The sequence below is a fragment of the Corynebacterium sp. CCUG 61414 genome (assembly GCF_024453945.1).
GTDB lineage: Bacteria > Actinomycetota > Actinomycetes > Mycobacteriales > Mycobacteriaceae > Corynebacterium > Corynebacterium pseudogenitalium.
Genome location: NZ_JAGPYU010000005.1, coordinates 1 through 55,773, shown reverse-complemented (window position 1 = coordinate 55,773; position 55,773 = coordinate 1). Strand labels below are relative to the sequence as shown.

60 protein-coding genes (1 of these 60 only partly in view) are annotated in these 55,773 nt (G+C 62.3%); 33 read left to right on the top strand and 27 right to left on the bottom strand.

Features of this window, described 5'->3' with window-relative positions; translation table 11 throughout:
• Positions 1–743 carry the start of an ATP-binding protein gene (locus KBX14_RS05785; RefSeq protein WP_256042038.1) on the bottom strand. The gene continues 991 nt to the left of window position 1, outside the view, so only the first 743 of its 1,734 coding nucleotides appear in the window; its start codon is at positions 741–743; its stop codon lies beyond the left edge, outside the window.
• A 541-nt stretch (positions 744–1,284) separates the two neighbouring features.
• Between KBX14_RS05785 and KBX14_RS05780 the strand changes: the two genes are divergently transcribed.
• Together KBX14_RS05780 and KBX14_RS05775 are read left to right on the top strand one after the other, a co-directional pair.
• Positions 1,285–2,241, top strand: coding sequence for a diaminopimelate dehydrogenase (locus KBX14_RS05780; RefSeq protein WP_070361687.1), 957 nt, complete (start codon positions 1,285–1,287; stop codon positions 2,239–2,241).
• A 129-nt stretch (positions 2,242–2,370) separates the two neighbouring features.
• Entirely contained in the window at positions 2,371–3,168 is a 798-nt protein-coding gene (locus KBX14_RS05775; RefSeq protein ID WP_256042037.1) for a hypothetical protein, read from the top strand.
• Positions 3,169–3,385: 217 nt separating this feature from the next.
• Here KBX14_RS05775 and KBX14_RS05770 read toward each other — a convergent pair whose 3' ends face one another.
• A complete protein-coding gene (locus KBX14_RS05770; protein WP_176754794.1) occupies positions 3,386–3,529 on the bottom strand; it encodes a hypothetical protein in 144 nt (47 codons plus the stop codon).
• Positions 3,530–3,799: 270 nt separating this feature from the next.
• On the opposite strand from KBX14_RS05770, the gene KBX14_RS05765 reads away from it, so the two are divergent.
• Both KBX14_RS05765 and KBX14_RS05760 read left to right on the top strand, forming a co-directional pair.
• Positions 3,800–5,035, top strand: coding sequence for an ATP-binding protein (locus KBX14_RS05765; protein WP_305083556.1), 1,236 nt, complete (start codon positions 3,800–3,802; stop codon positions 5,033–5,035).
• Positions 5,022–5,465, top strand: coding sequence for a hypothetical protein (locus KBX14_RS05760; RefSeq protein WP_256042035.1), 444 nt, complete (start codon positions 5,022–5,024; stop codon positions 5,463–5,465). Before KBX14_RS05765 ends, KBX14_RS05760 begins: the two co-directional genes overlap by 14 nt.
• Positions 5,466–5,787: 322 nt before the next feature.
• Here KBX14_RS05760 and KBX14_RS05755 read toward each other — a convergent pair whose 3' ends face one another.
• The 3 genes from KBX14_RS05755 to panB form a co-directional block, all read right to left on the bottom strand.
• Entirely contained in the window at positions 5,788–6,387 is a 600-nt protein-coding gene (locus KBX14_RS05755; RefSeq protein ID WP_070975381.1) for a hypothetical protein, read from the bottom strand.
• 177 nt (positions 6,388–6,564) lie between these two features.
• A complete protein-coding gene (gene panC, locus KBX14_RS05750) occupies positions 6,565–7,389 on the bottom strand; it encodes a pantoate--beta-alanine ligase (protein WP_256042034.1) in 825 nt (274 codons plus the stop codon).
• 11 nt (positions 7,390–7,400) lie between these two features.
• Positions 7,401–8,204, bottom strand: coding sequence for a 3-methyl-2-oxobutanoate hydroxymethyltransferase (panB, locus tag KBX14_RS05745; RefSeq protein ID WP_256042033.1), 804 nt, complete (start codon positions 8,202–8,204; stop codon positions 7,401–7,403).
• A 144-nt stretch (positions 8,205–8,348) separates the two neighbouring features.
• On the opposite strand from panB, the gene KBX14_RS05740 reads away from it, so the two are divergent.
• Positions 8,349–8,954 (top strand): DUF3558 family protein, encoded by a 606-nt coding sequence (locus tag KBX14_RS05740; protein ID WP_256042032.1) that lies wholly within the window; start codon positions 8,349–8,351, stop codon positions 8,952–8,954.
• Between the two features lie 108 nt (positions 8,955–9,062).
• The gene (locus KBX14_RS05735; RefSeq protein ID WP_256042031.1) at positions 9,063–10,691 is read left to right on the top strand and encodes a hypothetical protein; all 1,629 of its coding nucleotides are present in this window, start codon (positions 9,063–9,065) and stop codon (positions 10,689–10,691) included.
• Here KBX14_RS05735 and KBX14_RS05730 read toward each other — a convergent pair.
• Positions 10,672–11,091 (bottom strand): YbaN family protein, encoded by a 420-nt coding sequence (locus KBX14_RS05730; protein WP_256042030.1) that lies wholly within the window; start codon positions 11,089–11,091, stop codon positions 10,672–10,674. The two genes, KBX14_RS05735 and KBX14_RS05730, sit on opposite strands and share 20 nt — an antisense overlap.
• Positions 11,092–11,130: 39 nt before the next feature.
• Here KBX14_RS05730 and KBX14_RS05725 point away from each other — a divergent pair, with 39 nt between their 5' ends.
• Positions 11,131–11,652: a flavodoxin domain-containing protein gene (locus tag KBX14_RS05725; protein WP_256042029.1), complete on the top strand. Its 522-nt coding sequence runs from the start codon at positions 11,131–11,133 to the stop codon at positions 11,650–11,652.
• On the opposite strand, the gene KBX14_RS05720 is transcribed toward KBX14_RS05725, so the two are convergent.
• Positions 11,649–12,107 (bottom strand): hypothetical protein, encoded by a 459-nt coding sequence (locus tag KBX14_RS05720; RefSeq protein ID WP_070478557.1) that lies wholly within the window; start codon positions 12,105–12,107, stop codon positions 11,649–11,651. The genes KBX14_RS05725 and KBX14_RS05720 overlap by 4 nt on opposite strands.
• A 63-nt stretch (positions 12,108–12,170) precedes the next feature.
• Positions 12,171–12,701, bottom strand: a complete 531-nt coding sequence (locus KBX14_RS05715) for a hypothetical protein (protein ID WP_256042028.1) — start codon at positions 12,699–12,701, stop codon at positions 12,171–12,173.
• A gap of 352 nt (positions 12,702–13,053) precedes the next feature.
• Here KBX14_RS05715 and leuS point away from each other — a divergent pair, with 352 nt between their 5' ends.
• The 5 genes from leuS to KBX14_RS05685 all read left to right on the top strand — a co-directional run bounded on the left by leuS (position 13,054) and on the right by KBX14_RS05685 (position 20,129).
• On the top strand, positions 13,054–15,879 hold the full coding sequence (gene leuS / locus KBX14_RS05710; protein ID WP_256042027.1) for a leucine--tRNA ligase: 2,826 nt from the start codon (positions 13,054–13,056) through the stop codon (positions 15,877–15,879).
• A gap of 54 nt (positions 15,880–15,933) precedes the next feature.
• Complete coding sequence (locus KBX14_RS05705) at positions 15,934–17,040, top strand: hypothetical protein (protein ID WP_256042026.1); 1,107 nt, start codon at positions 15,934–15,936, stop codon at positions 17,038–17,040.
• A 22-nt stretch (positions 17,041–17,062) separates the two neighbouring features.
• Positions 17,063–17,785, top strand: a complete 723-nt coding sequence (locus KBX14_RS11295; RefSeq protein WP_370687070.1) for a VanZ family protein — start codon at positions 17,063–17,065, stop codon at positions 17,783–17,785.
• On the top strand, positions 17,782–18,102 hold the full coding sequence (locus tag KBX14_RS05690) for a DUF202 domain-containing protein (protein WP_256042025.1): 321 nt from the start codon (positions 17,782–17,784) through the stop codon (positions 18,100–18,102). The genes KBX14_RS11295 and KBX14_RS05690 overlap by 4 nt, the downstream gene beginning before the upstream one ends.
• A gap of 503 nt (positions 18,103–18,605) precedes the next feature.
• The gene (locus tag KBX14_RS05685) at positions 18,606–20,129 is read left to right on the top strand and encodes an ABC-F family ATP-binding cassette domain-containing protein (RefSeq protein WP_256042024.1); all 1,524 of its coding nucleotides are present in this window, start codon (positions 18,606–18,608) and stop codon (positions 20,127–20,129) included.
• 157 nt (positions 20,130–20,286) lie between these two features.
• Here the strand turns inward: KBX14_RS05685 and KBX14_RS05680 are convergent, their stop codons facing one another.
• The 4 genes from KBX14_RS05680 to KBX14_RS05665 are packed head-to-tail and all read right to left on the bottom strand — an operon-like array spanning position 20,287 to position 23,762.
• On the bottom strand, positions 20,287–21,483 hold the full coding sequence (locus KBX14_RS05680; protein ID WP_256042023.1) for a plasmid pRiA4b ORF-3 family protein: 1,197 nt from the start codon (positions 21,481–21,483) through the stop codon (positions 20,287–20,289).
• Between the two features lie 27 nt (positions 21,484–21,510).
• Entirely contained in the window at positions 21,511–22,440 is a 930-nt protein-coding gene (locus KBX14_RS05675) for a hypothetical protein (protein WP_256042022.1), read from the bottom strand.
• The gene (locus KBX14_RS05670; RefSeq protein WP_256042021.1) at positions 22,437–23,324 is read right to left on the bottom strand and encodes a hypothetical protein; all 888 of its coding nucleotides are present in this window, start codon (positions 23,322–23,324) and stop codon (positions 22,437–22,439) included. Before KBX14_RS05670 ends, KBX14_RS05675 begins: the two co-directional genes overlap by 4 nt.
• A 36-nt stretch (positions 23,325–23,360) precedes the next feature.
• Complete coding sequence (locus KBX14_RS05665; protein ID WP_070361706.1) at positions 23,361–23,762, bottom strand: hypothetical protein; 402 nt, start codon at positions 23,760–23,762, stop codon at positions 23,361–23,363.
• Between the two features lie 17 nt (positions 23,763–23,779).
• Here KBX14_RS05665 and KBX14_RS05660 point away from each other — a divergent pair, with 17 nt between their 5' ends.
• Positions 23,780–24,973: a multidrug effflux MFS transporter gene (locus KBX14_RS05660; RefSeq protein ID WP_256042020.1), complete on the top strand. Its 1,194-nt coding sequence runs from the start codon at positions 23,780–23,782 to the stop codon at positions 24,971–24,973.
• A 192-nt stretch (positions 24,974–25,165) separates the two neighbouring features.
• Here the strand turns inward: KBX14_RS05660 and KBX14_RS05655 are convergent, their stop codons facing one another.
• The 4 genes from KBX14_RS05655 to KBX14_RS05640 all read right to left on the bottom strand — a co-directional run bounded on the left by KBX14_RS05655 (position 25,166) and on the right by KBX14_RS05640 (position 27,600).
• Positions 25,166–25,567, bottom strand: a complete 402-nt coding sequence (locus KBX14_RS05655; protein ID WP_256008663.1) for a hypothetical protein — start codon at positions 25,565–25,567, stop codon at positions 25,166–25,168.
• 80 nt (positions 25,568–25,647) lie between these two features.
• Positions 25,648–25,848 carry a hypothetical protein gene (locus KBX14_RS05650; protein WP_256042019.1) on the bottom strand — a complete coding sequence of 67 codons (201 nt, stop codon included), beginning with the start codon at positions 25,846–25,848 and terminating at the stop codon, positions 25,648–25,650.
• Positions 25,849–25,877: 29 nt separating this feature from the next.
• Entirely contained in the window at positions 25,878–26,489 is a 612-nt protein-coding gene (locus KBX14_RS05645) for a response regulator transcription factor (protein ID WP_256042018.1), read from the bottom strand.
• On the bottom strand, positions 26,482–27,600 hold the full coding sequence (locus tag KBX14_RS05640) for a histidine kinase (protein WP_256042017.1): 1,119 nt from the start codon (positions 27,598–27,600) through the stop codon (positions 26,482–26,484). The genes KBX14_RS05645 and KBX14_RS05640 overlap by 8 nt, the downstream gene beginning before the upstream one ends.
• 120 nt (positions 27,601–27,720) lie before the next feature.
• Here KBX14_RS05640 and KBX14_RS05635 point away from each other — a divergent pair, with 120 nt between their 5' ends.
• Positions 27,721–28,701 carry an ABC transporter permease gene (locus KBX14_RS05635; protein WP_256042016.1) on the top strand — a complete coding sequence of 327 codons (981 nt, stop codon included), beginning with the start codon at positions 27,721–27,723 and terminating at the stop codon, positions 28,699–28,701.
• A complete protein-coding gene (locus KBX14_RS05630; RefSeq protein WP_256042015.1) occupies positions 28,702–29,355 on the top strand; it encodes an ABC transporter ATP-binding protein in 654 nt (217 codons plus the stop codon).
• On the opposite strand, the gene KBX14_RS05625 is transcribed toward KBX14_RS05630, so the two are convergent.
• Positions 29,347–30,459, bottom strand: coding sequence for an MFS transporter (locus KBX14_RS05625; RefSeq protein ID WP_256042077.1), 1,113 nt, complete (start codon positions 30,457–30,459; stop codon positions 29,347–29,349). The two genes, KBX14_RS05630 and KBX14_RS05625, sit on opposite strands and share 9 nt — an antisense overlap.
• A 97-nt stretch (positions 30,460–30,556) precedes the next feature.
• Here KBX14_RS05625 and KBX14_RS05620 point away from each other — a divergent pair, with 97 nt between their 5' ends.
• Positions 30,557–30,934: a hypothetical protein gene (locus tag KBX14_RS05620; protein WP_256042014.1), complete on the top strand. Its 378-nt coding sequence runs from the start codon at positions 30,557–30,559 to the stop codon at positions 30,932–30,934.
• Positions 30,935–30,960: 26 nt separating this feature from the next.
• Here the strand turns inward: KBX14_RS05620 and KBX14_RS05615 are convergent, their stop codons facing one another.
• From KBX14_RS05615 to KBX14_RS05600, 4 genes are all read right to left on the bottom strand, one after another.
• A complete protein-coding gene (locus KBX14_RS05615) occupies positions 30,961–31,575 on the bottom strand; it encodes a hypothetical protein (protein ID WP_256042013.1) in 615 nt (204 codons plus the stop codon).
• 10 nt (positions 31,576–31,585) lie between these two features.
• Positions 31,586–32,611, bottom strand: coding sequence for a hypothetical protein (locus KBX14_RS05610; protein ID WP_256042012.1), 1,026 nt, complete (start codon positions 32,609–32,611; stop codon positions 31,586–31,588).
• A 282-nt stretch (positions 32,612–32,893) separates the two neighbouring features.
• Positions 32,894–34,321: a bifunctional ADP-dependent NAD(P)H-hydrate dehydratase/NAD(P)H-hydrate epimerase gene (locus tag KBX14_RS05605; RefSeq protein ID WP_256042011.1), complete on the bottom strand. Its 1,428-nt coding sequence runs from the start codon at positions 34,319–34,321 to the stop codon at positions 32,894–32,896.
• A gap of 16 nt (positions 34,322–34,337) precedes the next feature.
• Positions 34,338–35,132 (bottom strand): Fpg/Nei family DNA glycosylase, encoded by a 795-nt coding sequence (locus KBX14_RS05600; protein ID WP_256042010.1) that lies wholly within the window; start codon positions 35,130–35,132, stop codon positions 34,338–34,340.
• A gap of 236 nt (positions 35,133–35,368) precedes the next feature.
• Here KBX14_RS05600 and KBX14_RS05595 point away from each other — a divergent pair, with 236 nt between their 5' ends.
• Both KBX14_RS05595 and KBX14_RS05590 read left to right on the top strand, forming a co-directional pair.
• On the top strand, positions 35,369–36,862 hold the full coding sequence (locus tag KBX14_RS05595; protein WP_256042009.1) for a DUF1846 domain-containing protein: 1,494 nt from the start codon (positions 35,369–35,371) through the stop codon (positions 36,860–36,862).
• A 10-nt stretch (positions 36,863–36,872) separates the two neighbouring features.
• A complete protein-coding gene (locus KBX14_RS05590) occupies positions 36,873–37,781 on the top strand; it encodes a rhodanese-related sulfurtransferase (protein ID WP_070975355.1) in 909 nt (302 codons plus the stop codon).
• On the opposite strand, the gene KBX14_RS05585 is transcribed toward KBX14_RS05590, so the two are convergent.
• The 3 genes from KBX14_RS05585 to KBX14_RS05575 are packed head-to-tail and all read right to left on the bottom strand — an operon-like array spanning position 37,744 to position 39,652.
• The gene (locus KBX14_RS05585; protein ID WP_070478589.1) at positions 37,744–38,226 is read right to left on the bottom strand and encodes a hypothetical protein; all 483 of its coding nucleotides are present in this window, start codon (positions 38,224–38,226) and stop codon (positions 37,744–37,746) included. The genes KBX14_RS05590 and KBX14_RS05585 overlap by 38 nt on opposite strands.
• A 2-nt stretch (positions 38,227–38,228) precedes the next feature.
• A complete protein-coding gene (locus tag KBX14_RS05580; protein WP_070478591.1) occupies positions 38,229–39,188 on the bottom strand; it encodes a universal stress protein in 960 nt (319 codons plus the stop codon).
• Positions 39,189–39,202: 14 nt separating this feature from the next.
• Complete coding sequence (locus KBX14_RS05575) at positions 39,203–39,652, bottom strand: MarR family winged helix-turn-helix transcriptional regulator (protein WP_070361721.1); 450 nt, start codon at positions 39,650–39,652, stop codon at positions 39,203–39,205.
• A gap of 97 nt (positions 39,653–39,749) precedes the next feature.
• Here KBX14_RS05575 and KBX14_RS05570 point away from each other — a divergent pair, with 97 nt between their 5' ends.
• The 9 genes from KBX14_RS05570 to KBX14_RS05530 all read left to right on the top strand — a co-directional run bounded on the left by KBX14_RS05570 (position 39,750) and on the right by KBX14_RS05530 (position 47,783).
• On the top strand, positions 39,750–40,112 hold the full coding sequence (locus tag KBX14_RS05570; RefSeq protein WP_256042008.1) for a DUF5318 family protein: 363 nt from the start codon (positions 39,750–39,752) through the stop codon (positions 40,110–40,112).
• 63 nt (positions 40,113–40,175) lie between these two features.
• Positions 40,176–42,365, top strand: coding sequence for a transglycosylase domain-containing protein (locus tag KBX14_RS05565; RefSeq protein WP_256042007.1), 2,190 nt, complete (start codon positions 40,176–40,178; stop codon positions 42,363–42,365).
• A 10-nt stretch (positions 42,366–42,375) separates the two neighbouring features.
• On the top strand, positions 42,376–43,890 hold the full coding sequence (locus KBX14_RS05560; protein ID WP_070361724.1) for a glycosyltransferase family 87 protein: 1,515 nt from the start codon (positions 42,376–42,378) through the stop codon (positions 43,888–43,890).
• Positions 43,818–44,006: a hypothetical protein gene (locus KBX14_RS05555; protein ID WP_083329391.1), complete on the top strand. Its 189-nt coding sequence runs from the start codon at positions 43,818–43,820 to the stop codon at positions 44,004–44,006. The genes KBX14_RS05560 and KBX14_RS05555 overlap by 73 nt, the downstream gene beginning before the upstream one ends.
• A 136-nt stretch (positions 44,007–44,142) precedes the next feature.
• Positions 44,143–44,439 carry a 30S ribosomal protein S6 gene (gene rpsF, locus KBX14_RS05550; RefSeq protein ID WP_070361725.1) on the top strand — a complete coding sequence of 99 codons (297 nt, stop codon included), beginning with the start codon at positions 44,143–44,145 and terminating at the stop codon, positions 44,437–44,439.
• Between the two features lie 41 nt (positions 44,440–44,480).
• A complete protein-coding gene (locus KBX14_RS05545) occupies positions 44,481–45,050 on the top strand; it encodes a single-stranded DNA-binding protein (RefSeq protein ID WP_070361726.1) in 570 nt (189 codons plus the stop codon).
• A 47-nt stretch (positions 45,051–45,097) separates the two neighbouring features.
• Positions 45,098–45,550, top strand: coding sequence for a 50S ribosomal protein L9 (gene rplI / locus KBX14_RS05540; RefSeq protein WP_070361727.1), 453 nt, complete (start codon positions 45,098–45,100; stop codon positions 45,548–45,550).
• Positions 45,551–45,986: 436 nt separating this feature from the next.
• Complete coding sequence (gene dnaB, locus KBX14_RS05535; protein ID WP_256042006.1) at positions 45,987–47,459, top strand: replicative DNA helicase; 1,473 nt, start codon at positions 45,987–45,989, stop codon at positions 47,457–47,459.
• 129 nt (positions 47,460–47,588) lie between these two features.
• Positions 47,589–47,783 (top strand): hypothetical protein, encoded by a 195-nt coding sequence (locus KBX14_RS05530; RefSeq protein WP_070361729.1) that lies wholly within the window; start codon positions 47,589–47,591, stop codon positions 47,781–47,783.
• On the opposite strand, the gene KBX14_RS05525 is transcribed toward KBX14_RS05530, so the two are convergent.
• Both KBX14_RS05525 and KBX14_RS05520 read right to left on the bottom strand, forming a co-directional pair.
• Positions 47,773–49,962 (bottom strand): cation-translocating P-type ATPase, encoded by a 2,190-nt coding sequence (locus KBX14_RS05525; protein WP_256042005.1) that lies wholly within the window; start codon positions 49,960–49,962, stop codon positions 47,773–47,775. The two genes, KBX14_RS05530 and KBX14_RS05525, sit on opposite strands and share 11 nt — an antisense overlap.
• A complete protein-coding gene (locus KBX14_RS05520) occupies positions 49,962–50,162 on the bottom strand; it encodes a heavy-metal-associated domain-containing protein (RefSeq protein ID WP_070361731.1) in 201 nt (66 codons plus the stop codon). The genes KBX14_RS05525 and KBX14_RS05520 overlap by 1 nt, the downstream gene beginning before the upstream one ends.
• A 93-nt stretch (positions 50,163–50,255) precedes the next feature.
• Between KBX14_RS05520 and trxA the strand changes: the two genes are divergently transcribed.
• Both trxA and KBX14_RS05510 read left to right on the top strand, forming a co-directional pair.
• Positions 50,256–50,630: a thioredoxin gene (trxA, locus tag KBX14_RS05515; RefSeq protein ID WP_070361732.1), complete on the top strand. Its 375-nt coding sequence runs from the start codon at positions 50,256–50,258 to the stop codon at positions 50,628–50,630.
• Positions 50,630–51,367, top strand: a complete 738-nt coding sequence (locus tag KBX14_RS05510) for a PspA/IM30 family protein (RefSeq protein ID WP_256042004.1) — start codon at positions 50,630–50,632, stop codon at positions 51,365–51,367. Before trxA ends, KBX14_RS05510 begins: the two co-directional genes overlap by 1 nt.
• 182 nt (positions 51,368–51,549) lie before the next feature.
• On the opposite strand, the gene KBX14_RS05505 is transcribed toward KBX14_RS05510, so the two are convergent.
• The gene (locus tag KBX14_RS05505) at positions 51,550–52,803 is read right to left on the bottom strand and encodes an NYN domain-containing protein (protein WP_070975348.1); all 1,254 of its coding nucleotides are present in this window, start codon (positions 52,801–52,803) and stop codon (positions 51,550–51,552) included.
• A 178-nt stretch (positions 52,804–52,981) separates the two neighbouring features.
• Here KBX14_RS05505 and KBX14_RS05500 point away from each other — a divergent pair, with 178 nt between their 5' ends.
• The 4 genes from KBX14_RS05500 to KBX14_RS05485 all read left to right on the top strand — a co-directional run.
• Positions 52,982–53,359 carry a GntR family transcriptional regulator gene (locus KBX14_RS05500; protein WP_070361735.1) on the top strand — a complete coding sequence of 126 codons (378 nt, stop codon included), beginning with the start codon at positions 52,982–52,984 and terminating at the stop codon, positions 53,357–53,359.
• Entirely contained in the window at positions 53,356–54,105 is a 750-nt protein-coding gene (locus tag KBX14_RS05495; RefSeq protein ID WP_070361736.1) for an ABC transporter ATP-binding protein, read from the top strand. Before KBX14_RS05500 ends, KBX14_RS05495 begins: the two co-directional genes overlap by 4 nt.
• Entirely contained in the window at positions 54,106–55,122 is a 1,017-nt protein-coding gene (locus tag KBX14_RS05490; RefSeq protein ID WP_070361737.1) for a hypothetical protein, read from the top strand.
• 414 nt (positions 55,123–55,536) lie between these two features.
• Positions 55,537–55,773, top strand: a 237-nt coding sequence (locus KBX14_RS05485; RefSeq protein ID WP_256042003.1) for a hypothetical protein, incomplete at its 3' end; no start/stop codon positions are given.

Genomic DNA, 55,773 nt, shown 5'->3' with positions numbered 1-55,773 from the left:
ACCACGTCTGTCGGGTTTGGTTGGGCGAGGAGGATTTCGGCGGCGCGCTTGAGTTGGCCGTCGTCTCGCATGAGTCCGAGTTCCCGAAGCAGGCCAGTGGTGGTCTGAGGGATTGCCGCGTCCGAGCCCCGCGAGCGGCGATGCTCCCGCAGCATCCGCCGAGCCTCCTCGATGACGGGAAGTTGCAGGTCATCGACAGTGATATCGGCTGGGTCGTTCGAATAGTCAGGGTCTCGCCGCGCGGCATCGATCGCCCGGCGTAGCTCCTCTGTCATCGGCTGGCACGAGAACTGCGAGTCCGCCGTCCGCCTTTTCGCCGCGCCATCACCCCGCGTGTACAGTGCACGAGCCTCCGGTACGTGAATCACTACAAGCCGAGTGCCCCACGCATGCACCGATGTGACCTGCACATTCATGTTCGGCTTCGTGCCATTGAAGATCCGCCGGGCAATGTCCTCCTCGCCCAGCTCAGTGCCAGTGAATGCGCCCGCGCCGGGAGTCCGGTCCGCAACGCCGACAACAATGTGTCCCGTCGCCGCCTCGCTGTTGGCCATACAAATAGCCTCATTCAACAGCTTCTCGACGAGCTTCGCCCTCCCGCCCTTCCCCTCACGAGCAGTGGGATCCTCCTTGAACTCCAAAATCAGCGACTCTTGCGAGTCCGCCGTCGCTCCATCATGAATCGCCTCCAGCGCTAAACGAACATACGAGGGGAGCGCGTCCCAAGCTGATTCCGTGACCATGCGGCAGATTGTACATTCCCCAGGTAATTCTTTTCGGAGCCAATTTTGGGAGTTGAAAGATATCGGAAAGATATAGGGAGCCTGGAAGCCTCGCCGAAATGTTATTTGTGCAGGTCAGCAATTTGTTTCGATATCTTTCTATCTCTTTCTATATCTTTCGGTGTGAGGGCGCCGGGTGCACCAAATTCCACCTCGCGCAATCAGCGACCTGGCCTTTTACCCTCCAGCCCCGCCAAAAACCCGGGTTCTGGTGCACAGCTAATTGCCAGAAACCCTTTCGCCAGCGGAGCCAGTGCCAAAGGACGCACCCGAAAATTCACGACCTGGGAAAACAGCCGTTTCCAAAACCGAAATTGCGTCCTTTGGCACTCGCTCCCTGTGACCAAGCCACCAGCAAGCCACCAGCAAGCCACCAACCTGCCACCAACCCGTCGTGCGCATTCCCTCACAACCGATGTGCGAGTAAAGTAGGCCCGTAATTTATGGGCAAACAGCCCAGAAGCCACGAGCCCAAAGGGCCACGAGGAAAGGGAGGCGCATTATGCGTGTTGGCATTGTCGGCTATGGAAACTTGGGCAAGAGTGTGGAGCAGCTGGTGAAGCTGCAGCCGGATATGGAGCTGTCGGCGATCTTCTCGCGCCGTAGCAAGCTGGACACGGACACTCGCGTGTTACCGGTGGCGGAGTTCGGACAGTACAAGGACGAGATTGACGTCGCGATTCTGTGCCTGGGTTCGGCGACGGATATTCCGGAGCAGGCGCCGGAGTTCGCGAAGTACGTGCCTACCGTGGACACCTACGATAATCACCGTGACATCCCACGTCACCGCAAGGCGATGGACGAGGTCGCGCGCGAGCACAACACGGTGTCCATCGTTTCCACTGGTTGGGACCCGGGCATGTTCTCGTTGAACCGCGCGATGGCGGAGGCAATTCTGCCGAATGCGCAGCAGCACACGTTCTGGGGCCCGGGCTTGTCGCAGGGTCACTCGGATGCGGTGCGCAGGATTGAGGGCGTCGCGAAGGGTGTGCAGTACACGATCCCAGCGCCGGATGCGTTGGATCGCGCGCGCCGCGGCGAGACCGAGGGTCTCGACGGCAAGTCCGCCCACAAGCGCGTCGTTTACATCGTGCCGGAGGATGGCGCCGACACCGCCGCCATCGAGCACACCATCCGCACGATGCCGGACTACTTCGTCGGCTACGAGGTAGAGGTCAACTTTATTGACGACGCCACCTTCGTCCGCGAGCATTCCGGCATGCCGCACGGCGGTCACGTGATCACCACTGGTGGCGTCGGCGAGAACCACCAGCTTGTCGAGTACACCCTGGAACTTTCCAGCAACCCCGACTTCACCGGCGCCGTCGCCGTCGCGTACGCGCGCGCGGCTGCCCGCCTCGCGGAGGATGGCAAGTCGGGCGCGTTCACGGTGTTGGAGGTCCCGCCGTACCTGCTCTCCCCGGTCGCTCTCGACGACCTGATCGCCCGAGACGTCTAACTCACGGGTAGAAGGTACCGCAAAAGGCCCTTAGAGATTTTGTGAACAGATTTGCATATGCAGATCTGTTCACATTTTTCTGACTCTTCTGGCTACACTTCCTGGAAATAACATTTTCAGGAGGCCCCTGTGAAGAAGTTCATTGCGCTGTTTGTGGCGTTCGTGCTCGCAATCTTGGCAGCGCCGAGTGCTTCGGCGATCTCCGTGCGTGGCGACGCCGCTTCGCCCCGATCCGCAGTTGCTGTGGTGCATGCGGGTGGGGGAGTGGAGGCGTCGAGAAATGGGTGGGAGGCGCGGCCGGCGCTGAGCCTGAGCAAGCTCTACCTGGGCTATTGGGTGCTGTACCACGGGGCGCCGCGGCATAAGGCGATGGTGGAGGAGATGGTGCGCACCTCGAACGACGGCATTGCGGGCACGCTGGATGCGGCGTACCCGCAGGCGATTGACGCGATCGCGCGCGACTTCAAATTGAGCGCTACTCAACGGCGCGGGAACTGGGGAGTGGCGAGTACGTCGGCGGTGGACGTCGCGAGGTTTGTGCAGGCCATCCGGCATGATCCGGTGGCCGCGCCGCTGCTGCGCGGCATGGCGCACGCGGCACCCGTCGCCGCCGACGGCTTCCCGCAGAACTACGGCACCTCGAGACTGCCCGGTGTCCAGGGCACGAAGTTCGGCTGGGCCGACGACCGTCGCAGCTCCACCGCGACGGTTAGTTACGGTGCCGGGTTCGCGGTCGCGGTGCTCACGTACGGTGATGTGCATGCGAACACGGTCGATGCGCAGCGTGCCGTCGATACCTCGGTGATGCCGGGGCCGAGCGGTGGCCGACGAGTTGTTGATATGTTGCCGCCGCAGACGCCGAACGAGATCAGGAACCTGGTTCCGAAGCATTGGGAGGTCCCGGCGGGCTCGTCGGTGCCGTGGTAAGGCGAGGTCCTGACCAGCCATTACGAGAATAGAGGGGGCTAATCGTCCAAGGTTTCGACGTTTCAGGAAAACCTTGGGAGATTAGGGGCAGGCGCAATTCTGTTCACAAAATCCCGAGCAAGCTTTTCATCGGCCAATCTCGACACAGAACGCCGAATGGAGCAGCTAGATCAGGCCCCCGGGCATCCGATGCGCATCGGCAAAGTGTCGTGGTGAATTACGGCAGCATTGCAGCGATGTTGGCTGGCAGCATCGGCTCGAGCGCTGGCAGTGCGACTGTGCCGAGGACGCCCGCGATCAGCAGCGCGATAGACGTCCAGAATGCTACTGCGCGTTCATGCTGCGCCACCCTGGTAATCAACCACGGCTCATCGTGGCTGTGTGTGGGGCAGTGGAGAATGCGCAGTGGGTCTGAGTGTGATTTTGAGTGTTGTTCTTCAAAATCGCACTCAGAATCGCTCTTACACAGTAAGATATGCCTTTAACCTGCGGGTTTTGAGTGCGATTCTGATTTATATTTTGAGTTATACTTCTATACATGAGCGAAACCGCTATCAAAACCACCATCAACACACTGCGAGACATAGGCAACGACACCTAAAAAATCGAAGCAAAAGATGCCTCGCATGGCTTGCCAAAGAGCATTGATGAAACTCTCTCTGCGTTTGGAAATATGCCAGAGGGTGGAGTCATCCTGCTCGGTGTGGCAGAAGAAGACGGCAGTTTCCCCGTGACAGGTATTTCCAGCCCAAAGACCGTAGAGAGTCAGTTAGCAAATAAAGCACGACAGAAGATCGTGCCTCCCCTCCACCTCGGTGCTATCGAAACTGCAACAGTCGATGGCAAGACTGTGCTGCAGTGCATCGTTCCTCCGCAGCCCTCGGACCGTAAGCCATTCCGGGTTGGGAAGGGCGGCCCCGCCTACATCCGGTCCGGTGACGGTGACTACGAGCTTGACCCAAACGAGGAACAGCTTCTTGTTTCGCAACGCGGAGTCCCAAAGCACGATCGGGCACCTGTGGAGGGCGCCAGCGTAGAACGAGACCTCGACCCGGATCTGCTTGAACAGTATCTGGAGCAAGAGCGCTCACAATCCAGGCGTCTTGCCCAACTACCGCGAGAAGAGCAGTTGATTCGCACCAACGTCGTCGCACCCGATACAGGCGAGCCCACGGTGGCAGCAATTTATGCCCTCGGTATACACCCCCAGCAGTTTTTGCCTCTCAACGTCAAAGCACACGTTACCCGCGGACCACATGACCCCAGGGCAATGCGAATGCGGGACAGGGAAGAATTCACCGGACCAGTGCCCGATTTGCTTGAAGCGGTAGTCGAGTGGGTCACCGACCACCTGCAAACAACCACCGTCTTTACTGATGGCCACGGCAAGGATGTGCCAGAGCTTCCCACGTTGGCCATTCGCGAGATTGTAGCCAACGCACTTGTCCACCGTGACCTGTCTCCGGCTAGCATGCTTGCCTACACACAAGTAGTAAAGCACTCAGACAAGCTCATCGTGGTCAACCCTGGCGGACTTTGGGGATTGACCGAAAGCGAACTTGGCAACACCGGACCGCGGGCACGCAATCCCGTCTTGTACCGCATGTGTACTGCAGTAAAGACGCCGAAAGGACACCGCGTCATTGAGGCGAGTGCGACGGGCATTCCCGCAGTACGTGAGGCTCTTCATGACGCCTTCCTCCCCGCCCCCTATTTCAAAGACAGAGTCATCGACTTCCAAGCGATCCTGACCTCTTCGACCATGCTTTCCGAAGCGGATCTCGCTTGGGCTACGAATCTTCCGGGGGGGGGGAGAGGTGTTTTCCACGGCGCAGCGCCATGCGCTCATCCGGATGCGCAATGGTGAGACGCTTACCAACGCGTCCTATCGCCAAGAATTCCCGATGGACTCCACCCAAGCACGCGCCGAGTTACAACAGCTTGTGGAATACGGCCTAGCGACCGCCCTTGGCCAAGCAGGTGGCACCGTTTATTCTTTCCTCCCGGAAGAGACATCTGCGCCGAAAGCCCCAGAGTCAGCAACTCCGACATCTCCACAATCACGGAGCCGCGCGTACCTACGGAGCGGGGAAAAAATCGACCTGATCCGCAAAGCGCTCCACCACGCCGGACAGCCACTGTCCAAACGTGAAATCGCCGAGCACACTGGCATGAGTTACGGTCAAATAACCCCGACCCTGAAGGCAATGGAGCAGCAAGGCATCATTACGTTCACAGAAAAGCACTGGAACGCGAAGAACCAGCGCTACGCGCTTTCTGGTGAACAAGACGAGTAGATGCGGACAACGCGGCGTCGAAAAAGAGCACCGCGCCTATCACCAGCACAGCGATCAGGGAGATCAAGAACTCGGTATGGCTCCCCTCAGCGCTCGGCCACAAGTCGATCAAGCCCGGCACCGCAAGCACAAGACCTGCGATCGCGATATAGCTTTGCGGCACTCCTGTAAATCTCTTGCCGCAGCTAATCGACGTCCAACTCCGTCCCAATAATGCGGCCCGTCTAGACGTAACTAATCGTCCAAGGTTTCCGTGTCTCCGGGAAACCATGGACGATTAGTCGGGTGCATTCGGCTTGTGTTGACAGAGGCCGTGATGGTGTTACGGCAGCATTGCAGCGATGTTGGCTGGCAGCATCGGCTTGAGCGCTGGCAGCGCGACCGCGCCGAGCACGCCCGCGATCAGCAGCGCGACCGGCGTCCAGAACGTTGCCGCGCGACCCGCGTTTGTCATCTTCGAGGACTGCTGGGTGATGAAGCTTGCCTCGTAGTTTTCGCCCTTGGCGCAGGCGATGTAGGATTTGAAACTTTCAATCGTGTACAGGAGTTCAGGGAACTCCTTGAGTATTTTCTCATCTTTGGTGATGGTGGTGCCAGTGTAGAACTGGATTAGCAGGCTGCGGTTGGTGCTTTGGAGTTCCCTCAGACGTGCCTCGATCTTTGGAAGATTCTCTATCGCCCATGTGCGGTCGGTTTGCTTCGTAAAGTAAGCAGCTTCGCTAGGGTCATCGAGGTGGCGCTGAACAATTGACATGTTAGTTTCTGTAATCTTGCACGTATTTTTGTCGACCATCTTGTTGCCCAGCGGTGCAGAGATTAGGTAGGAGTCCATCGGGTGCTTCTCAGTTTCGGCGCCCGTGGTCAGTGCGAGCGCCCCGACGGTCATGGTTGCGGCGAGGGCTACGGCTGCAATTTTCTTCACACCGAAAACTCCTTTGGGCGACAGGAAAAACAAGGTTCTTGTATATTCAAGCCCCCTCAGCGGTTGTCAAGGCTGCGGCCCGGGCGCGAAGTCAAGTGCAATTCTGTTCACAAAATCCCGAGCAAGCTTGTCAGCACACCTTCCACTCCAAAACCCCGGAACTCGCAGCGCCCCGGCCTACCCAAGCAGCGCGTTGTCGATGAGCCGCACGCCGTCCACCGTCGCCGCAACGAGCGCCAGGCCGGGCTCGGACGTCGGCTGCAACGTATCCGGATCGACGACCACCAGGTAGTCCAGCGTCACGCCCTCCGAAGCCGCGAGCTCCGCGCGCACGGCATCCACGTCCAACGCGCCCGCCTCGGCCTGTTCCTGCAGCGTCCACAGCGAACGCGACAGCGCCAGCGCCTGCGAACGCCCTGCCTCGGAGAGGCGCACGTTGCGCGAGGACTGCGCCAGTCCGTCAGCGGCGCGCGCGATGGGCAGGGTGCGGATCTCCACGTCGTGGTTCAGGTCGCGAACCATCCGGCGCAGAACCGCCACCTGCTGCGCGTCCTTCTGCCCGAAGTAGGCGACGTCCGGTTTGGCCAGGTTGAACAGCTTGTTGACGACGGTCGCGACACCGTCGAAGTGCCCCGGCCGCGACGCGCCTTCCAGGACGGTGCCCATCTCGCCGGTGCGGACCCAGATCTGTGGAATCCCGCCGGGGTACATCTCCTCGACGCTGGGCGCGAACACGATGTCCACACCGAGGCCCTCGCAAAACGTTGAGTCAGCCTCAATATCGCGTGGGTAGTTGCGGTAATCGTCGGTGTCGCCGAGGTCGGTGAACTGCAGTGGGTTGAGGAACACGCTGGTAATCAGCGTATCGACCTCTCGCCGCGCACGCTCGATGAGCGTGCCGTGCCCCGAGTGCAGGGCGCCCATCGTCGGCACCAGCCCGACGGTCCCGGTTGCTTCGGCGCGTGCCGCGCGGAGCTCTTCAACAGTGGTAATGACTCGCATGGTGGCCTTCCTTAGTCCTCGAATGATTCGGCAGCAGCAGGGAAGTCTCCCTTTTCGACGTCCTCCCGGTACCTCCGCGCGCCCTCCAGCAGCTGCGCTCCCAGGTCCGCGTACTGACGTACAAACCGCGGCGTTTTTCCGCCGGCGCGGAACCCGAACGCGTCCTGCCACACGAGCACCTGCCCGTCAGTGCCGTTACCTGCGCCGATGCCGATGGTCGGGACCGGAACCTCCTGCGTGACCCGCGTCGCGATCTCCGAAGGCACCATCTCCAAAACGACCGCGAAAGCACCCGCGGTTGCGACGGCGGTGGCGTCGTCAAGTAGTTGCTGGGCCGCGTCACCGCGACCTTGGACAACGTAGCCGCCGAGCGCGTGCTCGGATTGCGGCGTGAACCCGATGTGCCCGCAGACGGGAATGCCGGCGTCGACAAGCGTTTTGATCGTCGGCGCCATCTCGACGCCGCCCTCCAGCTTCACTGCCTGCGCCCCGGTCTCCTTCATGACGCGCACCGCCGCGGCGAGCGCCTGCGCCGGCGACTCCTCATACGTGCCGAACGGCAGATCAACCACCACAAACGCACGCTGCGTCGAGCGCACGACGGCGGCGGCGAACGTGATCATCTCGTCGAGCGTAATCGGCAGGGTAGTGGTGTGGCCGAGCACCACGTTGGCCGCCGAATCCCCAACGAGCAGGAAGTCGATCCCGGCTTCGTCGAAGATCTGGGCGGTCATGGTGTCGTAGCTGGTCAGCGCCGTAAATTTGCGGCCTTCTGCCTTCGCCTGCGCGAAGTAACGAGTACGGAGTCGTTTCATAGGGCCTTATATTAGGACGCTGGGTGGCGCCCCGCTGGCGGTTTTTGAAAACCGGATGTCCACCATGGTGTGCACAAAACCCTTTACAATCGCGCGAAATGCACTAGGTTGTGTAGAAACACTTTGAAAAACGGGGGGGACACTTTGCGCACCTATACCTTGGCACCACTGCTCGCCGCCACACTTCTCGCTGGCTGCTCCAGCACCACCCTTATCGACGCCCCCTCCGCCACACCCAACGCCCCTCCGGCGGATTCTGCTGGTCAAAGAGCCTTTGTCTTCGAATCCGGTACCGTCCCCATCGGCGACTTCGACCCATTCACGCTTGCCCCCGAGGACTACTTCGATCCCTGCAACGACATCACCGAGGACGAATTCCGCCGCGCGGGCTTCACCGGCGAAATCAAGCGGAGCACGGACGGGGAGATTGACTCGCCGCATGGGACTTCGGTTTGTAGCTTTTTTGATTATGAAATTGGGAGTCACATTACGCTGATGGCTATCGATGTGGATCGCAAAATAATAGAAGAAGTGAGAAATATCGATCCTGGTTTTTCGTCTGAAGTTCTCGAAGATGCTTACGTTTATCACAAAGGGCCGGAAGTCGTGCCTAGTAACCCATGCATTGCCCAGCTAGACACTACGCGCGGCGGTATTGGCGTTTTCTATTACACGAGAAACGAGAATGCTAACCAGGAAGCCAGGTGCGGGATGGCACTGCAGCTCTTAGAAGCGTTGTACGAAATATAAATTCTTTGAAATCAATTTGGGGGAAAAATGACACGGCTATTTCTAGAAGTTGAAGACGTTAATTCAGCGATTACCACGTTATACAAAGTGCAAGATACGTCGTTTGTAATGTCAGGACTGGCGGCAGTGCCAGCCTCCACCTTCTCCGCCGTCTCCGGCCTCCGCGAGGCAGGGGAGAAACACGGGGCGATCTACTCGGAGCACGCTCCACTTGCGACGGACGCGTTCACAGGGAATGTGAAGTCGTCGGCAAAGGTGTTGAAGGTCTGCCTGGACAATACGGTGATGGCGGACGATTCGATTGCGGGGATTGTGAACGCGGTCGGGCTTAGTGGAACGCCTGGGTTGAGCGGGTTGGGTTCAAATCTGGGGATGTCGTCGGCGGCCGCGGTTGCGAAGAGTTACAAGACGCAGCCGTTCAGCAACAGTGCGGTGTATGCGTCGACGGATGGGAGCTTCGAGTCGCTGGTGAGCAACATCCTGACCACGAATACCGCGGTGCCGACGGGGTTAGCGTCGAATTGGACGTCGAACGCGCAGCGTATTTACGAGATGGTGGAGGCCATCGCCCCGGCCATTGCGTCCCTGGAATCTTCAGCAGAGACCGAGTTCGTCGCCCAGGCGATTGCGCGTCTCCAGCTGATTCAGGCAGCGGGTTCCGAGTACGCAGCCAACTCGGCGGCGCTTGCGGGGAATAACACGGGGTTGGCGGCGTTGGCGTCGTCGTCGCAACTTATGGCAGCGGCAGCTCAGGCTGCGGCGATAGCAGCTGAGGCCGTCTCCCCGGCCGCGGTGAAGGCTGTGAAGGAGGCCTTCGTTAGTTCCTACCCGATGTACGTGAACTCGTACCTGCCGGCGACGAACCCGACCTTCGTCAAGCTGCTTCCGGATCTCACCGATGTCACCGGTTCCGACTTCTCCATCAGCGGCCCACCTGCGCCGACAGCACCCGAGTTCGGGGACGCACCGATGCCGGCGGGGCTTGCCAGCATCTTTGCCAACAACGGTTACACGGATCTCGCCAACGCGCGCGGCCCGCAGGACGTGTTGCAGCAGTTCGGGAAGCCGAACCCGGACATGCTCAACGCCATCGCGTCCGGCGCCACCCCGACCCAGGTCGCCTCGGCGCAGGCACCGACGCTTCCTCCACCAGGCGCACTGAACGCTCCGGCAGCGAATGTCGCGCCGGGCGCTGGCCTCCATGGCGGTCTCGCCTCCGGTGCAGGCGGGCTCAGCGGTGCGACGACCGGCGCCGCCTCCGCAGCAGGCTCCGGCGTAGGCGCAGGCCAAGGCGCATTCGGTGGCATGCCAATGGGCGGCGCAGGCGGTGGTGGCCGCCATCGCGCCGGGTCACTGCACCAGCAATCAGCAGGGTTCGGCTCCTCAGCAGGCGCAGCCTCAGGCTCAGCCACAGGCTTCGGCTCCAACGCTGGCCTCGCCGGCGGCGGCGCGGGAGGCTTCGCCGGGCGGCCAGGCGCCGGGTCCACAGGCGGCTTCGGCGGCCAACCAGGCGCAGCGGGTGCCACAGGTTCTGCCACCAACACCGCAGGTCAGCAAGGGCAGCGAGGCGGCTTCATGGGTGCACCAATGTCGCAGGGCCGCGGCAAAGATGACAAGAAGCAACGCCCCAAAGCGGTCACCAGTGCCGTCGAGAGGGAGGGCAACATCCACGCCCTTCTTGGCGACGCCCCCTTGGTCAACCCCGGCGTCATCGGCTTCAACGTGCGTGGTCGGTAGGCAGTCCAGCGCGCTGGCGTAGTTCGGCGGCGCGCTCGGGGCGTGGCCGCAGCCGCCAGATGTGCGCGCTCACCGCGGTGCCGATCGCGGCGAGCAGCAACGCCACCGGCCACAGCCCAACCACCGCGATCACCACCCATATGGAGGCGCCCATCCCCAACCACAGCAGTCCCAGAATCCGCAGCTTCTGCGCCCGCGTCAGCTGTCCTGAGTAGTAGTCAATAATGAATGGTCCGAACGTGTCGTGGCGCAGCAGGTAGCGCTCCAGCCTCGGTGAGCTCCGCGTGAAGCACACCAGCGCAAGCAGCAGAAACGGCGTCGTGGGCAGGATCGGAACCCACACGCCGACCGCTCCCAGGGCAAGCGCCACCAGCCCCACAATCATGTACACGTATCGCATCGTCGCCACATTCTAGCCGCAACATGCAACAATAGTTGTATGACTGCCTGCACTATCCTGTACGCCTCGTTCTACGGATCCACCAAGGAATACGCCGATGAGCTGGCGAAACGCCTCGGCACTGCCGCCGAGCCAATCCCCGACGCCGACTTCTCTCCCGAAGGCCCCATCGTGGTTCTCGCCCCCATCCACGGCCCGAACAACCCCGGCGCCAGCTTCATCCGCAAGCTCCCTGACCCACTTTTCGACGCCCACTCCGTCTCCCTCGTCACCGTCGGCATGAGCCTGGACGAAGTGGCCGTCGATAAGGACTTTTCCGCGAAACTTTTGGGCAGCCGCGCGGATAGCGTCACCCGCTTCTACCTGCCCGGGCGCATGAACTACTCCGAGCTGTCGGCCGCCCACGCCGCCACGATGGCGGGCGTCGTCGGCGCTTTGCGGCTGAAACCGCGCAAGTCCGCGAACGACCGCATGATGATCGACACCTATAACAAGGACGTCGACCGCGTTGACTTCACCCGCCTCGCCCCCGTCGAGGCCTGGGTGCGCGACAACAGCTAGCGGATCAAACCGGCCTGCTTTGCCAGGCCTGCGATACCGGCCAGCACCGTGAACACGACGCCGATAATGATGCCGGCTTTCGTGCCGTCATCCATCGGCTCAGCCTTGAAATCCTTGCCCTGCAGGCATGCCTGGAGCGCCATGCCATCGTTGATGGCTGCGGTGTCCTCAGCAATCGAGGAGCCAAACGCCTCACTGACCTGCGACGACTGCTGCAGCTTGGTCAGGTCTGCCTCCGCCAGCTTCTTGGCATCCGCTTGCTGTGCAACCCAAATCCTGACCTCGTTCTGGGTGTGCGTGCCGTTGTTCTTGGTCATGTTGGCGCTGTCGAACTTCAGCGTGCAGTGCGGCTGGTAGTTCTTGTGGCTCATCGTGTTCGACGCAGCATCGGCAGTCGGCGCGAGCATGGAGGCAGCCATCGCAGTAGCGACGACGGTAGCGGTGATCTTTTTCATGATTGCGTCCTTTTCGTATGCAAAAGCTCCGCGGTGGGCGGAGCTCCAATGGGGTTGGGGTACTTACTTGAAGTACTCGGTCAGGAAGTTCAGCACCGGTGCTGGCAGCATGTGGCGGAACTCAGGCGAGAAGGCTGCACCAAGTGCAGCGATACCCAGGAGTGTAGGAACGATGACCGAAAGCCAGTACGCTGCCGCGCGGCCCTCGTGTGGCTCGATCATCGAAGAAAGCCTGTTTTCGAAGCCAGTGGTGTAGTTCTGGCCATTCGCGCAAGCCTGCAGCGCGAGCTTGCCTTCTCCGCGCTCGAAGTCGGAGCGTGTTGAATCCTTGGTACCTTGCAGAAAGTCCTTGCGGGCTTGAAGCTGATTGTCAACCATAGAGGTATTCCGCAGTTTTGCAGCAGCTTCGGTTCGCGTTAGTACTTCTTTAAAGCCGCTCGAGTAGGTGATCGTGCACTTGTTGCCGGAGACAACGGTGGTCACCGAGTAGGCGTCGTCAAGGCTGCTGCCCTTGTCTTCTGCGGCTCCAGCCGCCGGGACGAGCAGGCCGAGGGTCATAGTTGCAGCTACGGCTGCGGTTGCAAACTTCTTCACAGGGGACGCTCCTTGCGTTGACAGTGAACTGTTAAGAATCACTTATCATATTCAGTCAGCCATACGCTTTCCGCAAGCTTCTACCCCCGAACGGTCTACACCTGGGCTTTCAAAACTTCCGTTGACCGAGCAGATTTCGAAGCTTTTCGACGCCAATTCCTCCATCTCACGCCGACCTGCATTGGTCAACGCTAAGAGGTCGACCGGAACGTCTCGCCGGTCGACAGGCAAATGGTCTGGACCCCATGCAATTCTGTTCACGAAATCTCGAACAAAATCGAGAGGACATATCCCACCCGCCAACACCACCACACACCCCACCTCCGGGCCCCACCCACTACACTGTGTATCCATGACTAACGCGAGCGAAACCCCAGCGCACCGTTACGGCGCTGGCCTGGCAAATCAGATTGAGCAGAAGTGGCAGACGTTCTGGAAGGACAACGGCACGTTTAACGCGCCGAACCCGGTCGGCGACCTCGCCACGGGCGACCCACTGCCCGAGGACAAACTGAATGTGCAGGACATGTTCCCGTACCCGTCGGGCGCGGGGCTGCATGTGGGTCACCCGCTCGGCTACATCGCGACGGACGTGTTTGCCCGCTACAACCGCATGTTGGGCAAGAACGTGCTGCACACGTTGGGCTATGACGCGTTTGGTCTTCCGGCGGAGCAGTACGCGATTCAGACGGGTACGCATCCGCGTACGACGACTGAGGCGAATATCCAGAATATGAAGCGTCAGCTGGGCCAGTTGGGTCTGGGCCATGATCCGCGTCGTTCGGTGGCGACGACGGATCCGGAGTTTTATAAGTGGACGCAGTGGATTTTCCTGCAGATTTATAACGCCTGGTTTGATGAGGAGCTGCAGAAGGCCCGCCCGATTGAGGAGCTGGTCCGTGACTTGCTCACAGGCGCGCGCCTGACCAAGGACGGCCGTAACTTCCGCGACTTGACGCACGCGGAGAAACACAAGGCGATTGACGAGTTCCGCTTGGTGTACCTGTCCGATTCGATGGTGAACTGGTGCCCTGGCCTGGGCACGGTGCTGGCGAATGAGGAGGTCACGGCGGAGGGTCGTTCGGAGCGCGGAAACTTCCCGGTGTTCCGGAAGCGGCTGCGTCAGTGGATGATGCGTATTACTGACTACTCGGATCGCCTGCTTGATGACCTTGACTTGCTGGATTGGCCGGACAAGGTCAAGGCGATGCAACGGAATTGGATTGGGCGTTCGCGTGGTGCGCAGGTGGCGTTTGCGTCGGAGGCGGGCCCGCTCGAGGTGTTCACGACGCGCCCGGACACCCTGTTTGGCGCCACCTACATGGTGCTCGCGCCTGAGCACCCGCTTGTCGACGCCCTCACCGCCGATGCTTTCCCGGCCGACACGGATGAGCGTTGGATGAATGGGGCGGGGTCGCCGAAGGTGGCCGTCGAGAAGTATAGGGCGGCGATTGCTGCCAAGAGTGACTTGGAGCGGCAGGAGAATAAGGAGAAGACTGGCGTGTTCTTGGGTTCGTTTGCGACGAACCCGGTGAGCGGCGAGCAGGTGCCGATCTTTATTGCTGACTATGTGTTGACGGGCTACGGTACGGGCGCGATTATGGCTGTGCCAGCGCATGATGAGCGCGACTACGAGTTCGCGAGCGTCTTTGGCCTGCCGATTGTGCCGGTGCTCGACGGCGACGTCACAGAAGCTGCGTTTACTGGCGATGCGCCGCACATTAATTCTGCGAACGAGCAGGGCCTGGACCTCAACGGCCTGGGCAAGGACGAGGGCATCGCGAAGGCGATCGAGTGGCTGGCCGCGAACGGTGCTGGTGAGGAGAAGATCCAGTACAAGCTTCGCGACTGGCTCTTTGCCCGCCAGCGCTACTGGGGCGAGCCGTTCCCAATCGTCTACGACGAAAATGGCCAGGCGCACGGCCTGCCGGAGGACATGCTGCCGGTGGAGTTGCCGCAGGTGGAGGACTACAACCCGGTGTCCTTCGACCCGGAGGACGCGGATTCTGAGCCGGCGCCGCCGCTGGCGAAGGCCACCGACTGGGTCGAGGTCGAGCTCGATCTGGGCGAGGGCACGAAGAAGTACTGGCGCGACACGAACGTGATGCCGCAGTGGGCGGGTTCGTCCTGGTACCAGCTGCGCTACATCGACCCGACGAACCAGGACACCTTCTGCGACATCGAGAACGAGCGCTACTGGACCGGCCCCCGCGGCGAGAACGATCCGGGCGGCGTGGACCTCTACGTCGGCGGTGTGGAGCACGCGGTGCTGCACCTGCTCTACGCCCGTTTCTGGCACAAGGTGCTCTACGACCTGGGCTTTGTTTCTTCGAAGGAGCCGTACCGCCGCCTGTTCAACCAGGGATATATCCAGGCGTACGCCTACACGGATTCGCGTGGCGTGTACGTCCCGGCCGCCGAGGTGGAGGAGAAGGACGGCAAGTTCTACCGCAACGGCGAGGAGGTCAACCGCGAGTACGGCAAGATGGGCAAGTCCCTGAAGAACGCCGTCGCGCCGGATGACATCTGCCGCGATTACGGTGCGGATACCCTGCGTGTCTACGAGATGTCGATGGGCCCGCTGGACACGTCGCGCCCGTGGGCGACGAAGGACGTCGTCGGCGCGCACCGTTTCCTGCAGCGCCTGTGGCGCCTGGTTGTGGACGAGGAGTCCGGCGAGGTCACCGTCACCGACGCCGCGCTCACCGAGGAGGACAATAAGCAGCTGCACCGCACCATCGCCGGTGTCCGCGATGATTACGAGCACCTGCGGGACAACACGGTCGTCGCAAAGCTGATTGAGTTCACGAACTACCTGACCAAGACGTACCCGTCGGGCGCCCCGCGCGCGGCGGTCACTCCGCTGGTGCAGATGGTCGCGCCGCTCGCCCCGCACATCGCCGAGGAACTCTGGGCAAAGCTCGGCCACGCCGACACCATCACGTTCGAGCCGTTCCCGACCTTCGAGGAATCATTCCTTGTCGACGCCACCATCGAACTACCCGTCCAGATCAACGGCAAGGTGAAGGCCCGGATCAACGTCCCGACGGACGCCTCCAAGGAGGACACCGAGGCGGTTGCGCTGACGGATGCGCGTGTCAAGGAACTGACCGACGGCAAGAATGTGGTCAAGGTGATTGTGGTGCCGGGCCGGATGGTGAACCTGGTCGTTAAGTAAACGTTCAGGAAACGTGTAGGTGCTGCGGAGCGTTTGTGTGTACTGTTGGGCACCATGACTGAACCAAATACACCTAACAACGATCCGCAGAACCCGGGTGGCATCCCGTCCTACCCGGAATACGGCGCGTCGCCATACGGCCAGCCCTCGGGACAGCCCTACGGGGAGCAGGCCGATTTCGGTGCGTTTGACGTCAACTCGGCCGCCCAGGCGTCCGGGCAGAGCGCGTTGCGTTACCACGGCGCCCAGCTCGCCGTCCCGACGAGCCCCGCAGCCGCCATGCTCGCTAACGACGACGGCTTCGTCGGCATCACGCCCGCCCAGTACGGCGACGGCGTCACCCCGCACCCGATCAGCAACCCGGCCGTCAACGGCGTCGCCCACGGGCTGGGCACCGGGAAGCTGTCCGTCGGCGCCGCGCTGAAGTACGGCTTCAAAACCACCTACTCCAACCCGGGCACCTGGCTGGTGCTCGCGTTTGTGTACGCGCTGCTGAACAACATCGGGGCCGTCTTCCAGAGCGACACGGTCAGCGCCCTGGGCATGCTGGCCCTATTCTTCGTCACGCCGCTGTTCCTGGCCGCCGCGCTGCAGCAGACCCTGGTCGGCCCGAAGCAGTTCGTCCTGAAGGACATCAAGTCGGCTGCCTACGGCAAGACGCTGGGTATGTCGGTGGTCGTCGGCATCATCACGACTCTGATCTTCGCCCTGCTCATGGTGATCGGGTTCGTCGCTGGTTTCGCCGGCGCGGACCCGGAGGCGCTCCTGACCGCCTCGAGCGGTGATCTCAGCGCTATCGACCCATCCGCGTTCGTGACCCTATTCGTTGGGATCGGCATCGCGGTGCTGATCATGTTGCTTATCTCGCCGTTCTTCATCTTCCAGTCGTTCTACGCAGCCGACAACAACGGCACTTTCGGCGACGCCTTCAAGGCCGGCTTCACCACAGCGAAGCGCAACTACGGTGGTCTGCTCGGCCTGATGATCGTCTGCGGGATCCTGATGGCCACCGTCTCCGGCAGTGGCGCCGCCTCCGGCGTGGCCGCTTTTGTCTCGCTGGTGTTGGGCACGCTGCTGGCCGCCCCAGCACTCCTGGCGATGGTATACGCCTACCGCCAGGTTTCCGGAGGCCCCGTCCCGCACGAGGTAGCCGTTGCCTAAGCGCAGCACCTACTACACGGCCGTGGCACTGACCGCCGCGGCCGTGCTCTTTTTTACCATCGGCAAGGCGTACGTTGGCCTGCCCGGGGTGTGGGACACAATCTCCCACGAGGTCCGCCACCTGCGCCTTATCCCCTTCGGCTCCTTCATCTACTACCGAGTCTGGTGGGGGCCGTGGCTCAACCTCATCGGCAACATCGTCCTCTTCCTCCCAGTCGGCTACCTGGCACGCCTCCGGCTCGGCAAGGTCTGGAAGGCCGCCCTGGTGTCGATGGTGGCGTCCCTAAGCATCGAAGTAGCCCAGTACGCGCTCGCCGCCGGCTACTCAGATATCGACGACCTCCTCATCAACACCGCCGGCGGCGCCCTGGGCGCTACACTTGTCCGCATGCCCAGCTTCACCCGCACCGTCTTCCCGGACGGCGACGAACCCGACGCCCGCTTCACCCTCGCTAACGAGCGCACCTTCCTCGCCTGGACCCGCACTGCGCTGGCATTCCTGGCGGGCGGCATCGCCCTCGGTGCCTTCGACGTCACCGGCATCACCCCAGAGACTCAAACCTTCGCCGCCGCCACCGTGATCGTGATCGGCATGGCCATCGCCGCCGGCGCCGCCATCCGCTGGGTCCGCGTCGAACGCGCGCTGCGCCACGGCCGTCCCCTGCCCGCCCCCGCGATCGCGCCGCTGCTCGGCGTCGGCATCCTGGTCGCCTCCATCGTTGTGCTGGTAGGCCTGCTCTCGTGACCATCCCCGTCCCGGACCCCGGCCTCCAGCCCGAGCGCACCGCCCTGAGCTGGACCCGCACCGCCCTGGCCATGCTCGTCTGCTCGATGGTGCTCCTGCGCTGGTCCTACGCCTACCCCGTGCCCGTCTTCGGCGCCATCGGGCTCCTGCTCACCCTGGCAGTGGTGCTCATCTCCAGATATCGACGCCTCTACCGCACCGAAGCGCACAACCTCGCCCAGGAACGCTCCCAGCCAAACACAGGCTCCGTCTTCGCCACCGCCTGTGCCCTGGTGGCCTTGGGTGGGTTGGGCCTGTGGCTGGTCCTTATGAATTAAGGGGTCGAGGGCCTGCGCACCTTTTTCCTGCCTGGAAAATCCGTGACCTGGGCAAACGCGCCGGGCCGTGGGCGAAAACAAGGAATTTGGTGTCACTCGGCCCGATGTAGTGACAAATCACGCAGCTAGGAAAAGATAGCCCTTTTTTGACCTGCAACTATGAATATCTGTACCAAAATAGTGTGCGTCTTTTGTCACTCGCCGTCAGGCCTGCGCACCTTTTTCCTGCCTGGAAAATCCGCGACCTGGGCAAACGCGCCGGGCCGTGCGCGGGACTTCGCAAAGTCTGTTAGGACCAATTTCTGACCAGGCACGATGCCGACCGTTGACAAAGTCCGCCGGAATCTGTCAGCCCGACCCTACCCCCGACTCACAGCAGCGCAAACCCCTTGACCCCAACGGGGGCCGTGATAGTGTTGACGAGGAGTTGTCCCCGAGGGAAGGAGTAGGCCGTGCTCATGTTCCGTGTTTCCGCCTAACACGAAACAGAAAGTTGAATGAGCATGCCTATTACCCTGAATAACGTCTCCCTCGAGTGGCCTAACGGAACCTCGTGCTTCTCGGACTTAAATGCCATATTCTCAAGTCACCTCACTGGCCTGATCGGTGATAACGGTTCCGGAAAAACGACTCTGATCAGGATCATTCTCGGCGAGCTACAACCGAGCACTGGTTCGGTCGAACGCCCGTCGAAAATCGCTTACCTACCTCAGGATCTTGGACTGCAACCGGGCACTACGGTTTCAGACATTTTTGGGGTCACCGAAATCATCGAGGCAATCAACGCCGTCGAAGGTGGCCAGTTCAATCCCGAATTGTTCGAGCTCATTGGCGACCGGTGGGATGCTGCTGAAGAGACTCAGGCTGTGTTGTCAGCTCATGGACTCGAGCTCAACTTGGACAGGTCACTGTCTACTATGTCCGGTGGAGAGGCTGTTCGTGTTGCACTAGTTGCGCTCATGGCTGACAACCCCGATTTCATCGTGATGGACGAGCCCACGAACAACCTCGATGCGGAAGCGAAAGCCCAGCTGATCCGTTCTCTTTCCAAATCCACTGTTCCTGCGATTGTGGTGAGCCATGATCGCGACTTATTGGATTCCGTGGACGAAATTGCAGAACTTCACGACGGGAAGCTACGTCTTTTCCTCGGCAACTACTCTGCCTACCGCGAAACTCTGGCCAACGAACAGGACGCAGCGATGCGGGAGGTGCGGGACAAGAAGGCAATTCACAGTAGGCAGGTTCGGGAGCGTGAGGCAATGCAAACTCGCATTGCTCGGGACGCTCGTCGCGGAAAGAAGTTCGCGGTTAACAAACGCAAACCTGGCATGGCGATGGGGCTGGACAAGGATCGGTCTGAGAAAACTGCTGCTCGGCGTGGTGCGGCTCATGCCGAGTCTGTGGAGTCGTCTCTCGCTGCGTATCGTCACGCGCAAGACAAGGTTCGCGACGATCAACATGTGTTCATTGAGCTTCCCGGTACGGCGCTTCCGAACGGAACCCGTGTTATGGAAATCCCAGGGCTCACTGTTGTGGGCCCCGAGCGTGTCCGGATCACTGGGCCGAACGGCAGCGGAAAGACGACCCTGCTCAACTCTGTTGCAGACGGTAGCGCGGGGTATGTGATTAGGAATGTGGGGTACCTCCGGCAACGCATTGTTCTTGACCCTAATCAGACAGTCTTGGAGTTGGTCTCGGAGGCCAACGCGTCTGCTGATCCGCAGTATATTAGGGACCAACTCGCGCAACTGTTGTTTCAGAATGAGACTGTGCACGCGCCTATTGGAACGCTTTCGGGTGGTGAGCGTTTCCGCGTTGAGTTTGCCCGTGTTCTTCTTTCGTCGCCTGCTCCGCAGCTATTGCTTCTCGACGAGCCCACCAACAACATCGATATCTCAACCGTGAACTGGCTTGTTTCCGCTCTTGAGAGTTATGCAGGTGCGGTTCTTCTCGTCAGTCACGACGAAGACTTCTGTGAGCGTATGAACCTTGACAGGGAAGTTTCCATCGATGATCTGACCTGATGCCTCCAGGCATCCTCCCGCCAGAAAAGCGAAACCGGGAACTTTCTTGCGTCTCCGGACAGCCGACCTGGAGAAACACCGCCGTTGTGGGGCGCTAAGGGAAAACAAGGAATTTGGTGCGCGTACCCCGCCCCGCGTACCCCGCACCGCACAAGTACTAGGAAGAAAAGTCGATGGCGATGCATTTCAGCATGTCGTAGCCGTCCCCGTTGAGGGAGAACCCGTCGCCGGCGTCTTCGCCGAACCCGAAAGCCTCCAACAGGGCGGTGCCTTCTTTGTAGATGGTTGAGTCGGGAAGGTGGGGGGAGTCGGAGATGAGGTTGAACATGAGTTGGTTCCAGTTTTCGCGGCCGAAGGTCGCGTAGAATCCGCGGGCGATGTTTTCGGCGAAGTCGAATGGGTTGTCGCCGCCGCTGAGCAGCTCGACGCCCTCGTTGGTAATGGTGTAGCGCCCGGTTTGTTCGGCGCGCATGAAGCCGGATTCGACGAAGAAGTTGTGGAGGTGCCTGCGCCATATGGGGTCGTCGGGGAGGAGGCCGTCCATGAGGTTGTAGAGGGCTTCGGTGATGCCGGTGTAGACGGGGGAGTCGAAGGTCGGGTTGGGCCCGTAGTAGTCCTCGAGGAATTCGCCGATGGCGGCCATGACGGCGGGGTTGCTTTCGGGGTTGGGGTCGATGGCCATGATGTCTTTGAGGTCTTCGCGGTTGGCCAGGTATTCGCGGAGCGCTTCGCGGACGTCTTCGTCTTCTTCGGCGGCGGCGTCGGGGTTCATCATGTTGCGGGCGACCATGGTTTCGACGCTGTAGTACATGCGGTTCGAGATACTGACCGGGTCTGCCTTGGTAAGCCTGTCCACCATGTGGCCCGGCGACATCACGGGCATCGCGGAGAACAGGGTTGGCGTGATGTGCATGTCGGCGGGTTGGCCGGCTGCGAGGCGGACGGCTTCGTCATAGAGCTCGGTCATCATGGCGGGGCCTTTGAGGTGCTCGATGACGTCGGGGCCGAGTGCGGAGATGAGGACGGGGGTCGGGCCGGCGATGGTGGATGGCCCGAGTACTTGGACGTTGATGTTCCAGTTGGCGCCGGCATCGTAGATGTAGCTCATGGTTTCGGGCATGTCTTGGACGGTGAGGTCGTTTTCGTCGTATTCGCCGGCGGCTGGTTGGGCGGTGTAGACGCGTTGTTCGCCGTTGATGGTCCCCGAAAACATGTGTGTTGCTGCGCTCGAGAAGCCGAGGGTGGCGTCGATAACGAGTGCGAGTTCCCCCAGGTACATCGAGTGATCAACATTAATGCATCGTGAAATCTCGGGTCGGGAGTTTTCTACGGTGATTAATAGAGAGATGTTCATGTCGTTCACTCTATAGTTTTGTATCTTTTAGCGCTCGCGAACTACCCAGAATGTGCAGCGGGTGACGCAGAGGAGCCAGTGGAAGACGAGGAGGGCTGGCAGTGCGGTGGCGATGATGGTGAGCCATTCGAGGTTCCAGACTTCGGCGAGGTGGTGGCTGCCGACGCTGATGGTGCCGGTGGGGAAGGTGGAGGCCCACCAGGCGGGGGAGTATCGCACCCAGTGCGCGACGGCGGGGTAGAAGTGCCACATGGCGAAGGCGATCATGGGGATCGCGATGATGAGCAGCACGGTGCCAACGATAAGCTCGGCATCCTTGCCGAACAGCAGGTCCACGGCGGACACTGTCTGCCCGACGACGCCGAGGGGGATCCAGGCGGTCGCCGCGTTCGGCCCGTTCAGGTCCACTTTTCGACGCCACGCCGCCACATACACCCTGGCAAACAGCGGATACGCTGCGCCTATCGACGCCACCAAGCAGCACACGCCGAGTATCCAGTAGATGTCGCCGCCGCCTTTGACGTGGGTGGTCCCGGCCGTGTTGGCTGCCATGATGGGGCCGACGAGCGCGAGCCCCCACGCGAAGTTCGGTTCCCCTTGGAAGCCGCGGAGCTGGTTGGCGTACACGGCGAGGCAGGCAGGCGCCCCGACCCAGAAGCCAACCAGGATGAAGGCGAGGTTGTCCGTGAGGTTGGTCCACGCGGTGCCGAGGGACATGATCCCGATGAACGTCATGGCCCACGGCGCCATCATGTCCTGGTGGAAGCGGGGCGTGCGATAGATGATGAACCCGACGACGAGCGCCACCAGGATGGCCACCCCGATACAGGCCACGACCCACGCCAGAGGGTCGAGTCCGCTGATGACCAGCAGCGTCGCCACCAGCGAGGTCCCCATGAGGCTGCCGCCCCACGCCGGGCCCGCTGGCGGCAGGCTATAGCTGGTCCTGGTTTTCACACGCGCTCACGCTGCCAGGAACGGAATCGGAGTGCGCACGCGCACCAGTGGAACAGCAGTAGGAGCAGCAGCCCGAAGGAGAGGGCGTGCCAGCCCTCGGTCCAGGAGCCCAGGCACAGGGTGCCCACCGGGAACGTGGAGCCCCACCAGCCTGGGCCGTACGGCGCCCAGGTGAAGACCGCCTGGTAGAAGCAGTACATGCCGAAGAGGACGCACGGCACGCCGATGGTGAACATGATGATGCCGTAGAGGTGGGCGTCGAAAAGGAAGGTGGAGGCGGCCGTCGATTGGCCGACAACCCCGAGCGGAATCCAGGCCGTGCCTGCCGCCGCGCCGCGCGGGCGATCGCGGCGCCGCCACAGCGACCAGTAGCAGTAGGCGAACAGCGGGATCGCTGGGATGAACGTGAAGAAGAAGCACACGATGCCAGCGTGGTGGTAGAACATGCCGTGCTCGGCGGCGAGCTGCCCGCCCGACGTCGCGGCGACCATCGGCGTGACCGGTGCCAGCCCCCACGGGAACGCCGGGGTGGTGTAGTGCTCCGATACCTTCCAGAAGCCCCACAGCTGCCACAGGCACACCGCGATCGACAGCGGCGCGCCAATCCACCAGCTGATCAGCTGGAAGATGTCGTTGCCGGTCAGCGCCGTCCACGCAGAGCCGCACGCCAAAAGCCCCATCGTGTACATGCCCCACGCCGCCATGTTCTGGTGCCGCGGCGGCTCGTTGCGAATACCCACCGTGAACACCGCCAACAACACGGCCGCTACCAGTGCAAACGCGATCTGGCCGAAGCGAAACCCGTGCAGACCAGACAGAGTAGAAGCGATCGACGTCCCCATCAGGGACCCGGCCCACGCGGGGCCATACTTAGGCAACTGCATGCACCTACGCTAAGCCCGCCAGGCCTGTTTGGCCAACTACGAAACGCTGCCGAACAGCAGCGCTCGGCCCGTTTCTGTCCCCGTGTTGCGGACCGTCACCGCCAGGTGCCCGGCCCCAACCTTGCCTGCCTGGCCGCGCTCCAGCGCGACCCCCTCCAGACGCAGCCCCTCCGACTGAGCAAGTAGGTGGTGCTCGTAGTCCTCGTTGACCCAGAGCGTGACCTGCGCGCCGGGCTCCACCCGCAGCTCCGCGGCAAGTCGCCCCTTGGGCCCCGGCCTTGACTGCCCCGCCAGGCGCCCCGCATAGACTCGCAGCTTCCCGCCGGGCGTGGTGTCCACCGCCTTGAGCACCACCCACTCCGACGGCTCGCGGTCCGTGAGCGCCTTCGTTGTCGTTGGTATGTCTTCAGCCGAACAGATTTCTACAGTCGCACGCATGCAGCTATCCTACCGACGTGCAGAAACTTTCCGGTGGCCTCCTACTTGCGCTGGCCCTGCTCACCGCAGCGGGCCCGCTCGGCATCGACATGTACTTGCCCGGCATGCCCGAGCTCGCCACCCAATTATCGACGTCCCCTTCCTCCGCCCAACTGACCATCTCGGGGTTCATGCTCGGGATGGCACTCGGCAACCTGGTCTTCGGCGCCATCTCTGACGGCACGGGCCGCAAACCCGCCATCCTGGTCTCTTCGGTGGTGGCGCTCGCGGCGTCGGTGGCGTGCGCCGTCGCCCCCACGATCTCCTTCCTGATCGCCGCCCGATTCCTGCAGGGCCTGGCAGGGGGCTGTGCCGTCGTCGTCACCCGGGCCGTCATCCCCGACATCGCCCACGGCCGCGAGGCCGCCCGCGGCCTGTCGGGCCTCATGGCGATCTCCGGCTTCATGCCCGCCATCGCCCCAGTCCTCGGCGGCCTGATCATCCCCACCTTCACCTGGCGAGGCGTCTTCTGGACCATCGCCGCCGTCAACCTCGCCCAGATCCTCATCGCCTGGCGCTTCGTCCCCGAAACCCTCCCACCCGAGCAGCGGACCCGCGGCACCCTGCGCACCATCTTCCCCCGCATGGTCCAGTGCCTGCGGCGCCCCGCCTTCCTCGGCTACATGTTCGCCGCCGGTCTCGGTTTTGGCACCCTGTTCTCCTATATCTCGGCATCTCCGCTGGTCCTGCAGGTACAACTCGGCGTTACACCAACTACCTTCTCCCTCATCTTCGGCGGCATCGCCCTGCTCATCCCGCTATCGAACTCCATCAACATGCGGTTGGTGAAGACCCACCAGCCGCGCACCCTCCTCGTCGTGGCGTTATCTGTTGACATCCTCGCCGGCCTGATCCTGCTCGCCTATAGCCAGCTCGGCCCCAACCTCACGATGGTCCCCTTCATCGCCATCCTCTCCGCCATGGCTGGGTTCATCATGGCCAACGCCTCGGCGCTCGCCGTGGAGGAGATCCGGGACATCGGGATCGGCGCCGGCACCGGCGCGATGGGCTTCTTCCAATTCATCATCGGCGGCCTGGTCCCGCCCCTGGTGGCGCTCGGGTCCAACCCGACCGCATCGATGGCCAACGGCATCCTCACCTGCGCCGGCCTGGCCCTTCTGGGAGTGCTTTTGGGTAGCGCTGCACCACATTCCAGGCCTAAAAACATCTAGCACTTCTGTGGCGTGCAGGTATCCTGGGGCCGCTTTTCAAACGCTGGAATTTGGTGTTTGGGCCGAACATGATGACACCAAATTCCTTTGCGCAGGGGCCGCGACCTGGGGAAATTCCCAGGCACGCTTTCCAAAGCGCAAAAGCAGGAATTTGGTGCACGCCCTGCCATAGCTATCGATTTCGACCCGGTTCTACTTATCCTCAGAGCGATTGTCCGTGAGAAAACCCATGAAACTGAAGTATGGGACATCTTCTGTCGCTCGTTGAACGGCTGCGAAAACAGCATCACTAATAGGGTCAATCACCTGGTCACTTAGGTTTAAGACTTCCAAGAAGAAGTGCTGGGTAATCACGTATGGACGAAAGCTCTCCTGATTGCTACCAGGTTCTAATTCTTCAGCGAGTTCATACTCGTCTTCATCGCATTCACCAACTGTGAAATCAGGAAGAGCGTCAATTTCGGAGAAGGAAACTTTGAGTTCCTTCTGGAAACGCTCTGCAATATCGTAAGAATCTTTTTCAGAGCAATACACGTAAAGGTCTTCGTAAAAGCCTTGCAGCTCACCATTTGACAAGGAAGAAGGACTGGTCATGCGAAAGCCACTCCGTTCATGAGTAGTCGGGATAGTAAGTCTAGCTTTAACGGGGGCAGCAATTTCGGTTGCGCCGAGTGCTAGTGCTTATGCACCGAAGCCAGCATCAGAAGTCTTCCTAGCGCGGAAAAGTTGTCACGCTGAAGTGCGCTGTCGTAAATCTTCGGAATGAAGCAACTGGGCAATACATCTTTGGCAAAGGCAAGGACAGGGGCGCCGCTCAGCGAGATGCAAATAATAAACTGGGGAGGATGAAAGGAAAAGGATTCAAGCTCAAGCACTGCCGAGCAATCTAGCGCCCAACCAACACCTAAATAATCTTGCGCTCCCTCGCCCGGTCCACGGCGGCGGTCCGGTTGTCCACGCCGAGCTTGTTATAGATGTGGATCAGGTGGGTTTTCACCGTGGCCTGCGAGATGAAGAGCCGGTCGGCGATGGCGCGGTTGGAGGCGCCGGTCTGCAGGGCGCGCAGGATTTCGATTTCGCGGGCACTTAGGGCTTCGTCGGGGCGCATGAGGCGCTCGGCGAGGACTCCGGCGACTTCCTGGGAGAGGACGTGTTTGCGCTGGGAGGCGGCGATGATGGCGTCGTGGAGTTCGTCCTCGGGGGCGTCTTTGAGCAGGTAGCCGAGCGCGCCTGCTTCGACGGCGGCGACGACGTCGGCTTCGGTGTCGTAGGTGGTCAGGATGAGCACGGGCGGGCCGCCTGCTTCGCCGAGGCGCCGGGTGACTTCGATGCCGTCCACGTGCGGCATCTGGATGTCGGTGACCACAACGTCGACGTTGTCGGGCATCCGCTCGATGGCGCGCCCGTCCGCGCCTTCGCCAACAACGGTGATGTCGCCGAAGGAGTCGAGTACTGCGCGGAGGCCGGCGCGGACGACGGGGTGGTCGTCGAGAAGCATGACGTTGATCTCACTCATGGGTGTCCTTTCCCAGGGGGATGCTTGCTGCTAGTACGTTACCTTCGACGCTGAGGGTGCCGCCGACTTCCGCGACGCGCGCCCGCAGCCCGCGCAGGCCGTAGCCTTCGGGCCCGGTGATGCCGCGGCCGTTGTCGAAGACGTCGACGGTGGCGACGTCCCCAAGCTTTTCCACGGTGATCACAGCGCGGGTGGCGCCTGCGTGGCGCACGATGTTGGAAAGGCCCTCGCGCACGACGCGCTCAATGACGCTGGCGGCGGGCTCGGGCACGTCTTCGACGTCGAGGTCCACCTCTAATTGCTGGCCAAGGGCTTGTTGACGCTGCTTCGCCCCCTTCGCCAGCTCCTCCAGCCGCTGCGGCAGCGGCTCCGCGGGGGCGGCGTTGACCGCGACGAAGCGGCGTGCTTCGGCGAGGTTGTCGGAGGCGGTGGCGCGGATGGTGTCGAGGATCTGTTTCGCGCCGGGCTCGGTGATCTGTTTGTCTAGCGTGCGGCCGAGCAGCACGATGGAGCTGAGGCCTTGCGCGATGGTGTCGTGGACTTCGCGGGAGAGGCGGGCGCGTTCCTCGAGGACGCCGGAGGCGTGTTCGGCGGCGGCGAGTTCCATGTGGGTGGCCTGGAGTTCGTAGGCGAGGTGTTTGTAGTGGTCGGCTTCGGCGCGGAGTGCCCGGTAGGAGTGGTAGATCAGTAGCGCCAGCACGGTGCCGAGCAGCGGTCCGACCACTCCGCCGATTCCCGCGCCCGGCGCTGTGATCGACAGCGTGAAGGCCAGCAGCAGCGCCGCCACCGCGATACCGGACCAGGTGGGCAGCACCACGGAGACCAGGATGACCAGCGGGAACTCCAACCAGACGAACTCGGCGGCGTGCAGCGCCATGACGACCCACAGCGCCAGGACAGCGGCCAGCCACACGTAGGTAGCGCCGCGGGAGAACCGCCTGCCTTCGTTGTAGGCGACGGTCCCGGCCATGTAGAGCACCGCGAAGGGGACCGCCATGCAGATGGCCAGCGGGTTCCACCCGCTGGAGACAACGCCGACGAGCAGCAGCACGGCAACCAGTACGTGCAGGCTGACGCGCAGGAAGGTGAGGATCCGGTTGGTGGTGTTCACGTTGCTCACCTTAGACGGTGCACCCGACATCCGATGGACGGCGGATCAACCGGACGGTTGATTCGAGGTTCAACCCCGCTCCTGATGTGGAATGTGCCTGCTCACACGCACAATGTGGGCATGTTCGTCGGATTGAGAGAAATTGTGAAAGCCAAGGGGCGTTTCGGCCTCATTGTTGGCACGGTCGGGCTGATCACGTTGCTCGTGGTGATGCTGACCGGCTTGACCAATGGATTGGGCAAGCAAAACACGGAGGCCCTGGAGGCACTGGAAGGACCAGGTGCGAAGTCGGTCGTCTTCCAGGACATGGATGAGCCTTCCTATATGACGTCGCGCGTGACGGCGGAGGAGGGCACGGTCCCGCTGGGCACCGGCCAGACCCTGCTGCTGCGGGAGAACGGCAAGGAGGAGTCCATCTCGATCCTGGGTCTGCCGAAGGGCACGGAGTTGCCCGGCGGCGAGGTGCTCGGCGACGGCGCGGTCGCGTCGCGTGCGCTGAACGTCGCGCCTGGCGACGAGCTCTCCGTCGGCGGCACCCCGATCACCGTCGACGCCGTCACGGATGACTTGTACTTCTCCCACACCGCGGTTCTGTGGGTGAACACGGAGGACTGGAAGGCCGCCATGCACACCGACGCGGACGGCACGGTGCTGCTCGCTAGCGATGACCGCGGCATGAGCATGAAGGACTCCTTCAACGGCCTGGCCGCGTACAAGTCGGAGCAGGCGTCCTTCAACATGATCCTGGGCTTCCTGTACGCCATCGCGGCGCTGGTCATCGTGGCCTTCTTGACGGTGTGGACCATGCAGCGCACCCGTGACCTGGCCATTTTGAAGGCGATTGGGGCGTCGAATAGCTACTTGCGCAAGGATGCGCTGGGTCAGGCGGCGGTGCTGCTGGGCATCGGCGCGGCGGTTGGCGCCCTGATTGCGCTGGGCATTGGGCTGGCGGCGTCGAAGGTGGCGCCGTTCTCGCTGACGGTGCTCACGGTCGCGGGGCCGCCGCTGGCGATTTGGACGATCGGGATGGTGGGCGCGTTCATCGCGACGCGCCAAATTACAAAAGTTGAGCCGCAGCTCGCACTGGGAGGTATTGCGTAAATGTTGCACATGGAACACGTCACCGTCACGTACCAAGACGGCGAGGACACACTCACGGCGCTGGACAACATCAGTTTCGACGCCAACCCCGGCCACCTCACATTCATCATCGGCGAGTCCGGCTCCGGCAAGTCCACGCTGCTTTCCGCAGCGGCCGGGCTACTGAAGCCCGACAGTGGCACCATTCTTGTCGACGCCACCCCGGTCTCCGACGAAGTCCGACTGCAGAAGATCGGGATGATTTTCCAGCAGGCCAACCTGATCGGGGCGCTCAATGTGAGGGATCAGCTGCTGGTCACCGACCACATTCGTGGTGTGAAGCCGCGCGTGGACCGCGCGAACGAGCTGCTCGCGGAAGTCGGCCTCGACGGGCTTGGGGACCGCAGCATGCAGCAGCTCTCCGGCGGGCAGCGCCAGCGCGTCGGCATCGCCCGCGCGCTGATGGGGGAGCCGAGGCTGATCCTGGCGGACGAGCCGACCGCGGCGCTTGACTCCGAGCGCTCCCACGAGATCGTCGCACTGCTGCGGACCCTGGTGCAGGAGCACGACGTCGCCTGCGGGTTCGTCACCCACAACGCGAGCCTTATCTCCGAGCGTGACGAGGTTGTCCGCGTCAGCGATGGCCACGTGTCGCGCGAGCGCGTGTCAGCGTAGCCGCGGCCGCGACCCAAGCGCCAAGGTGATGAACGCGCAGGCCGCCAGTCCGGCCGTCATGCAGAGCGTGCCAGGCAGGAAGCCGGCGTCCACCACTGCGGCGCCGAGCGCGGACCCGGCTGCGATCCCGACCTGGTAGGTCACCACGTAGATGGAGCTTGCCAGGTCTTCGTTGCGCTTCCCGGCGTGCAGGAAGATGGTGGTCGCCGACGGCGGCAGCGCCCCGTTCGCCAGACCGAACACGATAATCATCGCGATGATGAGCAGTACCGATTTCGTCTCCAGCGCGAGCAGCCCCAACGCCGCCGACCCGACCAGCAGCACGGCGACGAACCCGTTGACCCGGATCATGCGCCGGTCCACCGTGTTGCCCGCCGTCAGCACACCAATCACCCCGCAGATGCCGAAGAGCGACAGCCCGAACGGGACCAGCTTCGGCCCGGCTGTCGTCGTCGTGAGCAGCGCCAGGTAGGTAAAGGTGGTGAACACGGCGGTGACGTTGAACGTCAGGAAGAGGACCAGCGACGGGATCGCCGACTTTGTCCGCTTCGCACCCGCTGCCGGCTCCGGGTGCTTCGCCGGCATCGAGGGTAGCGACGCCACCAACGCCAGCACCGAGAAAATCACCGCGACGCCCAACACCCAGGTAGCGCCACGCCACCCGATCATCCCGCCGAGCATGGTGGTCAACGGCGTACCGATCACCGCCGACATCGTCGACCCGAACGACACCGTCGCCACCGCCTTGCCCGTCCTCCCCTTCGGCGCCAGCCGTGCCGCCATCGGGTTGATGAGCGACCAGAACAGCCCGTGCGTAAACGCCGCAGTCACGCGAGCAGCGACGAGCACCGCGTAACTGTTCGCGATGCCCTGCAGGATCACGCCCCCGGCGAGGAAACCGAGCGTGGCCAGGAAGACGGGCCTGCGGTCCCAGTTGCGGGTGAAGTGCATCAGCGGGATGGTCACCACGGCGACGAGGCCGGCGTACACGCTCATGAGGAGGCCGATCTGGCCTTCCGTCACGCCGAGGTCCTGTGCCATGGGCCGAATCAGGCCGACCGCGAACATCTCGTAGGTGACGTAGACGAACGCCGCGAAGCTCATCGCGGACAACGGCAGCATAGGAAGCGACGACTGTTTACTCACACGTGACAACCTACACCGCGCGTGTTAGGCGAACGCCCCCAGGTTGAGAGCCTGCATGATAAGGGTGCCTCCCGCCAGCACCGCGCCCAGCACACCCAGCACGATCCCGGCGATCGCGAGCGGCGTGAGCTCCTTCTCTTCCTCGGTCTCGGTCGGGGTCGTGGTTGTGGGCGCGGGCGTGGTTGTGGTCGGGGCTGGCCTCGTTGTGGCCGTTGCGGTCGGCTCGGGTGCTTGGGTGGTTGGCGTGGCCGGTGTCGTGGGCGTGGGCTTTGGTGCCGTGCTGGTAGTCAGCGTCGGGATCGGCGGCACCACCGTATTCACCGCGTTCGGCGGGATCGGTAGCGCCAGGGTGGCTTCGCCGCCGGCGGCACAGAGCTTCTCAGCCCGCTCCCGCAGAGTGACGTATTCCTTGACGCGCCGCAGGTTGGTGTAGAAGAACGTGTCTGCGTATTGCTGCGCTCAGGCGGTTGCGGCGGCGTCGCTGAGCCCAGGGAATCGGGTTTGGAGCTCGCGCGCGATGTCTGGGGTTTCAGTGGCTTGGGTGACCGGCCGGAACAGGGCGCGTTGCCCTGGCCCGAGCACCTGGTATTGCCCCATCAGTTCGTAGTAGTGGTAGGTCAGCACGTCATCCGCCGACGCCTGCGGTGTGGTGCGCTGCGGGCTGTACTTGAAGAGGTACCACTCGGCGACACTCGCGGGCAGCCCCGCCTCTGTGAAGGCCTCAACCGCGTACGTGTGCTGCAGCGAGTCGGGCCGCGCGAAGTTGCTGGGAGCGAGAAACTCTCGCCCTTCCTCTTCCCTAATCCGCTTATAGACGTCCTCTTCGACCTTCCCCAGCTCCGGAAACGCTTGCCGGAATGTTTGATAGTCCAGCGCGTACTCTTTTTCGGGCGCGGAGAAGTGGAGGCGCGCTGCGTTCATGAGGCGGGCGTATTCGGCGGGGGAGAGGTAGAACGCGCAAAGTTTTGTCGCGGGATCTTGGGGGCCGATGAGGGCGGCGTCCGCGACTGGAGATAGGAAACTGGCGCTGAGCCCGAGGGCTACAACGCCAGTGAAAAATCTCCGAGACTCCATGGAGATGAGATTACAGCATCTTGGTTGCTGTCAGGCCGAGGACCGCCAGGATTGCAATCACGATGGTGCCAACAATGCCACCGATGAGGGCAGCCGAGTTATCGCTCGTATCGATTGTCTTCGAAGGCTCCGTGGAAACCGAAGGTTCCTGGGTGACGGTGGTCTTCCCGTTCAATGGGTTGACCTGAACGTCAACGGAAACCGTGGTGGTCGGAGAGGAAGGCGTGGTGGTTGGCTGCTCCTTGCTGCGCTCAGTGCCCTCAGCACCCTGCGAGACTGCGTCCGGGTTGGAGTGCTGCGTTGGGAAGAGCACGATGCCGGACTTGCCGTCGCGGCAGTTGTCCTTCGACTGGTTCAGCGCTGCTTCGACCTCCGCCATGGTGCGGGTCTCTGCGACGCCTTCCTGGTTCTCGAACTGGTCAACCCAAGCAGCTGCCTGTTCGTCGGTGAGGCCCTTGAACTGGTCCTTCTTCTCCTGGATCAGGGCGTCGCGGTCACCGATGGTCGGGAAGACTGGTTCCGGTGCGCGGAACGACTGCTTCGAGGCTGGGATCTCGCCGTTCTCGAAGTACTTGTCGTACTCCAGGATCTCTGGGAGGCGACCCGGGTTCTCGAAGCCTGCCACGACTGCGTCGCTCCACTTGTGGGTGACGTAGTCGAGTGCGACAGACTCTGGCAGTTCCGAGTCCTCAGCGACCTGCTTAGCGAGCTCAGCGAGCTTCGGGCGAGGATCTGGCTGGAACTGCTGCTGGTACGCAAAGTCCGACTTCAGATCGTTGTACAGCTTCTCGCCGTGCATCTTGGCTGCTGGGAAAGCCTGCTCGAATGCGAGCTTCCACGCCTTGTCGACGTCGAAGCTTGCTGCCTTGCCCTTCGACTGCTCATAAAGCTTTGTCTCTTCGGCGTTAAGGCGGATGGAGCATACGCCGGAGACATTCTCGCCAACGGTGGCACCTTCAGCGGAAGGGGCGACCATGGCGCACGCGCCGAGCGAGAGCGCGATTGCGATTGCTTGGAGTCTCCGATTGTTGAACATATTTCTGAGTGTAGCCGAGGGAGCTGCGGAAACGTATTCGTTCGTTGACGCGTGTTTCTGTATTTATCCAGGAAAAACCGTAAATAAACCTTAATATTCACATACTCGCAGGTCCATGACATGTGTTTGCGGGATTGTTCAACATCTACATTTAAGGAAGCCACAAACCAAACAAAGGGACCATACCCCACCTAACCCTTTCTGGGGGTGTGGAGGGTGAAAATGCAGTTCATCGGCATTAAATTACAGCGGTGTAATTTAGGCCCACATACACTGCTTTTGCTAAAAACGTGCGCACCACGCCGTAGCACTACGCACATTGGATGCAATTTCACTAGCAGAAGTCTGTGCGTGGCCGTACGGCGTCCGGGAAGCGAGCCACGCAGCCACCGCGTGGACCTGAACCGACTGCGCCAAAAGCAGCACATCGTCCATCCCGTCGCGCGCCACACGAGCCCCAATAATCCCGGCAAGCACATCGCCGGAGCCGGGTGTGGCGGCCCAGGAGGAGCCGGCGTCGATAAGGATGGACTCCTGACCGTCCGAAACGACAGTGGCGCGCCCTTTGCGGACCACCGTGCAACCAAGTTGGCGGGCGCAGTCGGCAGTCTCCTCGACGCGATCGTTGGTCATACCTATATATAGGCGTGAAAATTCACCGTCGTGCGGGGTCACCACAACCCGCGCCAACTTACGCGGCGCGCGGGCCACAAGGGTGAGCGCATCCGCGTCGAGCACAACCGGCACACCCTGCTGCAACACCCAATCGACGGCAGCATCCGCCTCCCCATCGATCCCGATACCAGGGCCGCACACCCACGCCTGCACCTGACCGGCTTGCTCCAACTCGCGGGTGGCCACGACCTCCGGCCGCGCCCGTACCACCTCAAGCGCCTGCGCGCCCGCGAACCGCACCATCGCCGGTGTCGCCGTCACCGCCCCAGCCGTGCACAGCAGCGCCGCGCCCGGATACGTGCCGCTGCCAGCGTGGATGCCGACCACACCGCCTGTGTATTTGTCGTCATCGGCGCCGGGCTCCTTGACGCTCACCGGCACCGGGCCCATCGGCCTGATGCCCTCGAGGTCCAGGCCCGTGTTGGGCACCGCGCGGTACGCCCGCACGTGGCTCTCCGGCAGCGGTAGCCCAATGTCCGCGCACAGCACATTCCCGCAGCGCGTCGAGAGGGCGTGCGCGTAGCGCCACCCGCCGAACGTTACCGTCACGTCCGCCTGCAGGGCGTTGCGGCCGGCCTCGCCGGTGTCGGCATCCACGCCGCTCGGCACGTCCACGGCAAGCACCTGGCTCGCCTCGATGTCGGCGACGGCGTCGGGCAGGTCGCCGGCGCCGCCGAGGCCGAAGAGGCCGTCGATAAGAAGATCGCACACCCCAGGCTTCTCGACGACCCCACCTCCGGCCCCCACAAACGCATCCAACGCCCGCTGCTGCGCCCTGCCCAGCGGCAGCCAGGCCTCGACCTGCCAGCCCTCCCTGGCGAGCTCCGCCCCCGCGTACAGCGCATCCCCACCGTTGCCGCCTGGGCCCACCAGCAGCAGCACACGCTCCCGCGGCCCCGACATAGCGCGCGCCACGCGCGCCACAGCATGCGCGGCGCGTTGCATCAACGCGTCAGGAGACGCCTCGGCGGCAAGGAGGGGAGCTTCCGCGGCCCGAATCTCCGCGGCGGAATACGCAAACGGTGCAGCAAACATTCCGCTATTCTACGCGCTATTCCGCCTGGCAGGAGGGGCACCAGAACAAATTGCGGCCCTCGTACTTGCGCACCTCGATCGGCGTGCCGCACACAAAGCAGGGCTCGCCGGCGCGGCGGTATACGTAGACCTCACCGCCGTGGTCGTCCTTCCGGGGCGGTCTGTCCATCGCCTCGGGGCTGTGCTCGGGGCGCACAGTATCTATCCGGCCGTGCTCCTCCCCATACTCCATCAGCTCGCGCACGTCCTGCCATAGACGCAGGAACTCCCCATGGTCCAACGCGCAGCCCGGCACGAACGGCGAAATACCCAGGCGGAACAGCGGCTCCGCACGATAGATATTGCCCACGCCCGCGAAGTACTGCTGGTCCATCATCAACGACCCAATCGTGCGTCTCGACGCCCGCACCCTTTTCCACAACGCCTCCGGATCCGCGCCCGGATCGAGGGGATCCTCGCCGCTGCGGTCCAGGATCGCCTGCTCCTCCGGCGGGGAGACGTAGCGGCAGTACTGCGGGCCGCGCAGGTTCGCCGCCACGTCCTCGTTGGCCAGCCGCAGCCGGATCTGGCCCCACACGTCCTCCGCCGGTTCGAAACGGAAAGAACCAATCAGGCCCAGGTGCACATGCACCGTCGCCGTGGAGAACTCCAGGAACAGGTGCTTGCCCACCGCGCGGGCCTCCGTCAGGGTGGCGCCAGCGAGCGGGGAGACGTCGAAACGTCCTTGCGGGGAGGAAATCTCGATGGGCTGCCCCGCAAACGTGTCGTTCAAGTGGCGGGCGAGGCGGTGGATGACGTGGCCTTCGGGCATTGGACTCTGCTACTCCTTATATCTCACCGACCAAGGTACAGCGCGCGCCGGCTTCCGCTCCGGTCGACCTCTTAGCGTCGACCAATGCAGGTCACGGCAATTTGGGGCTTTTCGACGCCAAAAACCTGATTTCGCGCTGACCAGGGTTGGTCGACCGTAAGAGGTCGACGGGAACCAACCCGCCCCAACGTGCACAAATAGAGATGCGCGCGCTGGCCCGGTATACTTCAGGTTCCATGCCATATAGCGTTGGATTTGATCGGGATAAGTACATTGCGATGCAGTCGGAGCACATTTCGGCCCGACGAAAAGCAATTGGGGGAAAGCTCTACCTAGAGATGGGTGGCAAGCTCTTCGACGACAATCATGCCTCCCGCGTTCTGCCGGGGTTTACGCCGGATAACAAGATTGCGATGTTGGACCGCATCAAGGATGAGGTCGAGATCGTGATCGCGTTTAATGCGGGTGACGTGGTGCGCCAGAAGATGCGGGCGGACCTCGGGATTTCCTACGAGGAGGACGTGCTGCGCCTCGTGGACGTGTTCCGGGAGCGAGGGTTCCTCGTCGAGAATGTGGTGGTGACCCAGCTGGAGGGTGAGAACCCGCTGGTGGAGGCGTTCATTGAGAGGCTGCAGCGTCTGGGCCTGACAGTGTCGCGCCACTACATGATCGCCGGGTACCCGCACGATACGCAGCGCATCGTGTCCGAGGAGGGCTTCGGCCGCAACGAGTACGTTGAGACGTCCCGCGACCTGATCGTGATGACCGCACCGGGCCCGGGCTCCGGCAAGCTGGCCACGTGCCTCAGCCAGATCTACCACGAGCACCGCCGCGGTATTAACGCTGGCTACGCCAAGTTTGAGACGTTCCCCATCTGGAACCTGCCGCTGTCGCACCCGGTGAACCTGGCCTACGAGGCCGCGACGGCCGACCTTGATGACGTCAACGTGATCGACCAATACCACCTGGACGCCTACGGGGAGACCGTCACCAGCTACAACCGTGATATTGAGGTGTTCCCGCTGCTCAAGGCGCTGCTGCGCGAGGTGACGGGGGAGGAGCCGTACCAGTCACCGACGGACATGGGTGTGAACATGGCCGGCTACTGCATCAGTGATGACGCCGCTTGCCGCCACGCCGCGAAGCAGGAGATCGTGCGCCGCTACTACAAGACGCTCGTGGAGGAGCGCCGCGACGACTCCGACCACACCGTCTCCGACAGGATCCTGAACATCATGCGCAAGGCGGAGGTGACCCCGCAGGACCGTGTGGTGGTCGCCCCGGCGCTGGAGGTCGCACAAACCACCGGCTCGCCGGGCGCTGCGCTGGAGCTGCCGGACGGCACCATCGTGACCGGCAAGACCACGGACCTGTTGGGCCCGTCGGCGGCGGTGCTGCTCAACGCGCTGAAGGTGCTCGCGGGGATCGACGACTCCGTCCACCTCCTGTCGCCGGATTCCATCGAGCCGATCCAGACGCTGAAGACGCGCCACCTCGGGTCCGTGAACCCACGGTTGCATACTGATGAGGTGCTCATTGCGTTGTCGGTGTCGGCGTCGACAAGCAGTGATGCGGCGGCGGCGCTGGAGCAGCTGAAGAACCTGCGTGGCTGCGACGCGCACACCAGCACCATCCTCGGGTCCGTCGACGAGGGCATTTTCCGCAACCTCGGCGTGCTGGTGACTTCCGAGCCGAAGTACTGGAAGAAGGGGCTCTACCACAAGCGCTAAACTCGTGGGCATGACGAGCAAGATCCTCCTGTATTACAAGTTCCAGCCCATCGCGGACCCGGACGCGGTGCGCCTCTGGCAGCGCGACCTCTGCGAGGGCCTGGGACTGACCGGCCGCATCCTGATCTCCAAGGACGGCATCAACGGCACCGTCGGCGGCGACATCAAGGCCTGCAAGACCTACGTGAAGAAGACGAAGGAGTACTTCCGCGGCATCGAGTTCAAGTGGTCTGAGGGCGGCGCGGAGGACTTCCCGAAGCTGTCGGTCAAGGCGCGCGATGAGATCGTGGCGTTCGGCGCGCCGGGCGAGCTGAAGGTGGACGAGCATGGCGTCGTCGGGGGCGGCACACACCTGAAGCCGGAGGAGGTCAACGAGCTGGTGGCCAACAACCCGGATGTTGTGTTTTTCGACGGCCGCAACGCCCGCGAGGCTGAGATTGGCAAGTTTAAGAACGCCGTGGTCCCGGACGTGGAAACCACCCACGACTTCATCAAGGAGCTGGAGAGCGGCAAGTACGACTGGATGAAGGACAAGCCGGTCATTTCCTACTGCACCGGCGGTATCCGCTGCGAGATCCTGTCCAGCCTGATGAAGAACCGCGGCTTCGAGGAGGTCTACCAGATCGACGGCGGCATCGTCCGCTACGGCGAGAAGTACGGCAACTCGGGCCTGTGGGAGGGCTCGCTGTACGTGTTTGATAAGCGGATGCACACCGAGTTCGGCCCGGAGAATGACCCGGACTATGTGCAGCTGGGCCACTGCGTGCACTGCGGGGCGCCGTCGAACATGTTCTATAACTGCGCGAACGAGCCGGAGTGCCGCCACCAGTACTTAAGCTGCGAGGCCTGCCGGGAAGAGAACCCGTATTGCGCAGATTGCGCTAGTGCGTCGCATCAAGCGCCAGCATCCCAATCGTGACCGTCAGCCACCACATGGTGAACGGCACGATGGGCAGCCAGAACACGCCCATCCAGGGGATCCAGCGTTCGTAGCGGTTGAGCTTGCGCACCATCAGCACCGCGCAGGTGAGCAGGCCCGCCACCGGCGGAATCGAGGTGACGACGGCCCACCACGTCCGCCACGACTCGGTGCACAGCCACGTCGCGTCCCCGGCCTCGCACAGGGGGCCGCCTTGCACGCGGGCGACGGCGGCGAGTGCCCACGCGAACAGCAGCGTGCCAAGCACCGTCACCACCGCAAGCGTGATCGCCTGCTTCGTCGACGCCTTGTTGCGCCGCGCGACCTCCAGCGGGTCCGGCTCTAGGGCAAGCTCGTCGAAGCTGGCAGGCTCCGGCCGGACGCGGGAGAAGCGGTCCGCGCCGGAATGCAGATCGTTTTCGGGGTGGTCAAATACGTCAGCCATGGTTAGTGCTTCCCTCGTGGGTACACGATGACGGGCACGGGGGCGAAGCGGATGAACTCGCCCTCGCGGGTGCCAACGAACACGCGCTTGAGCGGGCCCGAGGACTTCGAGCCCAGGCACAAGATGTCGCCCTTCTTCCACTTCACCGAGTCGATGGCCTTCTTCCAACCCTTGCCGGTGGCGACGAAGTTGGAGACGTCGAGACGTTCGGTGTGCTCCGGCCCGAGGTGTTCCGCGACAGCAAACGCCGAGTCGCGTGCGCGGTCCAACAGGCCGAGCGCGGCCTCGTTCCACTCCATCTGGTCTTCCTGATCGTCGAAACCGCCGCCCTCGCTGGGGGAAAACGCGATGATGCGCAGCGGGACGTCGAGAAGGCAGGCGAGCGTGGTGGCGTACGCCAGGCCGGAGAAGCTCGGCTGCACCGCGCCAGAGTCGATGAGCGAGTAGGTGACGCGGGTGATGCCCTTCTTCGAAAGCTGCACGCCCTTCGGCGCCAGGCCCAGCGGAAGCGGGGAGGAGTGCATCATCTCGTCCGCGTCGGAGGTCGGCCGGAAGCGGCCTTTCGATGTCTTCGACTTCGAGCCGAGCAGCAAAATATCAGCCTCGAAACCGTCCGCCATCTCGAACAGGCACTCCGCGAGGCTGCCGCGCTCCAGCACCTGCGCCACCGGGTCCGCCCACTGCGAACGCGGCAACTCGTGCTTCAGCGCCTTCGTGGCCTTCTCGCTGATGGTGTCTCGCTGCTTCTGCAGCCACTTGTCGTACTTCTTCGACGACAGCGACTTCGTCCACGAACCCGACACCGACGCCGCAACCCGCACCGTCACGGGCAGGCTCCGCCCCAGCCAGGCGGCGAACTCGATCGCCTCCGAGTTGGAAGCATCCCAACCAACGAGCACTCGAAGTGGGCGCTCAGACTCAAAGGACTGGGCTAGTTCAGAAGAGAAAGATCGTGGCGCCATACCGACCTAGTGTATTAGCTTTCCGGGTTCGCGTAGACGTCTGCCAGGGTATTAATTGCCTCGGTGGCGGCGTCGAGCTGCTGCAGCGAGGCGTCATCAAGCGTGGCGAGCATATCCGCGAGGTACTGCGTGCGCTCCTTGCCCACTCGCCTCAACTCACGTTTGCCCTGGTCAGTCAGGTCGACGAGCACGCCGCGCCTGTCCTCCGCGGAGCGCGTGCGGTGCACGAGGCCGCGCTTCTCCAGTTGGTTGATGGTGTTCGAGGCCGTCGGCATCCGCACGCCCTCTGACGTGGCGATATGGCTGATCCGGCTCGGCCCTTCCACCTCGAGGCGACGCAAGATCGAAAGCTGGGGGCCGGTGAGGTCGGAGCGTTCCGTATTTCGGAAATACGCGACATACAAACTCGTCATCGCCGGGCGAATACGCTGTGCCAACTCCAACGGGTCAGGACGATCAGCCATAAGGACCTGCCTTGTACAAAAGAGACGAACAAAACGTGCAACGCATCATTCTATACATAGGCGAAGGAAACTATGTTGTTGCGCTAGTATGGCGGCGATGTTCACCTACCAGCACGAAGTTTCGCACGAATGGCAACGCCGGGCGGCCCTTCGCGCCTATCACGCTGGGCACATTCCCAAAGAAGAGCTTTGCGACGCCGACTTCCTCCTCCGCGCAGCCGCAGAACATCACGGAGAGGCGTCGAAAAGAAACTGCCCAATTTGTGACCGTGACATGCGAGAAGTGCGCTGGGTGTACAGCGAAAAGCTTGGGCGGCGCACCGGCACCGCACGCAGCGAGGCCGAGATTGACACCCTCGTGGGTGAGGTCGGCCCAATCACCGTGCACAAGGTGGAAGTGTGCCCGCACTGCCACTGGAACCACTTGTTGCAAGAATGGACCGCCACTCCAGTGCGGTAAAAACGCCCGGTACGGGTAGTGTGTGCTGTAGCAATTCTGTAGGTGATCGTACAGGGACAATGTGTGACTAACGTAGACGAGAAAACCAAGACCCCATCCAAGTCCCGGTCGCGGACGGGCCAATGGGTCCTAGCCATGCTCCTGCTCGTGGTGTTGCTGGCCAGCATCCCAGCTGTGTGGTTTATCTGGAACTACCAGCGGGCGAACATCCCGGAGCCGCATGAGATCGAAACGGCGCAGATCTCAAACCTCTACTTTAACGACGGCAAAACCGACCTGGCTCGCATCGTGCCGCCGGAGGGCAACCGCGTTCAGATCCCGCTGGAGCAGGTGCCAGTTGACGTGCAAAACGCCGTCCTCGCTGCCGAGGACCGCGACTTCTGGGACAACTCCGGCTTTTCCTTCACCGGCTTCGGTCGCGCCGTGATCGGCCAGATTACCGGCAACGCATCAGCCGGTGGTGGCTCCACGATTACGCAGCAGTACGTGAAGAACGCCCTGGTCGGCAATGAGCACTCCTATGAGCGCAAGGCCAAGGAGCTGGTGTACTCCATCAAGATGACCCACTCTTGGACCAAGGAAGAAATCCTCAACGCCTACCTCAACACCGTCTACTTCGGGCGCAACGCATACGGCATCGAGGCTGCTGCGCACGCATTCTTCGACAAGCCGGCCAGCGAGCTGACGCTGGAGGAGGGCGGCGTGCTTGCGTCCTCCATCCAGCTGCCGAGCCAGCTTGACCCGTGGACCAACCCGGACGGTGCGAAGGCCCGCTGGAACTACGTGATGGATGGGCTCGTTGAGACGAACAAGCTCGACCCCGAGAAGCGCGCCGGGCTGCAGTACCCGGAGACCCGCGATCCGTCGACCTACTCCGCCTACACCGAGGCTAGCGGCCCGAACGGCCTGATTAAGAACCAGGTGATGACGGAGCTGGCCACCATTGGCATCTCCGAGTCGGACCTTACCAACCGTGGGTTGAAGATCACCACCACGATTGACCCGAACTCGCAGGCAGAGGTTGAGCGGATTTCCCGCGAGCAGCTTTCGCTCCTGCAGGACGACGCCCGCACCGGCGTCGTGGCCATCGACCCGAAGACGGGCGCAGTACGCGCCTACTACGGTGGCGACGACCCCTCCGGCTGGGACTACGCCAACGCAGGCCTGCAGACCGGTTCCACCTTCAAGATCTTCGCGCTGGCCGCGGCCCTACAGCAGGGCATTCCGCTCAACGCGATGTACTCGGCAACCCCTGTGACGCTGCCGGGTGGCCACGTGGTGACGAACTGGGACGGCGGCGGCGCAGGCATGATCTCCATGCTGGATGCCACCCGCACCTCCTCGAACACCGCGTTCATGCGCATCCAGGATGACCTGGATAACACCACGCAGGACACAGCTGACATGGCGCACGCTCTCGGCGTGGCCCGCTCCATCCCAGGTATCCCGGTGACGCTGCGTGAGAACGGTGGCCAGCCCTACGAGGGCATCGTGCTGGGCCAGTACCAGTCCCGCGTGCTCGATATGGCTACGGCGGTGTCCACGCTGACGAACCGCGGCCTGGCGCACCCGACACACTTCGTGCAGCGCGTCACCGACGCCTACGGCGAGGTCCTCTACGAGTTCGACCCGGGCTACACGGAGCGCCGTGTTTCCCAGCAAGTCGCCGACAACGTGATTAAGGCGATGCAGTCCGTCGTCCCGTACTCCAACGCCGTGTTGGCCGGCGGCCGTCCGTCGGCCGCGAAGACCGGTACCGCCCAGCTGGGCAACACCGGCCTGAACAAGGACGCCTGGACCGTCGGCTCGACGCCGCAGCTCGCCGTGGCCGTGTGGGTGGGCACTGCCGACAACACCTCGGCCATCTTCAACTCCTACGGCGGCAACATGTTCGGCGCCGACACCCCGGGCCGGATCTGGAAGAACGTGCTGGACTCCCTCCTGCAGGGCCAGGACTTCGAGTACTTCCCTGAGGCATCCCCGGTGTACTGGGGCGTCCACCCCTACTCGGGCGGCGTGAACCTGGGCGGCTACTACGGTGGCTTCTCCGGTAATTCGACCACGGGTGCTCCGGCTGATGCGGCGTCGCCAAGCGCCGACGCCAACGCGCCGACGGGCGAGGCCGGACCTGGCCAGCCGGCGGCACCAGCCCCCGCACCGGCTCCGGCTCCGGCGCCAGCACCGGCGCCCGCGCCGCGGCCGGACCCGGTACAGGACGTAATCGACCAGGTTATAAACGATATCTTTGGATAACGGAGCAACGATGACAGCAACCACGTGGCCTGACCCGAAGGATCGCGTCCAGCCAGCCCTCACCGAACCCGCCGCCCGCGGTTGGGTTGAGTTCCTCGGCGGGCCGATGGGGCGCTTCGCCCAAATTGGTCGCTCCAAGTTCTGGACGCCGCTACGCACCATCTTCGCGCTCGCCTACGTCTTCATTGGCCTCGGCGCGCTGTCGAAGTCGAACTGCGCAATGGGCAAGTTGGACGATAACGGCATCATGCAGGTCAACTGGGACGGAAACCGGCAGTACACCTCCTTTTGCTACAACGACATCCTGCCGCTGTACGGCGGCCGCGGCCTGGACCAGCCGGGCTTCGTCTACGACTTCTCCTGGGTTGAGGGTGACCTGACGCGCTACATGGAGTACCCAGTGCTCGCTGGCCTGTTCCAGCAGTTCTGCGCGTTCATCTCCCGCAACACCTACTTTGCGGTCTCCCGCATCCTGCCGGAATCCGGCTGGTACTTCTACGTCACCGTGCTCATCCTGGCCGCCATCTGGGTGGTCACGGCGCGCATGGTGGCGGAGCTAGCCGGTAACCGAATCTGGGACACCTTGCTCGTCGTCGGCTCCCCGTTGCTGATCATGCACCTGTTCACCAACTGGGACATCCCATCCATCTTCTTCGTCGTGGCAGCCATGCTCGCCGTGCGCAACAAGAAGTACTGGCTGGCAGGCGTCCTGATCGGCGCCGGCACCGCATTCAAACTGTGGCCGCTGTTCATCCTCGGGGCCTACCTGGTGCTGGCGATCAGGAAGCGCACCTTCGTGCCCTTCCTGAAGATGGTGGCCGCCACCGCACTGACCTGGGTGGCGGTGAACCTGCCGGTGTACCTGCACAACCCGGAGGCATGGAACGAGTTCAACCGCTTGAACACTGACCGCGGCTGGGAGTGGACCACCATCTACGCAGTGATCAACCGCGTCTTCGGGTGGAGCGGATTCGACAGTGGCGAAGGAGCCCCCGTCATCCTGAACACGGTTACGCTGGTGCTCTTCCTCGCGGGCTGCGCAGCCGTCCTCGTGCTTGGCCTGAAGGCGCCGCGCACGCCGCGCGTCGCCGAGCTGTTCGTGCTCATCGTCGGCTTCTTCCTCCTCTTCAACAAGGTGTGGAGCCCCCAGTACTCCATCTGGTTCATCGTTCCCGCTGTCCTTGCCCTGCCTTACTGGCGCCTGCTGCTGACCTGGATGACCGTGGACATGATGGTGTGGCCAGTGCTGATGTGGCACATGATGGGCGAGGACCAAAAGGGTGCTCCTGGCGCGCTGCTGGACACCGTCATCATCTCCCGCGACGCACTCATCATCGCCATTATGGTGCTGGTTATCCAGCAGATGTTTGGCAAGCGCGAGGACAAAGTTGCTGCCGCACACAACGGCCACGACCCGCTTCTGACTACCCCTGAAGATTGGAAGGAGCCAGCATGGGATCCGCAACCGTTACCGGAATCGCCTCAATCGCAGTCGGATTCGGTTTCATCGCCGCAGCGTTCGTAGCGACGAACCGTCAAGAAATCCCTCGCGCCGTTGGCTACGGTCTTGCCGCTTTTGTCTTCATTACCGTCATTCCGGTGATCCTCGCGGTCTTCGTTGCAGCGCCGAACCCGCAGTAGGGCGGATGGGGCGTCGAGAAGTATTTTGCCCAGCGTAACGGGTGGGGTACGCTGGTGGGGTTGCTTGACGCAACGACCCTCCTGCCACCGCACGATGCGGCGGCCGAAAACATTCAAATCTAGACCATAGGAGGTGATGAGGTCCGTGCGTCACTACGAAGTAATGATCATCCTCGATCCACAGCAGGATGAACGCACCGTTGCCCCGTCCCTGGACAAGTTCCTCGAGATCGTCCGTAAGGAAAACGGCAAGGTAGAAAACGTTGATGTGTGGGGCAAGCAGCGTCTTGCGTACCCAATCAACAAGAAGGAAGAGGGCATCTACGCTGTCATCAATCTTGAATGCGCAGCAGATACCGTCCAAGAGCTCGATCGTGTGCTGAGCCTGAGCGAATCAGTGCTGCGCACCAAGGTTCTGCGAACCGACAAGTAAAGAACGGCTTTCGGAACCACGGAAACGAAGGAGTCAAAACAATGGCACAAGGCGATACACCGATCACCGTCGTCGGCAACCTGGTTGCGGACCCGGAACTGCGGTTTATTCCAAGTGGTGCAGCGGTAGCGAACTTCCGCATCGCTTCCACGCCACGCCAGTTCAACCGCGACACGAATCAGTGGGAAGACGGCGAGGCCCTGTTTTTGACCTGTAACTGCTGGCGTCAGATGGCGGAGAACGTCGCGGAGTCCCTCACCAAGGGTATGCGCGTTATCGTCAACGGTCGCCTGAAGCAGCGCTCCTACCAGACCCGCGAGGGTGAAAACCGCACCGTGTTTGAGGTCGAAGTTGATGAGGTGGGCCCGTCCCTGAAGTACGCCACCGCGAACGTGCAGCGCACGCCACGCGAGGGCAACTCGGGTTACGGTCGCCCACAGCAGCAACAGCAACAGCAGCAGCCTCAGAACATGGGTGGGTTTGGTCAGGCACCGCAGCAGCCTGCACAGCAACAGCAGCAGGCACAGCAGTCGCAGCCGCAAAACGATCCGTGGAATTCGGCTCCACCTGCCGGTGGATTCGGCGGGATGGACGACGAGCCCCCGTTCTAAGCATTTCCCACACATAAGCATTTTCAACTCAAGGAAGGTTAGGATTCATGAAACTGATCCTCACCGCTGCCGTTGATAACCTTGGCGAGGCAGGCGAGATCGTCGAGGTCAAGGGCGGCTATGGCCGTAACTTCCTGCTCCCACGTGGCCTGGCTATCCCAGCCACCCGCGGTGCAGAGAAGCAGATCCGTGATATTCAGCGTGTACAGAAGGAGCGCGAGGTCCGCGACTTGGACCACGCAAAGGAGCTGCGTGATCAGCTCGACCAGCTGACCGGCGTGAAGGTGCCAGTGCGTACCTCCGAGAAGGGCAAGCTGTTCGGCTCCGTCAAGCCTGGCGACATCGCAGCAGCTGTCAAGGCAGCCGGCGGTCCATCCCTGGACAAGCGCCGCATCAATGTACCGAAGGGCCTTGTTACCAAGACCGGTGGATACCAGGTCAAGGTGAACCTCCACGACAGCGTGGAAGGCAAAGTGAACTTCGAGGTCGTTAGCAAATAACGACGATTACCGATAGGTAGTCCAACGACAACAGCTTGAGAACGGGTCCCGCTTGTGAGGAGCGGGGCCCGTTTTCGTTTGCCTACCTTCGCCTGTGGATAACTCTCCACAGCGAGGCGGTGTGACCCTCATGCGACAGGGTGGCTAGCGCACCGAAGGCGCCTAGTCAAACCGGCTGGTAGTGGGTTTTCCACCGGGGGTGCCAACGGGTATGGTCTTGAATAAAAGTGGTGTGACCTGTGAAGATGGCGCTGTAGCGCGCGCTTTCGATGGCTTTTCCACACACTCTCCACACGTTGTGCACATCCCCTGTGGATAGATCCCAGGCACAATTGAAAACTATTCACAGCCCCTGTGGATAACTCAACTGGCGGTACGTGAATGTCTGGGGTATCCGGTACGCTGTTGTGCAACACGAAAGGGTAAAGGGTGCTGCATGGCTGAGAACTCGAGTGCCGCGAGCTTCGACGATTTTGACGACGACTACGTTCCACCACCGGAGCCTCCGGAGTCCTCGGTGCCACCGGAGCCACGCCAGTGGGACGGCGGGTCGTCGAACTCTAACCGGGGCCGCAAGGACCTGAAGGAGTACCGCCAGCCCCCGCACGACGAGCGCGCGGAGCGTTCCGTGTTGGGCGCCATGCTGCTCAACCAGGACGTCATCACTGACGTTTCGGACGCGTTGCGCCCGGAGGACTTCTACTTCCCAGCGAACCAGCTCGTGTACAGGACGATCACAGACTTGTACGCGCACGGCTCGGACATTGACGCGGTGGTCGTCGCGGGCCAGCTGGACCGCAACAACGAGCTTGAGCGTGTCGGCGGCGCCCCCTACCTACACACGCTCATCTCCGAGGTGCCGACGGCCGCCAACGCCCGCTACTACGCGGAGATAGTCGAGGAGAAGTCGATCCTCCGCCAGCTGGTCAACGCCGGTACGCACGTGGTGCAGCTCGGCTACGAGGGTGAAGACGGCATGGAGATCGACGCCGTCGTGGACCGCGCTCAGCAGGAACTCTTCCAGATCTCCCGCAAGAACGCCGGCGAGGACTACAAGGTGCTCGGCGACCTGCTGCAGGACACCGTCGACGAGCTCGCGGCCATCGCGCAGGGCGGTGGCCTGGAGCAGGGCGTGCCCACCGGCTTTATTGACCTGGACAAGCTCACCAACGGTCTGCACGCAGGCCAGATGATCATCATCGCGGCGCGCCCGGGCGTCGGTAAGTCGACGCTGGCGCTGGACTTCATGCGCTCCTGCTCGATCCAGCAGGGCAAGACCTCGGTGATCTTCTCGCTGGAAATGAGCGCGTCCGAAATCATCATGCGCATGCTCTCCGCCGAAACGGAGATCAAGCTGTCCTCGATGCGCTCTGGCCAGATGGGGGAGCAGGACTGGGAGAAGCTCACCCGTCGCCTTGAGGAGATCCAGGACGCCCCATTATTTATCGACGACTCCCCCAACCTCACCATGATGGAGATCCGCTCGAAGGCGCGCCGGTTGAAGCAGCAGCAGGGCCTCGACCTGATCGTGCTGGACTACCTGCAGCTGATGAGCTCCGGTAAGCGAGTGGAGTCGCGCCAGCAGGAGGTCTCCGAGTTCTCCCGTAACCTGAAGCTGTTGGCGAAGGAGCTCGAGGTACCGGTGATCGCGATCTCGCAGCTCAACCGTGGCCCCGAGGCCCGCACGGACAAGAAGCCGCAGCTCGCCGACCTGCGTGAATCCGGCTCCCTGGAGCAGGACGCCGATATGGTCTTCCTGCTCTACCGCCCGGACTCGCAGGACCGCGACGACGAGCGCGCCGGTGAAGCCGACATCATCGTGGCGAAGCACCGCGGTGGACCAATCGACACGATTCCGGTTGCGCACCAGCTGCACTACTCGCGCTTCGTGAACATGGCGCACGGCTAATCCTGCACCCGTCCGGGGGTGGACAGCCAAGGCTGTCCTTGCTTAGGGTTGGCTCGCCATGCATGACACGCTGCGCGTTTCTGGCTAGCATTGTGGCCTAACACAGTTACGAACGAAGGAAAAGTCACAATGTCTGTCCGAATGATGCACGACGCACCGTCCGCGTGCGCCCACACGGTGGCCCAATTAGAGGAACGTATTACCGTCGCGAAAAACCAGGATTCGACGATGCTGCTGAACCTCCCCCGCAGCATCGACGAGCTGGCCGCCACCTCCCAGCCAAGCGGTGTCCTGCACCGCCTCCGCGGCCTGTTTAGCGCGTAGCGCGGAAGCGGCGCAGCCGCAGCGAGTTCGTCACCACGAACACGGATGAGCAGGCCATCGCTATGCCTGCGAGCAGGGGGTTGAGCAGCCCGATGGCTGCCACGGGGATGAGCACCACGTTGTACGCAAAGGCCCAGAACAGGTTGCCTTTGATGGTGCGCAGCGTCGCGCGCGACAGGCGGATGCCGTCGGCGGCGCTGACCAGCGAGTTATTCATCAGGGTGATGTCGGAGGCCTCGATGGCCACGTCGGTTCCCGCGCCCATCGCCATGCCAAGGTCGGCCTGCGCGAGCGCCGCGGCGTCGTTCACGCCGTCGCCGATCATCGCTACGCGCTTGCCCGCGTCCTGCAGGCTGCGCACCAGCTCGACTTTGTCGGCGGGGAGTACGCCGGCGGTGACGTTGGCGGCGTCGATACCCACTTCCTTCGCCACGGCGAGCGCGGTCGCGCGGTTGTCGCCCGTGAGCAGGTGCGGCTCGAGCCCCAGCTCCTTCAGCTTCTCGACGCCCACCCGGGAGTCTTCCTTCACGGCGTCGCGCACCGCAATAACCCCTTCAAGCGCGCCGTCGACCTCGACAGCGACTACGGTCGCGCCCGTCGCCTCCATGGCGTCGAAGGCACCACGGTACTCGCCCAGGTCACCCGATGGCCTGCCGACTCGGACGTGCTTGCCGTCAACGGTCGCGCTGGCGCCGATGCCGGGCTCGTTCCGGAAGTCGGTGACGGACTCGGTGCGAGCGTCCTGGACGTAAGCGGTGATGGCACGGGCGATCGGGTGCTCCGAGTGCGCCTCCACCGCGGCGGCGAGTGCGAGGGCGTCGCTGCTGCCATTCGCGTCAACCACGGTCATTTCGCCGGTGGTGACGGTCCCGGTCTTGTCCATCACGATGGTGTCCACCTGGCGGGTGGATTCCAGGATCTCCGGGCCGCGGATCAGCAAGCCCAGCTCGGCGCCGCGCCCGGTACCCACCAGGATGGCGGTCGGGGTGGCCAGGCCGAGCGCGCACGGGCACGCGATGATCAGCACCGCCGCCGCCGCCGTAAACGCGGCAGCCACGCTGTAGCCCAACAGGAGGTGCACCACCAGGGATACCGCCGAGATAGCGATCACGGTCGGGACGAAGATCTGCGCGATCCTGTCTACCAGCCGCTCTACCGGCGCTTTGCCTGCCTGCGCGTCCTTGACCAGTTGACCCATCTGCGCGAGCGTCGTGTCCGAACCAACGCGTGTTGCTTGCACAAGCAGTCGGCCGTGCGTGTTCAGGGTCGCGCCCGTGACGTCGTCGCCTTCCTTGACGTCGACAGGAACAGACTCGCCGGTGAGCATTGAGGCGTCGATCGCCGAGCGTCCCTCGACCACCGTGCCGTCCGTCGCGACCTTCTCGCCTGGGCGCACCACGAACGTGTCGCCGACCTTCACGTCGGCGATCGGCACGCGCGTTTCCACGCCGTCGCGCAGCACAGTCGCGTCCTTCGCGCCCATGTGCAGCAGGTTGCGCAACGCCTCGGAGCTACGCCCCTTCGCGCGGTTCTCGAACCAGCGCCCAAGCAGCAAGAACGTGATGACGACGCACACCGTCTCCAGATAGACCTCGTCCATCGCCGCCGAGTTCGGCATGAGGCTCATGTGCATTTTCATGCCCGGCTCGCCCGCGTTGCCGAAGAACAGTGCATAGATCGACCACCCGTAGGCGGCCGTGGTGCCCATGGAAATCAGCGTATCCATGGTCATGCTGCCGTGACGCAAGTTCAACAGGGCATTGCGGTGGAACAGCGACCCTGCCGAGAAATACACCAGGGTCGTGGCAGCAAACGCCGCCCACTGCCAGTACGTGAACTGTAACGCCGGAATCATCGACACCAGCATCACCGGCAGCGATACCGCAGCGGACCACACGATGGTCCACAGGAGGGTGTCGCGCTCGGGTTCGGAGGGGGCGTCGGCAAGCGGCTCGTCGGCGTCGGTGAATGTGAACGCATCGTAGCCCGCGTTCCGGATCGTCTTGATCAACGAATCAGGGTCAGCGAGCGCCGGATCGTACTCGACGGTGGCGGTTTCCGTCGAAAAGTTCACCGACGCCTCGACCCCCTCCATCTTGTTCAGCTTCCGCTGCACCCGCGACGAGCACGACGTACACGTCATGCCCGAAACGCCGAGTTCTATCTGTGCAGTCGACATTAGAGTAGCTTGAACCCCGCTTCCTCAACCGCCTTATCGACGTCCTCCCTGCTCACCTCTGCACCCTCAACCACAACCTCGCCGGTTGTGTGATCAGCCTTCACCGAGGTCACGCCCGGGATTTCCCCGACCTCTTCCTGGATGCTGAGCTCGCAATGCCCGCAGCTCATACCCTCAACCTGGAATGTTTGCGTTGCCATGTTATTTCCTTCCTTCCTGCGGGAATCGCCCCGCACTTGTTAGTGTTGCATTAATAGCTGCCAAACTAGCAAAAAACGAAAAGGAGCTACCTAATGGCCACAACCGACCTCACTGAGGAAACATTCCAGGAAACCGTTCTCGGAGAGGGCATTGTCATCGTCGACTGCTGGGCGTCCTGGTGCGGCCCCTGCCGCCAGTTCGCGCCTGTTTACGAAAAGGTCTCCGAGAAGCACCCGGATGTGACCTTTGCGAAGCTCAACACCGAGGAATACCAGCAAGTAGCGGTCGCCCTGGATATCCAGGCGATCCCGACGCTCATGGCGTTCCGTGACGGAATCATGGTCTACCGCGAAGCCGGCGCCCTACCGGAGTCCGCATTCAACGACCTTGTCGAGCAAGTCAAGGCACTCGACATGGACGAGGTCCGCCGCCAGGTCGAGGCCCAAAACGCGCAGGAGGGACAGTAATGGCAAACCCATTCGTGAAGGGCTGGAAGTACCTGATGCAGTCCTTCGACACCAAGATCGACGAAAACGCCGACCCGAAGGTGCAAATCCAGCAGGCCGTCGCCGCCGCCAAGAAGCAGCACCAAGAAATCACTGAGCACGCAGCCGCCATCATTGGCAACCGCAACCAGCTCAGCATGAAACTGGATCGCCTGCTGAAGTCCCAGCAGGACCTCGAGGCGAAGACTAAGACCGCCCTCCAAATGAACGACGACTCCGCCGCCGAGGTCATCGCCACCCAGCTGGTGTCCGTCGAGCAGGAACTCGAGCAAACCAAGCAGGCCTACGCCTCCGCCGAGCAAGCCGCGCAGGAAGCTCAGGCGAAGCAGAAGGAATCCGAGGCGCGCCTGCAGGAGCAGCTCGCCCAGGTCTCCCAGCTGGAATCCCAGCTTGACCAGGCGAAGATGCAAGAGCAGACCACCGCAACCATGGACTCCATGAACCAGTTCGGTGGCAACGACAACGTCCCGACCCTCGACGGCGTCCGGGACAAGATCGAACGCCGCTACTCCCAGGCGCTCGGCGAGCAGGAGCTGGCCAAGTCCTCCATGACCGACCGCATGGCCGAAATCGAGTCCGCTGGCAGCGATGTCGCCGCCAGCGCCCGCCTGGATCAGATCCGCGCTGAGCTTTCCGGCGGCAAGTCCTCCTCATCCTCATCCGAGGCTCCGAAGGAAATCGAGGACAACAAGGACTAGGAAAACCTCAGCGCCGCAAACTGTAGTAACAGGATTGTAGTAATCCCCGAAAATACGTTCGAAATGGGGATTACTACAATCCTGTTGCTCACATTTAGAAAAACCGCAGCGCACAACGCAAAAAGAACGCCCCTGCCCGACCTGAATGTGTCGGACAGGGGCCTTGCTGTCTCGAAAGTGTGTTAGCTTTCGCGGCGAATATTGATGAGTACGCCCCGGATGCCGGAGTGGAAGCCGTCGCGAAGGTTGACGCGCTGGGTTTCCGTCAGGGTGTATTCGTGCAGGGTTTCGCAGGCGAACTGGAGCAGTGGCCTATCGATCTCCGGTGGTAGCCCCCCGCCGGAAAGCATGTGGGCCTTGTCGCGCTGCTCGCTGGAGGCGGCGTTCTCGAACCACCAGGCTGCGTACTGTTGTCCCACGTCGTAGGGGGTTTGGAAGCCGGAGGACGTCCAGACTTCTTCCGGAAGCGGCACGTAGCGCGAGCGGAGTTTGCGGCGCGGTGCCATCATCGACGGCTTCGGTGCCGGTTTGGGGGCCGGTACGTCGTCGGTATCCTCGTCGGAGATGGTTTCCGGCTTCGGGTCCTCGGCAGGTGTTGCAGGCTCTGCCGACTTGACCGGTGTCGGTGGTTCCGTGAGGACCGGGCCAGGCTTTGGGCCGGGCTTCGGCATATCGGCAGGCGATGGGGTCGGCGGGGCCGCCGGGGTAACTGGGGTTTCCGTGGCCGGTGGATCGACCGGCTCGTCTGAAGCGGGATCCTCAGCAGCAGGCTCCTCCGGCGCAGCGAGTGGGTCGGGTCCCAGGCCGGGTACTTCGGTGGGGCCTTGGTTGTCTTCGACGGGTTCGGCGTCGGCGATCGGGCGTTCCCGGATGCTTGGTGGGAGGGGCCCTTCGAGGACGCGGAGTTGCATGGAGTCTGCGAAGTCTTCGCGTGGGTCGAGGATGGTGGTGGTGTCGCAGGCGTGGCGGAGGGCGGAGGACATGGAGTCCCAGCCGAATCCGTAGAGGTGGACGCGTACGCCGTTGTTGGTGGCTTCTTCGACGCCTGGGATCATGTCGGCGTCGCCGGAGACAAGGACGAAGTCGCTGAACTGGCCACGCGTAGCGTTGATCACCAGGTCTGCGACGAGTCGGGTGTCGACGCCTTTCTGTGTGCGTCGTTCACCCCATTCGATGAGTTGCCCGGTGCGGAGTTGGACCCCGTCGCAGGAGCGCAGGGCGCGCTGGTAGCGGTGGGGTCCGGAGTCGGGGATGCCGTCGTACCACATTTGACGGTGGATGGGTTGGTGGAGTTGGTGGCTGATCATGACTCCGAGGTTGGCGACTACCTCGGGTAAGTCGATTTCTAATTGTGCTCGCGCGCCGATTTCCCATGAGTTGTAAAAGCTCGCCAGTAGGTAAGAAGTGTCGACGAACACCAGTGTGCGTTCAAGCATGGCTCCTAAATTCCGATTCTTTATTGTCGTTAAATTCTTTTCATCACAAGGCTACATATGTTTGTGTGCCTACTCATGCTAGTAGTTCAAGAAATTTCGTAGGGGTCCTTGCGAGCTACCTGACCGCAGTTCTATAGTTAGTTAGTGCAGTAACTAACCAACGAGCTCGAAGGGAGAAATGGTGGTTGGGGATTCAGAGCCACTCTTCGTGCAGATCGCGAAGTTGGTGGAGGACCTCATCGTCGACGGGACACTGAAGTCGGGCGAGCGGGCACCGTCGACAAACGAGCTCGCAGCCTTCCACAACATCAACCCCGCGACAGCGCGCAAGGGCCTCGGTTTACTTGTCGACGCCCAGGTCCTCGAGAAGCGCCGCGGCCTCGGGATGTTCGTCACCCCGGACGCGCGCGAACGGATCCTGGAAACCCGCCGGGAAGCGTTCCCGGGTACGTTCGTCGCCCCTCTTATCGACGAAGCCGTCCGCGTCGGCCTGAGCCGCGACGACTTGATCGACCTTGTACATCGAGTAGCAGAAAGTAGAGGAATGTATCAATGAACGCCATGATTATCCGCGCCGATGGGCTAGAGAAGCACTTTGGTAAGAAGCACGTCCTCAACGGGGTGTCCTTCGACCTGCCGTCTGGCGGCATCCACGGGCTGTTGGGGCGAAATGGCGTCGGTAAGTCGACGTTGTTGCAGATTGTCGCCGGCCAACTGAAATCCTCCGGCGGCGCCGTCGAGGTGTTCGGCCTGGCTCCGTTCGATAACGCAGCGGTGATGGACCGCGTCGCGCTCACCGGCGTCGACGTCGGCTACCCGGCGAGCTGGAGCGGCAAGGACATTCTCAAGGGCGCGCAGCTGCGGTACCCGAACTGGGACGATGGGCTCGCGCGCCGCCTCATCGACGACTTCGACCTCGACGAGGCGCTCGGCACCACGTACAGCAAGATGTCGCGCGGCCAGCGCGCGATGGTCGGCAACATTGTCGGCATCGCCTCTGGCGCCGAGCTCACGCTTCTCGACGAACCCTACGTCGGCCTCGACGTCCACAACACCAACGTGTTCTATCGCCACCTCCTCGACGTGGCCGAGGACGGACGCACGTTCGTGATGGCCACGCACCATATCGAAGAGGCGTCGAAAATTCTGAGCAGCGCCCTGGTGCTGGGCCGCGACGGCAAGGTCAGCGCGCACGTGACCGCCGATGATGCCGACGCCCACGCCGAGCGCCTCGGCCTGCACAATCCCCTGCGACCTGTCGACTTTGGCGATGTCATCGAGCACCTCCTGGAGGTGAGCTAAATGCAGACCTTTGTTCGCCCCGGTTTCTTCCGCGCGCAAATACTCGCGGGCTCGAAATGGCGCTTCCTGCTAACGCTCTTCGGCCTGTTCATGGGCGCTGCCACCATCTTTGCCGACTGGCTGGGCAGTATTCCGCTGGTCATCACAGCCGCGACGATGTCCTCGCTCCTCCTCTATATGACCCTTATCCCCGAATCGAACGTTTTTCGCTCCTACGGGATGAACCGCAAGCGCGCCCTCGCGTACAAGCGCCGCGCCGCCCTCGCGGTCTGGGTCGTTCTTTGCGTGCCGACGCTGATCGTGAGTCCTTCGCTGTACGGGTTACTCGCCATCGCGCTGGTCACCGGGTGGCTCGCCCTATACGCAAGTAACGACGCCACCACCGGCGAAGAACTCAACTCTCCCGAGAGGGGATCGGCCATCATGGGGCTGCGCTTGGACCAGCCGCTGACGTTCCAGCTCTTTTGGAAGCAACCGCTCCTCCTGGCCGCCGCCTTTGGCCTCGGCTCGGTCGCCGTGCAGCTCGCGGTGCAATCGTTCATCGACAAAGAGTGGGGCCCGTTTATCGCAACCATCCCTGACCTGTTCCTTTTTGGCTCCTTTGCAGCAATCTACTCGTGGGGCGCAAGTTCGCCGACGACCGCACGCGCGTACGGAATCCCCCGGCGCACGTGGGGTTTGCATGGGCTGGGTGCAGTGGTGGTGTCCGCCGGGATCTACGTAGCGCTGCGTTCCCTTCCCACACTTTTCGACGCCCACACCCTCACCACCGCACCTGTCTGGGCGACGTTCATCTTGGTCCTCACCGGACTTGCGATGCCGTTGGCATGGGGGCGCAACCAGCTAGTGACGTTCATGGCCGTCATGATCCTCTGGCAGTTCATCCGCGACCCAGAGCCCTTGGCCTGGACGCTGCCAGTAGTTGGATGCGCATTGCTGGTGGCACTCGCGACGCTCACGCTGTACGTCGCGGGACGTGTAAACGGAGCCCAAAAGAACCCTGATATGAAGTTGTGAAAATGCTGTCTGAACTGGCGATTTGTGTTGTTGTTGGTGTGTGTGTAACTTTATGTGAGTCAGCGAGACCGACAACGCCCCGCCAGACAGACTCTTGAGAGGGTTGGATGGTGAGATGGCGGTTAGGAAAACTACCGCTGGCCGACATAATGAAATAGGTTCTGTGATGCGGCGCGTGTTTGCGTTGTTGAGAATGTTTTGTTAGTGTCAATCTTCGTCGCTTTGAATGCGCCACTGTGTTTTGTGGTGTGTTTGGGTGTGCGGTTGTTGTTTGAGAACTCGATAGTGTGCCAATGTACTTTTTATTTTTTTGATTGCATTGACTTTTGGTTGCGTGCTGTGTGCCATGTTTTGGTGTGTGCCGGCGGTGATGCTTGAACCTATGATTGGGTGTCACTGGTGTGGTGCAGATGCATGGTCGCGTTGACTTTATTGGTTGATGTGGTTGTGACTGGTCCTGTTTTGCCCCGTCGGGTTGGGACCAGTTTTGTTTGTACTTTACATTTTTGTAATTTTAGGATTTTGCCAGACACTGACTGTTGTTGGTGGTTGGTTTGTTTTTGGTTAGGTTTTGGGCTTTTCACGGCCTTGTTTCTTTCTGAAATAGTTTTTGTGGAGAGTTTGATCCTGGCTCAGGATGAACGCTGGCGG

Coding starts and splice junctions, on each gene's coding strand:
- KBX14_RS05645 (WP_256042018.1), bottom strand. CDS start 26,489: ATGAGTGAGATCAACGTCATGCTTCTCGACGACCACCCCGTCGTCCGC.
- KBX14_RS05545 (WP_070361726.1), top strand. CDS start 44,481: ATGGCACAAGGCGATACACCGATCACCGTCGTCGGCAACCTGGTTGCG.
- KBX14_RS05585 (WP_070478589.1), bottom strand. CDS start 38,226: ATGGCTGACGTATTTGACCACCCCGAAAACGATCTGCATTCCGGCGCG.
- rpsF (WP_070361725.1), top strand. CDS start 44,143: ATGAGGTCCGTGCGTCACTACGAAGTAATGATCATCCTCGATCCACAG.
- KBX14_RS05575 (WP_070361721.1), bottom strand. CDS start 39,652: ATGGCTGATCGTCCTGACCCGTTGGAGTTGGCACAGCGTATTCGCCCG.
- KBX14_RS05705 (WP_256042026.1), top strand. CDS start 15,934: ATGACTGAACCAAATACACCTAACAACGATCCGCAGAACCCGGGTGGC.
- KBX14_RS05720 (WP_070478557.1), bottom strand. CDS start 12,107: ATGAAAAAGATCACCGCTACCGTCGTCGCTACTGCGATGGCTGCCTCC.
- KBX14_RS05735 (WP_256042031.1), top strand. CDS start 9,063: ATGTCAGGACTGGCGGCAGTGCCAGCCTCCACCTTCTCCGCCGTCTCC.
- KBX14_RS05725 (WP_256042029.1), top strand. CDS start 11,131: ATGACTGCCTGCACTATCCTGTACGCCTCGTTCTACGGATCCACCAAG.
- KBX14_RS05520 (WP_070361731.1), bottom strand. CDS start 50,162: ATGGCAACGCAAACATTCCAGGTTGAGGGTATGAGCTGCGGGCATTGC.
- trxA (WP_070361732.1), top strand. CDS start 50,256: ATGGCCACAACCGACCTCACTGAGGAAACATTCCAGGAAACCGTTCTC.
- leuS (WP_256042027.1), top strand. CDS start 13,054: ATGACTAACGCGAGCGAAACCCCAGCGCACCGTTACGGCGCTGGCCTG.
- KBX14_RS05630 (WP_256042015.1), top strand. CDS start 28,702: ATGTTGCACATGGAACACGTCACCGTCACGTACCAAGACGGCGAGGAC.
- KBX14_RS05530 (WP_070361729.1), top strand. CDS start 47,589: ATGTCTGTCCGAATGATGCACGACGCACCGTCCGCGTGCGCCCACACG.
- KBX14_RS05600 (WP_256042010.1), bottom strand. CDS start 35,132: ATGCCCGAAGGCCACGTCATCCACCGCCTCGCCCGCCACTTGAACGAC.
- KBX14_RS05625 (WP_256042077.1), bottom strand. CDS start 30,459: ATGAGCTTCGCGGCGTTCGTCTACGTCACCTACGAGATGTTCGCGGTC.
- KBX14_RS05500 (WP_070361735.1), top strand. CDS start 52,982: ATGGTGGTTGGGGATTCAGAGCCACTCTTCGTGCAGATCGCGAAGTTG.
- KBX14_RS05505 (WP_070975348.1), bottom strand. CDS start 52,803: ATGCTTGAACGCACACTGGTGTTCGTCGACACTTCTTACCTACTGGCG.
- dnaB (WP_256042006.1), top strand. CDS start 45,987: ATGGCTGAGAACTCGAGTGCCGCGAGCTTCGACGATTTTGACGACGAC.
- KBX14_RS05525 (WP_256042005.1), bottom strand. CDS start 49,962: ATGTCGACTGCACAGATAGAACTCGGCGTTTCGGGCATGACGTGTACG.
- KBX14_RS05730 (WP_256042030.1), bottom strand. CDS start 11,091: ATGCGATACGTGTACATGATTGTGGGGCTGGTGGCGCTTGCCCTGGGA.
- KBX14_RS05680 (WP_256042023.1), bottom strand. CDS start 21,483: ATGAACATCTCTCTATTAATCACCGTAGAAAACTCCCGACCCGAGATT.
- KBX14_RS05495 (WP_070361736.1), top strand. CDS start 53,356: ATGAACGCCATGATTATCCGCGCCGATGGGCTAGAGAAGCACTTTGGT.
- KBX14_RS05490 (WP_070361737.1), top strand. CDS start 54,106: ATGCAGACCTTTGTTCGCCCCGGTTTCTTCCGCGCGCAAATACTCGCG.
- KBX14_RS05685 (WP_256042024.1), top strand. CDS start 18,606: ATGCCTATTACCCTGAATAACGTCTCCCTCGAGTGGCCTAACGGAACC.
- panC (WP_256042034.1), bottom strand. CDS start 7,389: ATGCGAGTCATTACCACTGTTGAAGAGCTCCGCGCGGCACGCGCCGAA.
- KBX14_RS05590 (WP_070975355.1), top strand. CDS start 36,873: ATGACGAGCAAGATCCTCCTGTATTACAAGTTCCAGCCCATCGCGGAC.
- KBX14_RS05580 (WP_070478591.1), bottom strand. CDS start 39,188: ATGGCGCCACGATCTTTCTCTTCTGAACTAGCCCAGTCCTTTGAGTCT.
- KBX14_RS05555 (WP_083329391.1), top strand. CDS start 43,818: ATGGGATCCGCAACCGTTACCGGAATCGCCTCAATCGCAGTCGGATTC.
- KBX14_RS05655 (WP_256008663.1), bottom strand. CDS start 25,567: ATGACCAGTCCTTCTTCCTTGTCAAATGGTGAGCTGCAAGGCTTTTAC.
- KBX14_RS05780 (WP_070361687.1), top strand. CDS start 1,285: ATGCGTGTTGGCATTGTCGGCTATGGAAACTTGGGCAAGAGTGTGGAG.
- KBX14_RS05635 (WP_256042016.1), top strand. CDS start 27,721: ATGTTCGTCGGATTGAGAGAAATTGTGAAAGCCAAGGGGCGTTTCGGC.
- KBX14_RS05665 (WP_070361706.1), bottom strand. CDS start 23,762: ATGCGTGCGACTGTAGAAATCTGTTCGGCTGAAGACATACCAACGACA.
- KBX14_RS05760 (WP_256042035.1), top strand. CDS start 5,022: ATGCGCAATGGTGAGACGCTTACCAACGCGTCCTATCGCCAAGAATTC.
- KBX14_RS05620 (WP_256042014.1), top strand. CDS start 30,557: ATGATAAGGGTGCCTCCCGCCAGCACCGCGCCCAGCACACCCAGCACG.
- KBX14_RS05605 (WP_256042011.1), bottom strand. CDS start 34,321: ATGTTTGCTGCACCGTTTGCGTATTCCGCCGCGGAGATTCGGGCCGCG.
- panB (WP_256042033.1), bottom strand. CDS start 8,204: ATGAAACGACTCCGTACTCGTTACTTCGCGCAGGCGAAGGCAGAAGGC.
- KBX14_RS05615 (WP_256042013.1), bottom strand. CDS start 31,575: ATGGAGTCTCGGAGATTTTTCACTGGCGTTGTAGCCCTCGGGCTCAGC.
- KBX14_RS05510 (WP_256042004.1), top strand. CDS start 50,630: ATGGCAAACCCATTCGTGAAGGGCTGGAAGTACCTGATGCAGTCCTTC.
- KBX14_RS05610 (WP_256042012.1), bottom strand. CDS start 32,611: ATGTTCAACAATCGGAGACTCCAAGCAATCGCAATCGCGCTCTCGCTC.
- rplI (WP_070361727.1), top strand. CDS start 45,098: ATGAAACTGATCCTCACCGCTGCCGTTGATAACCTTGGCGAGGCAGGC.
- KBX14_RS05595 (WP_256042009.1), top strand. CDS start 35,369: ATGCCATATAGCGTTGGATTTGATCGGGATAAGTACATTGCGATGCAG.
- KBX14_RS05570 (WP_256042008.1), top strand. CDS start 39,750: ATGTTCACCTACCAGCACGAAGTTTCGCACGAATGGCAACGCCGGGCG.
- KBX14_RS05560 (WP_070361724.1), top strand. CDS start 42,376: ATGACAGCAACCACGTGGCCTGACCCGAAGGATCGCGTCCAGCCAGCC.
- KBX14_RS05670 (WP_256042021.1), bottom strand. CDS start 23,324: ATGCAGTTGCCTAAGTATGGCCCCGCGTGGGCCGGGTCCCTGATGGGG.